Source organism: Clostridium sp. TF06-15AC (assembly GCF_003481165.1).
In the GTDB taxonomy this organism is placed as follows: domain Bacteria; phylum Bacillota; class Clostridia; order Lachnospirales; family Lachnospiraceae; genus Otoolea; species Otoolea fessa.
This window is the reverse complement of sequence record NZ_QUKS01000005.1, coordinates 1-56,835: the sequence shown is the minus strand read 5'-3', so window position 1 is coordinate 56,835 and position 56,835 is coordinate 1. Positions and strand designations below refer to the sequence as shown.

64 protein-coding genes and 7 tRNA genes (1 of these 71 only partly in view) are annotated in these 56,835 nt (G+C 46.9%); 4 read left to right on the top strand and 67 right to left on the bottom strand.

The genetic code is table 11. The features are described 5' to 3' along the window. The 49 genes from DXC57_RS10810 to DXC57_RS10560 all read right to left on the bottom strand — a co-directional run. On the bottom strand, window positions 1-140 hold the 5' portion of the coding sequence (locus DXC57_RS10810; RefSeq protein ID WP_118652574.1) for a hypothetical protein. Its footprint begins 70 nt before the window's first position; only the first 140 of its 210 coding nucleotides appear in the window; it begins with the start codon at window positions 138-140; its stop codon lies off the left edge, out of view. Window positions 141-170: 30 nt separating this feature from the next. Next, a complete protein-coding gene (locus DXC57_RS10805; protein ID WP_118652572.1) occupies window positions 171-446 on the bottom strand; it encodes a hypothetical protein in 276 nt (91 codons plus the stop codon). Between the two features lie 266 nt (window positions 447-712). Further along, window positions 713-1,312 (bottom strand): alpha/beta hydrolase, encoded by a 600-nt coding sequence (locus DXC57_RS10800; protein ID WP_118652570.1) that lies wholly within the window; start codon window positions 1,310-1,312, stop codon window positions 713-715. Between the two features lie 20 nt (window positions 1,313-1,332). Continuing rightward, window positions 1,333-1,653 (bottom strand): TfoX/Sxy family protein, encoded by a 321-nt coding sequence (locus DXC57_RS10795; RefSeq protein WP_117498561.1) that lies wholly within the window; start codon window positions 1,651-1,653, stop codon window positions 1,333-1,335. A gap of 183 nt (window positions 1,654-1,836) precedes the next feature. Then, the gene (locus DXC57_RS10790; RefSeq protein ID WP_118652568.1) at window positions 1,837-2,304 is read right to left on the bottom strand and encodes a GNAT family N-acetyltransferase; all 468 of its coding nucleotides are present in this window, start codon (window positions 2,302-2,304) and stop codon (window positions 1,837-1,839) included. A gap of 54 nt (window positions 2,305-2,358) precedes the next feature. Continuing rightward, on the bottom strand, window positions 2,359-2,832 hold the full coding sequence (locus tag DXC57_RS10785; protein ID WP_118652566.1) for a GNAT family N-acetyltransferase: 474 nt from the start codon (window positions 2,830-2,832) through the stop codon (window positions 2,359-2,361). Between the two features lie 155 nt (window positions 2,833-2,987). Continuing rightward, entirely contained in the window at window positions 2,988-3,275 is a 288-nt protein-coding gene (locus DXC57_RS10780) for a hypothetical protein (RefSeq protein ID WP_117498556.1), read from the bottom strand. A gap of 27 nt (window positions 3,276-3,302) precedes the next feature. Continuing rightward, window positions 3,303-3,716: a hypothetical protein gene (locus DXC57_RS10775; RefSeq protein ID WP_118652564.1), complete on the bottom strand. Its 414-nt coding sequence runs from the start codon at window positions 3,714-3,716 to the stop codon at window positions 3,303-3,305. A gap of 406 nt (window positions 3,717-4,122) precedes the next feature. Continuing rightward, window positions 4,123-4,386: a DUF6103 family protein gene (locus DXC57_RS10765; RefSeq protein ID WP_118584662.1), complete on the bottom strand. Its 264-nt coding sequence runs from the start codon at window positions 4,384-4,386 to the stop codon at window positions 4,123-4,125. Window positions 4,387-4,455: 69 nt separating this feature from the next. After that, window positions 4,456-4,734 (bottom strand): hypothetical protein, encoded by a 279-nt coding sequence (locus DXC57_RS10760; RefSeq protein ID WP_002593799.1) that lies wholly within the window; start codon window positions 4,732-4,734, stop codon window positions 4,456-4,458. Window positions 4,735-4,847: 113 nt separating this feature from the next. Next, window positions 4,848-5,852: a C40 family peptidase gene (locus DXC57_RS10755; RefSeq protein ID WP_347502009.1), complete on the bottom strand. Its 1,005-nt coding sequence runs from the start codon at window positions 5,850-5,852 to the stop codon at window positions 4,848-4,850. Between the two features lie 74 nt (window positions 5,853-5,926). Next, a complete protein-coding gene (locus DXC57_RS10750; RefSeq protein ID WP_002593801.1) occupies window positions 5,927-6,448 on the bottom strand; it encodes a gamma-glutamylcyclotransferase family protein in 522 nt (173 codons plus the stop codon). A gap of 14 nt (window positions 6,449-6,462) precedes the next feature. Next, window positions 6,463-7,506 (bottom strand): amidoligase family protein, encoded by a 1,044-nt coding sequence (locus tag DXC57_RS10745; protein WP_002593802.1) that lies wholly within the window; start codon window positions 7,504-7,506, stop codon window positions 6,463-6,465. Window positions 7,507-7,521: 15 nt separating this feature from the next. Further along, on the bottom strand, window positions 7,522-9,285 hold the full coding sequence (locus DXC57_RS10740) for a DUF87 domain-containing protein (protein WP_243101469.1): 1,764 nt from the start codon (window positions 9,283-9,285) through the stop codon (window positions 7,522-7,524). Window positions 9,286-9,368: 83 nt separating this feature from the next. Then, the gene (locus DXC57_RS10735) at window positions 9,369-9,968 is read right to left on the bottom strand and encodes a hypothetical protein (RefSeq protein ID WP_002593804.1); all 600 of its coding nucleotides are present in this window, start codon (window positions 9,966-9,968) and stop codon (window positions 9,369-9,371) included. Beyond that, entirely contained in the window at window positions 9,965-10,225 is a 261-nt protein-coding gene (locus tag DXC57_RS15745) for a hypothetical protein (protein ID WP_118652555.1), read from the bottom strand. Before DXC57_RS15745 ends, DXC57_RS10735 begins: the two co-directional genes overlap by 4 nt. Window positions 10,226-10,293: 68 nt before the next feature. Further along, window positions 10,294-10,644: a 4-oxalocrotonate tautomerase gene (locus DXC57_RS10725; RefSeq protein ID WP_118652553.1), complete on the bottom strand. Its 351-nt coding sequence runs from the start codon at window positions 10,642-10,644 to the stop codon at window positions 10,294-10,296. Between the two features lie 110 nt (window positions 10,645-10,754). After that, a complete protein-coding gene (locus DXC57_RS10720) occupies window positions 10,755-12,479 on the bottom strand; it encodes a DNA cytosine methyltransferase (RefSeq protein ID WP_177272939.1) in 1,725 nt (574 codons plus the stop codon). After that, window positions 12,476-12,850: a DUF4406 domain-containing protein gene (locus tag DXC57_RS10715; protein ID WP_118652551.1), complete on the bottom strand. Its 375-nt coding sequence runs from the start codon at window positions 12,848-12,850 to the stop codon at window positions 12,476-12,478. The genes DXC57_RS10720 and DXC57_RS10715 overlap by 4 nt, the downstream gene beginning before the upstream one ends. A 15-nt stretch (window positions 12,851-12,865) precedes the next feature. Next, window positions 12,866-13,768 (bottom strand): conjugal transfer protein TrbL family protein, encoded by a 903-nt coding sequence (locus DXC57_RS10710; protein WP_118652549.1) that lies wholly within the window; start codon window positions 13,766-13,768, stop codon window positions 12,866-12,868. A gap of 17 nt (window positions 13,769-13,785) precedes the next feature. Then, a complete protein-coding gene (locus DXC57_RS10705; RefSeq protein ID WP_118652547.1) occupies window positions 13,786-14,805 on the bottom strand; it encodes a DUF4259 domain-containing protein in 1,020 nt (339 codons plus the stop codon). Between the two features lie 10 nt (window positions 14,806-14,815). After that, window positions 14,816-15,151 (bottom strand): DUF3852 domain-containing protein, encoded by a 336-nt coding sequence (locus DXC57_RS10700; RefSeq protein WP_002593811.1) that lies wholly within the window; start codon window positions 15,149-15,151, stop codon window positions 14,816-14,818. A 46-nt stretch (window positions 15,152-15,197) separates the two neighbouring features. Next, the gene (locus tag DXC57_RS10695) at window positions 15,198-16,790 is read right to left on the bottom strand and encodes a hypothetical protein (RefSeq protein ID WP_243101463.1); all 1,593 of its coding nucleotides are present in this window, start codon (window positions 16,788-16,790) and stop codon (window positions 15,198-15,200) included. Between the two features lie 207 nt (window positions 16,791-16,997). Continuing rightward, entirely contained in the window at window positions 16,998-17,606 is a 609-nt protein-coding gene (locus tag DXC57_RS10690; protein WP_055650603.1) for a DUF6550 family protein, read from the bottom strand. 81 nt (window positions 17,607-17,687) lie between these two features. Then, on the bottom strand, window positions 17,688-18,233 hold the full coding sequence (locus DXC57_RS10685) for a hypothetical protein (protein ID WP_002593814.1): 546 nt from the start codon (window positions 18,231-18,233) through the stop codon (window positions 17,688-17,690). A 22-nt stretch (window positions 18,234-18,255) separates the two neighbouring features. Next, entirely contained in the window at window positions 18,256-18,666 is a 411-nt protein-coding gene (locus DXC57_RS10680; RefSeq protein ID WP_118482085.1) for a DUF4320 family protein, read from the bottom strand. 17 nt (window positions 18,667-18,683) lie between these two features. Further along, window positions 18,684-19,556: a secretion protein F gene (locus tag DXC57_RS10675; RefSeq protein ID WP_118652543.1), complete on the bottom strand. Its 873-nt coding sequence runs from the start codon at window positions 19,554-19,556 to the stop codon at window positions 18,684-18,686. 2 nt (window positions 19,557-19,558) lie between these two features. Then, a complete protein-coding gene (locus DXC57_RS10670) occupies window positions 19,559-20,488 on the bottom strand; it encodes a hypothetical protein (RefSeq protein ID WP_008400395.1) in 930 nt (309 codons plus the stop codon). Continuing rightward, window positions 20,485-21,930 carry an ATPase, T2SS/T4P/T4SS family gene (locus tag DXC57_RS10665; RefSeq protein WP_337367182.1) on the bottom strand — a complete coding sequence of 482 codons (1,446 nt, stop codon included), beginning with the start codon at window positions 21,928-21,930 and terminating at the stop codon, window positions 20,485-20,487. The genes DXC57_RS10670 and DXC57_RS10665 overlap by 4 nt, the downstream gene beginning before the upstream one ends. Before the next feature lie 194 nt (window positions 21,931-22,124). Continuing rightward, complete coding sequence (locus DXC57_RS10660; RefSeq protein WP_118584655.1) at window positions 22,125-22,937, bottom strand: AAA family ATPase; 813 nt, start codon at window positions 22,935-22,937, stop codon at window positions 22,125-22,127. A gap of 3 nt (window positions 22,938-22,940) precedes the next feature. Next, window positions 22,941-23,801, bottom strand: coding sequence for a Flp pilus assembly protein CpaB (cpaB, locus tag DXC57_RS10655; protein WP_118652539.1), 861 nt, complete (start codon window positions 23,799-23,801; stop codon window positions 22,941-22,943). Between the two features lie 149 nt (window positions 23,802-23,950). After that, window positions 23,951-24,406: an A24 family peptidase gene (locus tag DXC57_RS10650; protein ID WP_118652537.1), complete on the bottom strand. Its 456-nt coding sequence runs from the start codon at window positions 24,404-24,406 to the stop codon at window positions 23,951-23,953. Between the two features lies 1 nt (window position 24,407). Further along, window positions 24,408-24,605, bottom strand: a complete 198-nt coding sequence (locus DXC57_RS10645; RefSeq protein ID WP_333491461.1) for a DUF6133 family protein — start codon at window positions 24,603-24,605, stop codon at window positions 24,408-24,410. 90 nt (window positions 24,606-24,695) lie between these two features. After that, on the bottom strand, window positions 24,696-25,022 hold the full coding sequence (locus tag DXC57_RS10640) for a SpoVG family protein (protein ID WP_002593823.1): 327 nt from the start codon (window positions 25,020-25,022) through the stop codon (window positions 24,696-24,698). 87 nt (window positions 25,023-25,109) lie between these two features. Beyond that, on the bottom strand, window positions 25,110-25,670 hold the full coding sequence (locus DXC57_RS10635) for a YodL domain-containing protein (protein WP_118652535.1): 561 nt from the start codon (window positions 25,668-25,670) through the stop codon (window positions 25,110-25,112). A gap of 16 nt (window positions 25,671-25,686) precedes the next feature. Next, complete coding sequence (locus DXC57_RS10630; RefSeq protein ID WP_118652533.1) at window positions 25,687-26,247, bottom strand: hypothetical protein; 561 nt, start codon at window positions 26,245-26,247, stop codon at window positions 25,687-25,689. Between the two features lie 4 nt (window positions 26,248-26,251). Further along, window positions 26,252-26,530 (bottom strand): hypothetical protein, encoded by a 279-nt coding sequence (locus tag DXC57_RS10625; protein WP_002593826.1) that lies wholly within the window; start codon window positions 26,528-26,530, stop codon window positions 26,252-26,254. Next, window positions 26,527-26,787 carry a hypothetical protein gene (locus DXC57_RS10620; protein WP_118652531.1) on the bottom strand — a complete coding sequence of 87 codons (261 nt, stop codon included), beginning with the start codon at window positions 26,785-26,787 and terminating at the stop codon, window positions 26,527-26,529. Before DXC57_RS10620 ends, DXC57_RS10625 begins: the two co-directional genes overlap by 4 nt. Next, entirely contained in the window at window positions 26,784-27,764 is a 981-nt protein-coding gene (locus tag DXC57_RS10615; protein WP_118652529.1) for a DNA adenine methylase, read from the bottom strand. Before DXC57_RS10615 ends, DXC57_RS10620 begins: the two co-directional genes overlap by 4 nt. Before the next feature lie 50 nt (window positions 27,765-27,814). Beyond that, window positions 27,815-28,807, bottom strand: coding sequence for a DUF5688 family protein (locus tag DXC57_RS10610; RefSeq protein ID WP_118652527.1), 993 nt, complete (start codon window positions 28,805-28,807; stop codon window positions 27,815-27,817). 137 nt (window positions 28,808-28,944) lie between these two features. Continuing rightward, window positions 28,945-29,508: a hypothetical protein gene (locus DXC57_RS10605; protein WP_243101461.1), complete on the bottom strand. Its 564-nt coding sequence runs from the start codon at window positions 29,506-29,508 to the stop codon at window positions 28,945-28,947. Next, window positions 29,483-30,046 carry a hypothetical protein gene (locus tag DXC57_RS10600; RefSeq protein WP_243101460.1) on the bottom strand — a complete coding sequence of 188 codons (564 nt, stop codon included), beginning with the start codon at window positions 30,044-30,046 and terminating at the stop codon, window positions 29,483-29,485. The genes DXC57_RS10605 and DXC57_RS10600 overlap by 26 nt, the downstream gene beginning before the upstream one ends. A 243-nt stretch (window positions 30,047-30,289) precedes the next feature. Continuing rightward, window positions 30,290-31,786 (bottom strand): hypothetical protein, encoded by a 1,497-nt coding sequence (locus DXC57_RS10595; protein ID WP_182457289.1) that lies wholly within the window; start codon window positions 31,784-31,786, stop codon window positions 30,290-30,292. Window positions 31,787-31,804: 18 nt separating this feature from the next. Then, window positions 31,805-32,839 carry a hypothetical protein gene (locus tag DXC57_RS10590; protein WP_055650592.1) on the bottom strand — a complete coding sequence of 345 codons (1,035 nt, stop codon included), beginning with the start codon at window positions 32,837-32,839 and terminating at the stop codon, window positions 31,805-31,807. Window positions 32,840-33,446: 607 nt separating this feature from the next. After that, window positions 33,447-34,670, bottom strand: coding sequence for a hypothetical protein (locus DXC57_RS10580; protein WP_118652525.1), 1,224 nt, complete (start codon window positions 34,668-34,670; stop codon window positions 33,447-33,449). Between the two features lie 6 nt (window positions 34,671-34,676). Next, a complete protein-coding gene (locus tag DXC57_RS10575) occupies window positions 34,677-35,459 on the bottom strand; it encodes a type II secretion system F family protein (RefSeq protein WP_243022012.1) in 783 nt (260 codons plus the stop codon). After that, window positions 35,410-36,618 carry a CpaF family protein gene (locus DXC57_RS10570; RefSeq protein ID WP_333493402.1) on the bottom strand — a complete coding sequence of 403 codons (1,209 nt, stop codon included), beginning with the start codon at window positions 36,616-36,618 and terminating at the stop codon, window positions 35,410-35,412. Before DXC57_RS10570 ends, DXC57_RS10575 begins: the two co-directional genes overlap by 50 nt. Window positions 36,619-36,738: 120 nt before the next feature. Next, complete coding sequence (locus DXC57_RS10565; protein WP_022360412.1) at window positions 36,739-37,743, bottom strand: hypothetical protein; 1,005 nt, start codon at window positions 37,741-37,743, stop codon at window positions 36,739-36,741. A gap of 35 nt (window positions 37,744-37,778) precedes the next feature. Then, on the bottom strand, window positions 37,779-38,354 hold the full coding sequence (locus DXC57_RS10560; protein WP_182457074.1) for a prepilin peptidase: 576 nt from the start codon (window positions 38,352-38,354) through the stop codon (window positions 37,779-37,781). A 530-nt stretch (window positions 38,355-38,884) separates the two neighbouring features. On the opposite strand from DXC57_RS10560, the gene DXC57_RS10555 reads away from it, so the two are divergent. From DXC57_RS10555 to glgB, 4 genes are all read left to right on the top strand, one after another. After that, window positions 38,885-39,298, top strand: coding sequence for a metalloregulator ArsR/SmtB family transcription factor (locus DXC57_RS10555; protein ID WP_243101459.1), 414 nt, complete (start codon window positions 38,885-38,887; stop codon window positions 39,296-39,298). 81 nt (window positions 39,299-39,379) lie between these two features. Beyond that, a complete protein-coding gene (locus DXC57_RS10550) occupies window positions 39,380-39,622 on the top strand; it encodes a YaaL family protein (RefSeq protein WP_107001765.1) in 243 nt (80 codons plus the stop codon). A 23-nt stretch (window positions 39,623-39,645) separates the two neighbouring features. Continuing rightward, on the top strand, window positions 39,646-41,190 hold the full coding sequence (locus DXC57_RS10545; protein ID WP_243101458.1) for an alpha-amylase family glycosyl hydrolase: 1,545 nt from the start codon (window positions 39,646-39,648) through the stop codon (window positions 41,188-41,190). 4 nt (window positions 41,191-41,194) lie between these two features. Continuing rightward, entirely contained in the window at window positions 41,195-43,141 is a 1,947-nt protein-coding gene (glgB, locus tag DXC57_RS10540; RefSeq protein WP_022360407.1) for a 1,4-alpha-glucan branching protein GlgB, read from the top strand. Window positions 43,142-43,257: 116 nt separating this feature from the next. On the opposite strand, the gene DXC57_RS10535 is transcribed toward glgB, so the two are convergent. The 18 genes from DXC57_RS10535 to DXC57_RS10450 form a co-directional block, all read right to left on the bottom strand. Further along, window positions 43,258-44,430, bottom strand: a complete 1,173-nt coding sequence (locus DXC57_RS10535; protein ID WP_118522887.1) for a MalY/PatB family protein — start codon at window positions 44,428-44,430, stop codon at window positions 43,258-43,260. A 260-nt stretch (window positions 44,431-44,690) separates the two neighbouring features. Further along, window positions 44,691-45,836 carry a PLP-dependent aspartate aminotransferase family protein gene (locus tag DXC57_RS10530; RefSeq protein WP_207663864.1) on the bottom strand — a complete coding sequence of 382 codons (1,146 nt, stop codon included), beginning with the start codon at window positions 45,834-45,836 and terminating at the stop codon, window positions 44,691-44,693. Between the two features lie 556 nt (window positions 45,837-46,392). Then, a complete protein-coding gene (gene pdxT / locus DXC57_RS10525; protein WP_107001768.1) occupies window positions 46,393-46,971 on the bottom strand; it encodes a pyridoxal 5'-phosphate synthase glutaminase subunit PdxT in 579 nt (192 codons plus the stop codon). A gap of 1 nt (window position 46,972) precedes the next feature. Beyond that, on the bottom strand, window positions 46,973-47,848 hold the full coding sequence (pdxS, locus tag DXC57_RS10520; RefSeq protein WP_107001769.1) for a pyridoxal 5'-phosphate synthase lyase subunit PdxS: 876 nt from the start codon (window positions 47,846-47,848) through the stop codon (window positions 46,973-46,975). A gap of 364 nt (window positions 47,849-48,212) precedes the next feature. Continuing rightward, window positions 48,213-49,064, bottom strand: a complete 852-nt coding sequence (gene rsmI, locus DXC57_RS10515) for a 16S rRNA (cytidine(1402)-2'-O)-methyltransferase (protein WP_107001770.1) — start codon at window positions 49,062-49,064, stop codon at window positions 48,213-48,215. A 15-nt stretch (window positions 49,065-49,079) separates the two neighbouring features. After that, a complete protein-coding gene (locus DXC57_RS10510; RefSeq protein ID WP_107001771.1) occupies window positions 49,080-49,811 on the bottom strand; it encodes a tRNA1(Val) (adenine(37)-N6)-methyltransferase in 732 nt (243 codons plus the stop codon). Continuing rightward, on the bottom strand, window positions 49,801-50,712 hold the full coding sequence (locus DXC57_RS10505; protein ID WP_022360400.1) for a stage 0 sporulation family protein: 912 nt from the start codon (window positions 50,710-50,712) through the stop codon (window positions 49,801-49,803). Before DXC57_RS10505 ends, DXC57_RS10510 begins: the two co-directional genes overlap by 11 nt. Before the next feature lie 4 nt (window positions 50,713-50,716). Further along, window positions 50,717-51,706, bottom strand: coding sequence for a DNA polymerase III subunit delta' (gene holB, locus DXC57_RS10500; RefSeq protein ID WP_022360399.1), 990 nt, complete (start codon window positions 51,704-51,706; stop codon window positions 50,717-50,719). Window positions 51,707-51,966: 260 nt separating this feature from the next. Further along, on the bottom strand, window positions 51,967-52,584 hold the full coding sequence (locus tag DXC57_RS10495; protein WP_118652523.1) for a guanylate kinase: 618 nt from the start codon (window positions 52,582-52,584) through the stop codon (window positions 51,967-51,969). A 98-nt stretch (window positions 52,585-52,682) separates the two neighbouring features. Continuing rightward, a complete protein-coding gene (locus DXC57_RS10490) occupies window positions 52,683-54,275 on the bottom strand; it encodes an aminotransferase class I/II-fold pyridoxal phosphate-dependent enzyme (protein ID WP_243101457.1) in 1,593 nt (530 codons plus the stop codon). A 92-nt stretch (window positions 54,276-54,367) separates the two neighbouring features. Then, a complete protein-coding gene (locus DXC57_RS10485; RefSeq protein WP_118652521.1) occupies window positions 54,368-55,489 on the bottom strand; it encodes an MBL fold metallo-hydrolase in 1,122 nt (373 codons plus the stop codon). 319 nt (window positions 55,490-55,808) lie between these two features. After that, window positions 55,809-55,881: transfer RNA gene (locus DXC57_RS10480), tRNA-Lys, on the bottom strand. A gap of 3 nt (window positions 55,882-55,884) precedes the next feature. Continuing rightward, window positions 55,885-55,957 (bottom strand) — tRNA-Phe (locus DXC57_RS10475). 196 nt (window positions 55,958-56,153) lie between these two features. Further along, window positions 56,154-56,227 (bottom strand) — tRNA-Met (locus DXC57_RS10470). 66 nt (window positions 56,228-56,293) lie between these two features. Beyond that, a tRNA-Tyr gene (locus DXC57_RS10465) sits at window positions 56,294-56,375 on the bottom strand. Between the two features lie 9 nt (window positions 56,376-56,384). Continuing rightward, window positions 56,385-56,457: transfer RNA gene (locus DXC57_RS10460), tRNA-Thr, on the bottom strand. Window positions 56,458-56,475: 18 nt separating this feature from the next. Continuing rightward, window positions 56,476-56,548: transfer RNA gene (locus DXC57_RS10455), tRNA-Val, on the bottom strand. A 61-nt stretch (window positions 56,549-56,609) separates the two neighbouring features. After that, window positions 56,610-56,683 (bottom strand) — tRNA-Asp (locus DXC57_RS10450). Between the last annotated feature and the right edge of the window lie 152 nt (window positions 56,684-56,835).

Sequence of the window (56,835 nt, the reverse complement as noted above, 5' to 3'; positions counted from 1 at the left end):
ACAATTAAAATAGCCGCAATGACTTTAATAATAAGTTGTTGATTTCTTCTTAAATCACTCTTACTGACAATTCTTAGGGCAAAAATTAAAACAAAGATGACAATAAGAGAAATGATATTATAAAGAACTACTGTGCCCATCTATGTATCCTCCCCATCAATTCAAGTTGTTTATAACAAAGTTTGTATTTTAGCCTTTTCCCATATTGATAAAAATGCTCTATTTTCTATCAACGCATTTTCTATTAATTCATCAACACTATCAAAACTTTGTTCATTCTGATTATTCCATAAAGAAACATATTTTTGTGATTTATCGCAGGAAATAAAATACTCTTTTCCTTCAATCTCAAATTCTAATTCTCGTCCATGACAAATTAAATAGATTAAAGCGGCAAGAGATTTTTTATCTGTTAATTCTTCCGCAACTATATCATGTAAACACATAATTAACTTCTCCTTCAACTTCCGATTTGTCTTCTTTGTATATTATATTCCACCAACCTATACAACGTAAAGTATAAAAACCATTTTCTATCTGTACAGGTGTCTCTTTCAGATAGCGGGAAGTAAAAAATAAGAGTTTTAACACAAACTGCTCCTTCAAACTATCGTTTGCTCTGTTTCAAAAAACAAAAAGAACCTATGGTTTCACGCCATGGTTCCTCATGTTTTTAGAATATCATTGTAATAACTTCCCTATCTGGAAGTTGTCAAATGTACTGTTTGATCCAGTCCGAAATAAAGTCCATTTGCTCCTTTGTATGGAACCAATGCTCTCCATTTTTCATGACTGTGAGGGTTGCTTTAATTTGAGCTACAAATTCAGCTACCGTTTCATAAGATGTCAGGTTATCCTTTTCTCCATACAGAATATGCGTCGGAGTTGCCCATACAATGGGATGTTCTTTTACATAGCAAAGGTACTCCCAGGAAAGTGTTTCTCCAAAGGATGTGGGGATTTCTTTCTGCTTGCGCAGTTCATCTTCTGTCACATTCGCCCACTGCATCATATTCCGAATCAACTTTTCCATATCTACAACTGGAGAAATAAAGTATGCACGCTCTATTTTCTTATTTACCAAGGCACTCATAGTAAAAAATGCACCAATGCTGTTCGCAATCACTGTTACCGATTCACATGTGCCGCATAAATCATCAAATAATCTTGGAAATTCTTCTTCTGCTTCCCATGGTGTTTGGGAAGCATAGTCAAAACCAATTACTTCATATTCTCCAAAGAGCGGTTTATAATATTCTGCCTCTTCCGGACTGCCGTCCTTTCCATGTATATACAAAATCACCTTACCCATTGTTTTATCCTCCGCAACACCTATTTTTTCTTTTTGGATTTTGGCATTGGCAGTTCATCATACATAGCGTGAAATAAGCCTGTCAAAAATGCTTTATTGTCAACTTCCTCTACCAGAAGCATTTCTTTTGCTCCCTCATAAGGCACTTCATATGCCGGATCTGACATATAAGCAATCGCTGACTTTGTGGGTTTTACAAGCAATCTATCATCATAAATGCCGCCCACAATCTTACCACAATAATAAATAATAAACTCTCCCATCATTGCCCGATATGTAATTTCATCTAGCCCAGACAACTGCCCCAAAATAAATTGCAAATAACCTTCACTTGATGCCATAATTTACCCCCAACTAGACTTTGTATAAAAAACATCAGAGACTTAACGCCTGATGTTTTTCTTTCTTCTTTTGCTGTTTCAATTCAAATATCCGTTTTTCTTCTCGGCTTTTGATTTCTATTGCTGTTTGCTTTGTTCTTGCTGAAGTTTATCTGTCATGAAAGTATCTTTTACACTCCACATTCAATTTTCCAAAGACAAGGATTGCCGTTTTAACACAAATTCTTGAACAGGGCTTCCAAATTCTTCTGTCAGTTTACCTTCAGAAAAACCTATTCGTTTATAGAATGCTCTGGCTGCAATTCCCTCAGGCACTCCTTCTCTGTAAGTCGTAACAGATATATCACTCTGAGGATTCATCTTTGTAAGCATATAAGACACCATTTTTTCTGCAATATGTTTTCTTCGATGTTCTGGGTCAACAGCCAGGAAACATAGCACATTGTTTTCTTTCGAAAATAATAGTACGCCAACAATTTCTTCTTGTTCTTTTGCACATATTGCAGAATCCTTACTTATAAAATCTAAAACCGTATTCCTATGTTCCTTCAAAGCTTCTTCTGTTTCAAGACCAGGAAATGCATTTTTCACTTTTTCTACAAGGTTCATCCAACTATCAACATCTTGCTCAGTTCCAACTTCAATTCTCATCTGTCGTACCTCCTCCAAATTCTGATTTTCCAACTTAATAAACTGGGATTTCCATTATAGATTTACAACCATAATATATTCCTCACTATTTTCATCAACAACAGTAAATCCTACTTTCTTGTACATCTTCACTGCATAATTACTTTTTTGAACGGATAAGGAAATTTTTGAATACCCAGACAATCTTTCTAACTGTAATAGTTCTTTCAATAATGAAGTTCCAATACCTAATCCTCTATACTTTTGATAGACAGACATAGCAAGTGATGGAGTATCACTATCAATGTGTCCATAGTCATTCATTATTCTTACCCAGATAGTTCCTACAACATTTCCTTGAATTTCTGCAACTAAGGCCTTGTCATGTTTTCTCTTTCCAAACTCAACGATATATTCTTGTAAGTCTGGACAATTTATTACCGTTTTAGGTGGCGGTTCAATTCCCTCTGGAATATAAATCGCTTCATACAAGAAATCATCTAACAAACAATATTCTTCGTTTCTCATTTCTCGTATTATATAATCCATCAGCTCACTCCAAATTTTAGCTTTACTTTTTATATATTATAATCCATCAGTTCATACAACGCAAAGAATAAAAATTATTTTCTATGCAAGAGACCATCAGCTAGATAGCGAAGAGTAACAATAAACTTTGCTATAAAATTTCCGCTGCATCTTTTCTATAACACTCCCAGCTTCTTCAGCAACTCCACACAATCCTTCGCCCCCTGCACATAGAGATATTCACATTCTTTCTGTGCAATCAGATTTGTGGTGACCATATAATCGTCTACGATCTGATACTCTTCTTCTGACAACTGTTTCAACACTCCTCTGGTCCGCTCTGATTTTTCTTTCAATGTTTCATAAAACTGCTTTTCATCACTGCTGCAAGTTTCTCTTCTGACTGAAAGAGCTTTTTCAATCAGTTCCTGAATCACCATGTCATAAATTTCTTTTTTCTCCATGTCTTCTCTGCTCCTTTTCACCAATGCCTACACTTCCCGTTTCTGATAACGGTAGGCATCTTCAAACTTGATTGTTCCGTTAATCCGCTGTACTTCGTTGACACACTTTGCGTGAAGCTTATTTAAGGATTCCTCATCTACATCATGGGTATACGCAATCACCTGCGACAGCTTGGCAAGCTCTACCGCCATCTTAAAATCCATCCGGGCCAGACGATTCTCACTGTCCTGCACCGTCCCGATCAGAACAGAGGACAATGACTGTAAAAAATAATCTTCCGCTTTTCCTGCAAGAAGATACCCTATATAAAACTTAAGGGCCTCTTCCACAAATTCATTCCGGGAACGCACATTGGCTGTCTCTAACAGACCATCTGCCTGGTTTAAGATTTCCTTTTCGACATAAATCCCCGCACGTACTTTCGTATGCTTGCTTCCCATCGTTTCCTCCTAACCCTAGTATTCACAAAATCTCTCCCGTTTCCTCCCAAATCCTTCCACTTTCAAAAATCCAGCACCATTTTTTCGGTATTTTCTCGAAAAAGTATTCAAACCAAATTCCCCGAACGGCTTTGCCGGTCGGTGTTTTCCGGGGGTGGGCTGCCAAAAGCAGCATACCCCCTTTAACCTGCACACGTTTCGACCCTGCCAACCACTCAGGAATCCCATATCCCCCGTGTTCTTGCTGTTTCCATAACCTTCTCTCACATTTGTCCAACACCGCTTAAAATCCTCGTATGGGTACCACGATGCCACCTAGCTGTCCAAAGCCCGACACAGGGGCACACAGGGGGCTACACGGGGATGTCATGGATGACTGGGGATTCCGTTTTCTTTTTTCTGGTTATCATACGATTTCTGATTCTTCCAGCTGGGACTCCTCCCGTCTTGCAGTCCGATCAGCTCTACGGGTACGTTCTCTGGTGGATATTTCTCTTGCCACCTTGTCATCAATATATTCACGGGTAGCCTGCGGGACATATTTTTCATACAGTTTCTGTACTGTATCATTTAATTCCCCCTGAAGATCGGTGTCCCTTTTTTCCATGTGGAACTTTAACGCATCCAATTTTTCTGTGTTAAAACTGACATTGATCGTAGTATTTCTCATTTCAAATCTCCTTTTTCTTTCAGAAAGCAAATCAGGCGGCTGCTCACACAGCCGCCCGATCTCGTTTCATCAGGTTCTTAAATAATGGATTAGTTCAATGGCATCTGCAAGACCCGCCTTATAATACCTCAAACGCTCCTGTTCCGGTATATCCATTTTAGCCATAAGCTGGTCATCCAACCATTGCCGGTCATCCTCTGAAAGGCTATTGAGAATTCGATCCATGCGGAGGACATGTTCCTTGGTCTCTGTGCAATAAGCGGGAACCTTGTCCTCTTCACTTTTTCTCTTCAGCTCCAGAACTCGTTCTTCGATTACCTGATTTAACTGATCCATAATCTCATCCATCGGTTACTTCCCTCCTTTCAGCCACACACAATACCGAACTTTTTTCTAAAAGTCGATATCACATATCCATAAACTGTCCAGGCAAATCTGCACAAATTTCATTTTTAGCTGCCTCATTCCGGAATAGTTGCCAGCCTTCCAAAAGCATACAGATGGCTGTTCCAGTAAGGAGAAGTAAGGTCCGCATAGCCAATAGGCGAACCACAATGCAGCATCCTAGAGCCTCCAACATAAATCCCCACATGGCTGACCGCCCCTGCAGATGCATAAGTTCCCGTAAAAAACACCAGATCTCCGGGTCTAGCTTCCTCTCTTGACACAATCGCACACTGGTCATAAATCCCCTGAGCTGTTGTTCGGGAAAGGTGATACACCCCGGATCTCGGGTAGACCCAACAGATATATCCACTGCAGTCGAAACTGGTGTCTGGAGAACTACCGCCCCATACATAGGGATAACCAATATAACGGGTTGCCTCTGCCATCAGCGCGGAAAAACTCCCATCTCCCATAGCCTGTCCGGGAGGAAGACCGTTTCCACCTGGTACACTCACACCGTATTTTGCCAGCATATAGATGCGCTGTACATTCGTTTTATCTTCCAGAGAAACCTCCTGGTTTAATTCTGCAGCAAGATTTCCGTAGACCATATTCAGGCTTTGGATTGGAATTGCAACTGTATAGGTTTCTCCCTCTTCATCCTCCCTCTCCTCATACTCTACAAAACAATCTGCGAATGCCCGATAGTCCCCCTCATCCATCCGAGGGTGCTCCTTACCAAAAAACAGGGCATAAAAAATCGCTTTTACCTGGTAGGGATCTACTTCTTCGGCTTCTGCCATACCATTAATTTCATTTAACACCCCATCCAGTTTTTCAAAACTGTCCTGCATATTTTCGATGTACATCCGATACTCTGCTGGCACCTTTGAGGACAAATACCCTCCATGAAAGGACAGCTGGACAGCAGAAATGTTATGGTCTACAGTCCCAGAAAGCGTGCACATAATCATGGTGGCAATTAAAATAACAGGGGTTACTAATGCTGCAATAACAGAAAAAACCACAGTCCGCCCATTCCGGTCAGATAGGGTAAGCGCTACCAGTTTTGCTGTCACAGCGGCAGCTGAGACGGCCATAAAATCACTCCTTCCACACTTTTTATCGAGATATTCATCTGACGCATCAGGATTTATTTCATTCCATCATAGCCCCCCATATGAAACAGGCTCTGCTGATAGAAGTCTCCCTCTCTTTCCTGTTTCTGTACAAGCTGATAAGCATGTTCGATTGCGTCCTCCAGAAACTGGGTTTCAAACCCTGCCGTTTCGTATCCTTGCCAGATTACATTGGAATAATAGTCAGAGGGAATTCCAAATGAATGCCCTGGTGTCATCACATAAACCATGGCCGGAACAATTTTTCCATCCAGTTCAATCTCCAGCATCTGCTTATCATAGAAATTCGGATACCCTTCATAAAGATCCAGCGATGCCTCGTCTTTCTTCTGAATCTCCCAGACCAGTATCGGCACAGTACTCCCTGCTTTAGGTTCTACGGTTGCCACAGCCCCCCTGCGGCCTCCCCGAAATAACAGTTCGTAATCCTTTAATTCACTCTTTCCTACTACCTTCGCAGTCGGACAACGAAATGCCATCTGCTCCAGATTCAGATTGCTCCCATAGGCAATATAAAGTCTTTGTTTTCCTTTCAATTTGCTTCCTCCTGTCACATTCGCATACAAAAAGCCGGGGATTCCTGTGCTTCCCCAGCTGATTCTAATTCCTCAATTGGATGAATGGTTTCCTGTCTCTGGATCCGTTCTGCCAATTCCTTCTCCCGCTTCTGTCGCATTCTTTCCTTTTGTGCTTCCGCCTGAGCCGGATCCTTCCAGGCAATACAGCCCGGCAGATTTGCCAGCAGATGTTGACGAGCTGTGGCGAATTCTTCCCCATTTAATCCTAGCCGTAAAAGCCAAGTGCGGAATGTATACTTCTCATTGCTGGTCTGAGTTTTTCTTCTGCTGGCGCAGGACTGATTCAGCGCTTGGGCGCCAATCGCCAGACAAAACTGGATATAGGCCTTAATCTTGCCTGCATGAAGCGTCCCATTGAACAGACGAAATTCCACTGTTCCTTTCTGAAAAACAGAATGAAGGTTCAGACAATGATAGCGGCTATCATCATAATGCTGGTCTCTGCGGCTCTCCCCGTTATACCAGATCCGTTCCACTGCCTCCATACTCTTTGGTTTTCTTCTGTTTAATTCTTCCAAAAATCGTGTGTCTACTGGCTGACACCACCGATGCTGCCGATCCACGGACACCCCCAGAGCTTTATAGATCAGATCTTCCTTGGCTGCCATGATATTAGTGATATTACGAAGGGTTCTGGCATCAAACGGTTCCGCATTGATATGCACATGGATACCGCAGCTTCCATTCGTCAGTGCCCCATGCTCTTTCAGCTTCCGGATGATCTCCTGAATCGTCACAATATCCTCATAGCGACAGATGGGACTTACCATCTCCGTCTGATATTCTCTCCCTGCATTGATCTTTCTCCCATTCGATTTTTTCTGCGCTGTTATACTCCCATCACTCATAAACTTCCACTGCCGCCCCTCCGTGTCAATGGCTGCATAGGTATCGTAATAGGTTCCCAGATATTTGACTCTAGTTCCAAAATACTCTGCCGTTACCTCAGCCGCTTTCGCACGGGTAATGCCGGTCATCTCAATCTCAATGCCAAATTTCTGCTCCTTTAACTCCATTCATAGTCTCCCCTTTTAGCGTCCTCCTGCCTTTCCGAACAGTCTGGCTTTGTGTTCCGGGGCATTTACCATTAAGTTATATCGCTCATTTCCACATTTATACAGGCAGACCCCCCGTTGTGGATACCGGATCAGGTTATACTCACTATCCTCCAGCTGCAGGGTATCCGTATAAAACTTGGCATCAATGCTCCCCGCATTGAACAGAAACTGATGCGTCGGGATGGAAAACAGCGGCTTGGTATACTCCCTCACGCCATCCAGATTAAAATCCTCTAGGTTCTGGCTGGCTATGATAACTGCAGAATCTTTTTTTCGCACACGCTTCATAAAATTTCTAACATACTCTACTGCAGTCAGGTTGGAAAGGAACAGATAAAACTCATCCAGACTGGCTGCCGTATTGCCTTGTGTCAAAAGAACATCGCTCATAAACGAAAGCACATTAAAAAGCAATGCATTTTTAAGGCTCCTGCTGGCCTGTAACAGTCCTTTTACCCCAAAGGTAATGAAGCCATCATCGGTGATATTGGTATGTCCATTAAAGAACTTGCTCTCAGCTCCCACACACATAGAATTCAGCCCAAGAAGAATACTCTGAATCATTTCTGCTGTATAAAGCTGTCTTCTGTTTTCGTCAAATCCCTGATATTCTTCCTCAATGAACGCATAAAGATCGGAGAGAACTGGGTAATCCTCCGCAGCCAGGCATTCAAAATCACTTTCGTCTGTAATCCCCCATCTGGTATATAACTTCTGCAGCATGATCTCAATCACATCGATTTCCCTGTCGGAAAAATCCTTGTAGCTTCGGAAAAAGTCCTTTAAGAAACTGATATGCTGGGATAATCTGGACCGGATGCGAAAGGTCTGAGGTGCATCCAGATCCTCCGGGCTTCCCGCTTCGTCCCAGGTTTTCGGTTCCAGAGGGTTGATCATGAACTCCCCACTCATTAAGTCGATAAAACACCCTCCCAGATTATTGGTCAGATCTTCATACTCCATTTCCGGATCCAGAGCGCAGATATGCATTCCGGACTCCCTTAAATTCGTCAGCAGCAATTTAAGCAGATAGCTTTTTCCCTGTCCGCTGTTTCCCAGAATCAGGATATTGGCATTCGTCTTATCATCTGCTCTCCGGTTAAAATCCACCAGTACATTACTCCCAAATTTATCTCTCCCAATATAGAACCCGTGAGGATCCGTCTTTCCTGAATAGTTAAAGGGATACAGATTCGCCACACTGCTGGCCGGAAGCACTCTCTCAAACTGATCCTTAAACAGGTTATAACCGCTTGGCATTACACACCGGAACCCCTGTTGTTGACGGAGGATCAGTCGGTCTACATTCAATTTTGATCGGATCAGTTCCGTTAGTACTTCTGTCTGAAGAAGCTTCAAATGCTCCAGATCATGGGCACACAACTCCAGATATACTGCCGTATGGAGGAGGGGTTCTCGGTTGCGATGCATCTGGGCTACGATGGTAGTTACATCCTGTAAATTACTTTCAGCCAGAACAGTCTGCTGTAAATCACTGGTATTGCTCCGATCCATCCGGTTTTTGTTGGCTGCATTACTGATGATCTTCCGCTCCTCAACGGGTGTCACATGACGGGTATAGATCCGCAAGGTTACACCATCTTTCTCCCCTAAATGTGAGAGAATTGCCTGCTCTTCCGTAGCAGTCGGGTACTCCCGCAGTGCCCAGACACAACGATATGTGTTACCACAAATAAAATGATCTGTTTCAAATTTAATGACAGACGGGGCAATCATATCCAGAAATTCCTGGATACGCACATTATCTTCCCTGTCATCAACTGCTGTTCTTCCTTTTTTCAAGTCATCTCCTCCTCACTCTAAATCTCTGGTATGATCCACCGCTCCCCGTCAAAGTCTTCAAACTTCTCTGTGGTCACGTTCTGCTCATAGTAAACAGCCAGGATACGTTTGATATCCTCTTTATCTGCCCGTTTAACAGAAAAACTCTGTTCCTTCAGGGATTTTTCAATCCTGGAAAGGTACGGAAAAATATCCGATTCCTTTTCATCTTTTAACCGCAGCATAATCAAAAATTCACGGGCTGTCGCCATCTGCACCTGAATCCGGTCCAGATGGGTCTGATCCTGTTCCAAAAGACGGCGTATGACTGGATTCTCTTCCTGCTCCATCTGACTTTTCAGAAACCGCTTGTTGTCTTCAAAACTTTCCCTGCTGTTTAGACACAGCATCTCAATCTCTGCCACTCCTTTTAGTACAGTCATAAGAGCATAGATTCTTGCCCCGACACTAGATTCGGACAAAACAGAAATATTCGTTGGTTTTACAATAAAATACACCAGCTCCCCCTGTCCGTAGGTCACCAGACTGTAGTCTGTAATCTCCTTTGCACCAATGAACTGCCGTGTGGAGAGGCGCTTCTCTGCCTCTTTTTTCGCTTTTCTTTTCTCCCTGCTCATTCATACCTCCACTCAAAAAATTGCTGACGCATAAAAAAATACGCACAGGCATACCGGATAAAATCCAGAATGCTGGTATCTTCAAAACGGATCGTCAGAAATCCATATACCCCTGTCAGAACACAAGGGAGCATAAATCCCGCCTGCGTAGCTGCTAAAATGGAGACCAATCCGCAAATACCAAGAATCCCAATGTCCCGAAGCTGCCATAACCAAAGTGTTGCTTTTGATTTCAAATGGTCCGGATAAATATACAACCGATCACCTCCAAATAATAACCGCCGGCATGATGAAGCTCTGCCGGCGGTATGTTCGATCCTTCCTCTTATTCAGTTTCCTCAAGTTCTGCCTTGCCCCCTGTCTCCTGCATCTCTCCAGATACTACATGTTCTTCCTGCGAAAGTACATCTTCAATCAGTCCGATCACAAATTCTTTCTGGCTCTGTCCTGTCTTTTTGAGGTATTTTTTTAACCTCTGAAAAAACTCCTCTGATACCTGAAATGCCAGTGTCCTGGTTCCGTTTGCCATCTCTCTTTCTCCCTTCTCAAAGTGGTCTTTTAGAATCCGTTCCATATACTCGTTCAGCTTGATTCCCCATTCTTCCTGTTCTTCCCGCACTTTCTTATGCAGGGATTCTGGAATCATGGCGCATAAATTTTTCTTACGCTCTTCCATTTGACTCTCCTTTCCTCGTTTTTACAAACCAAGTATATCCATAAAGAGATGAGATAGCTATGACGATACCCAACAAAGATTACCTGAAAACGGAAGCAGAACTACCAATCTTATGGTTCTTTCTCCTCCTTCATCTTCCGAAAAAAATAAGCGATACCACGGAGAACAAAATCCACACACGGTATCGCTACGCTATTCCCAAGAGCTTTGTAACGGGCACTGTCCGAGGCACCAGGGATATCTGTCCAGTGATCCGGAAAACCCTGTAACCGTTCACACTCCAAAGGCGTCAGCCTCCGGATCAGTCTCCGGTTCTCAACAATACATTTATCTTCGCTGACATATTGATTATTAATCCCCTTATGATCTGTATATCCAATGGTTCCTACCGTATTCTGATACGGCTCACACACCAGATCCGTAGCATCCTTATGCTGTCTGGCGCTCTGAGTCGCTGTTACCCGATTTTGCAGAAATTCATCACTTCTCTGGCGGCTGAACACTGCATGACGGTCTGCGCTCGTAAGAGTATAGGAAATATCCGGCTGGCATCCCAGACCATTTCCTCCATTTTGTACTTCCCGATCAATGATATTTCCGGCAATACAATAACTCTCCGGCATATCTGAGACCAGTGGGACATTGTTTCCTCCTGTTCCATACCGGGCTGACATGGTAGGGGCCACCTCATGCGGACCTGTATATCTGGCATCAATCCCGTGATTCTCAAACAGAATCTGCTGATTGTTCCCGCCAGTTTCTGCCTCCTCTGTAAGAGCTGGATCCGGAGTTTCCTCTGTCCCAGCACTCCCCTGCTGGATGCCCATCACCAGAGGCGGATGACCACTCATCCCTGCCCGCAGGGTTGCTGTTACATCGACCGAAACATCCATACGCTCTCCTCCTTGGTCATTGAGGCACAGACACTCTTCTTCTTTTTCTGCACTTTCAAACTTCCTCATCCCCTCTGCCACAAAGGTCTGCATCTGCATATTGGTCGTTGCCATCAAAGCTCCGGATATTCCGTTGAGGTTGATCGTTTCTTCCCTCTGATTAATATGAAACGCAAAAATATCCACCTGTTTTTCCTCTGCTACTCTACTCCCGCCTGAATCCGCAGAGCTGTTTCCAGCTGTGGTGGTAACTCCTTTCCCCTGACCTTGGCCCTCCGCAGGATCCCCAAGCAGGCGTTCCTGCTCAAATAATATCTTTGGTGCGGTGAGTCCTCCAAAATCTGCGACAAGGAAGATTCTACGGCGGCGCTGGGCGACTCCCCAGTATTGAGCATCCAAGACTCTCCAAGCCAGGCTGAATTGATCTCCCAAAATGGCAGCCCCAGCAGATTCCCAGCGCCCGGTGTCAGGTCGAGGCACATGACAGGTACTGTCCTTGATATGGACAATCTCCTCGATGACCGCCCGGAAATCTTCTCCATTTGCGGAACTGAATGCTCCAGGGACATTTTCCCAAACGAGGTATCGAGGTCGAATAAAGTCATCTGATACCCCTCGTCTTTCATCCTCTGCTCTCATCTCCTTTACTATGCGTACCTGGTCCATAAACAGACCGGAGCGCTCCCCTGCCAATCCTTTCCGTAATCCGGCTACTGACAAATCCTGACAGGGGCTGCCTCCGCAGATTACATCCACAGGCGGCAATTTTGCTCCATCCAGTTTTGTAATGTCCCCTACATGGATCATATCTGGAAACCGGAGTTTGGTTACCCTCATGGGAAACGGTTCTATCTCACTGGCCCATACCGGCACACCTCCACAGTGAACTGCCGCCAGAGGGAATCCTCCAATCCCGTCAAACAGGCTCCCCAGTGTCATCATCCGCCCATCTCCATTCCCTTTTGTATCGGTGCTTCACATAGTTCCCATCCAATCTCCTGTTCGCTGACCCGTCTAAGCGGAATCTGAAGCTGCCTTGCTACACGGATTTCCTGTTCCATTCCTGAAGACAGTTCACTTCCACACACCCAGACTTCCTCACACACCTTCAAAATCCGAAGCCCCATATCTGTTCCCAGCTTCCTCTCTTCTGGGACTCCATCATCCAGCATCTGCGGATATAGCAGATGGGAGGCAATTGGCGTAACCCCCTGGTTCATGGCATAACGACAGGCTGCCTTTGCAAATGCTACATTCCGCTCAACATCTCCAGAATACGGAGATGCAATATACACCAGTTTGTTGCGTTCCATCCTTCACCGTCCTCTCTACTTAGAAACCACTTGCACAACCGTCCTTGTTAGGTTCATAGCTCCCTGCGCTGCATAGACTGCTCCCATCACATTTGCTTTGGTTCCCGTTTCCAACCCAAACTGCCCCGCAATCCGCGGAATCTCACCTGCCGATAACATAAGTCCCAGACCAAGCAGTGCCTGATCCTTAACGACCATCAGACCTGCGATCAGGACCGTCGCCTGTAAAAATGCGGTCAGGCACAGACCGATTACCTGCTTGCACCAGCCAACAAATCCATCAATATATCCCCTTGGCACACTGAATAAATAAAGGCTCCCTACTGCAATCTGGATCAGAAGGATCCCGCCCCGTTTTAAGTTCGCAAAGAATACTTTGATTACCGCATAACCCATGAGGATCAAGAGAAAGATCATAAAAATCGGGCTGCTGATACTTCCGATTCCACCAAAAACTCCAGATACAGCAGCTTCTTGCCAGGTAGCAGCATCCTGAAGAGACTGCACAATCCCTGCCGCAACTGTCCCAATATCTTCTCCCAATCCTGTAATACCAGCTGTAAAACTCCCCTGAAGTGAAATACTGAGCTTATAAAGCTCCACTGGAACAGTCGTAAACAGGCTGGCTGCCAGGAATCCCTTGATTACATTCAGGGCAGTATCGCGTATGCTTCCCCTGCCATTCTGATATTCAATTCCGCATTCAAAGGCTGCCACTACGATTCCCGTCACATAAAGTGCCCATGCCAGATAATAAAAAAGAAGCACAACAGACTGTACCCAGCTCATTTCGAACAGTTCAGCCCCCATGCTTCCCATCTGCATGAAAAAATCCCCCAGAAATCCAACAATCTGACCATACAGCCAGTCAATGATCTGTCCCAGAACCGTGTCTGCAACAAAATCCCAGATAAACAAGTTTTAACCACCTCCCCTTAACACATCTTCTGTCCCATTTGCATAGCTTCCTCCGGTTCCTGAAATACTTGCAGATAGGTCTTTACCGCTTCACTGAGTACTTTATAATCCTCTTTTCCGGGCTGATATACATACCAGCCGATCTCCTTTCCATAGGACCAGATATGGGGATTTACCCCGTCGCGGAAGTTGGGATTAGTCGTTTTTTTCAGACCCCACACATCTCCAAATTTCACAACCATGCTGTCGATCGTTCCTTCATTCCGATTCAAAAGGGTCACTTTCAATCGGTCATAATGATCCGCAACCATGCCTGTCTGAAAGTTGATTTTGACACGAATCTGATCCGTCAGCCTTCCATAACAACAATTCCCGACAAACCTTGGTTCTGAAAAGCTCGCTCCCGTTCCAAACATTTTTTTTAGTTCCCTTTCAAAAAATGTCATGCTTTCCTCCTCCGACCTATGTGGGTTCTCACGTTCTTCCCCTTCTTTCTTTCCTGCCATTTTTCCCGGTTCCACCTTCTGGCAAATGCTTCCTGTCCATAATGCAACTGTTTCTCCCTCTCTTGTAAGCAGTTCATCCATCCTTCCAATCAGTTTTTCCATATGCGCCTGCCAGTGCTTCCAATCCCGTTCCTGAAACCAGCCGCCCCACAAAACTCCCGACTTCTCCTGCTCTTTTGCACATTTACGGCTGTAAAAAAGAGTTTCCGACAGATATTCCCTTACCCACTGAAGGGATTCTTTCGATGCTGTAAAAGAAGACAGGGAGGAAAACTTCTTATCCCCCCTGATTCCATCCAGTGCAGAAAAATCCTTCTCCTGGAATTTTACAATTAGTTCTGCCACTGCCATTGGGCTTGTATGAGACACCCCTTCTGACACTTCCGGAGGGGCATTCCAAGAATCTGCCTTCAGACAGGCAAGCATCTGCCGGAGTTCTACATCCCCTTGTTCCGGAAGATGTTTCCGTATGAGACTGATGGCATCTAGTCCAGCATCGGACTCAAACGCAGTAATTCCCCAACATCCCATGATATACCTCCTAAATTCCAAGAATCTGCCAGATATAAAGCGGTGCAGTCAGTGTAAATACCAGACAGGCAAACAGAATTGCCGGTGCTGCCCATTCAAACTGCCCATGTTTCCGATAATCAAAGTATGCCGTTCCCAGTTTTCCAAAAAAGAACACGGCAAGGATCAGATCTATGGCTGGAAATACAACATGATCGACAACTGTTTTGATCTGTTGGGATGCCGTCTGCCAGGTTCCCTCAATCGCCCCGGCCACGTCCCCGGAAGCCGCATATGCCGGCATACAGATTAGGCTTGCGAAAACTGCGGCTGTACAAACAGATGTTATGATTTTCTTTGTTTTCATTAAAATGTTCCTCCTATTCCTGTGTAATTTCCTGCAAAAACTCCCCCTACTCTGGGTTCTGCGGTGCGATGTGCCAGTCACTCCATAGGTTTCCGTCAATGGTAATGGAATCGGTCAGATTCATGGAAAGCATCCCAGCCGGTGTCCAGCAATCCAACAACCATGTATATGGCGTATAGCTTCCATCCGGATACCAAATTGGTGTAAAATGCGTTCTCCTCTCATAGGTACTGTAACCATTTTTCTTAAACTCATGGGTCATATCATAGCCGCCATTCATCCGTTCCAAAAGCCTCCAAAACCTCTCATACTGAAATTCCGGAAAATAAGTCACCGCATTCTGCGCAGATGTCACTGCAGAACTCTGATTGGTGCTGACATGAGTTGTTACCTTTTCCTGGAAGCCATAACCGGATTTCATCGTCCTTCCCGTAGCGGTAGGGGACTTTTCATCGGTTGTAATTCTCATATCTGCAGTCAGGCTTGCGGAGTATCGGTCCAGGTCAAACTCCCACCAGCCATGGTCACACCAGTACCCGTCATCATCCTCATCCCCGCTGTGCCATACCCAGTATTCCCTCCACCATGGCCTCCACACCCCCCAGGATGCAGAGGTTACTTCTGCATTGGAAGGAACCGAAGGTCTTGTAAACCCGTCATTCCGGTCATCCGCATTGGGATCTGGCGGTGGATTTTCATCCAGATCCACAACCTTGATGTGAAGAGTTCCTTTACTTGTTCCTCCTCCGCCCCGCACACGGACGGTCATCGTCATAGTCTGAGGCTGCTCCGGTGTTGTCCAGCGGATCCAAGCCAGCTGACTGTCGCCGGACGGATAATATACCTCTCCCACCTCGTAGCTTCTTCCTCCTACGGAAAATGTTACGGATACCGGATGATCCGGATCACTCTGTCCTCCGCTTACCTCTACTGCCGTAATCACTTCCGTGTTAGTCCTATACTCATAATCATAGGTCGTGATCTCCGGTTCCTCTGGTGGCACATCCCGAAACCGTACAATGCCAAGTCCCAGGGAACTTTTTATTTCACTGTTGGAACGGATTCCCGATGTAGGACCTCCCCAAGCCGGATATCCCAGATCCGGTATTTCCAAAAACATAGAAAGTGGTAGATTCTGAAATGCCACTGTTGGAAGGACAGCACGAAGCCCACCACTTAACATCTCATCATAGAGCGCTGCCTCTGTTGCTGTAACTGCAATCAGGGTTCCTTGAAATTTAAGAAAACTGATCGGCTCCAATAAGAGCCTATACTCCCCTCCCACCAGTGTGTCAAAATCCATTCCAGTCAGTCCTGCAATGCTGCGCACCACCTGTTCATCTGTAAAATAACTTTTAATCTGCTCAATATTTGCCTGCCCCAGACTTTTCGAGCTGATGATTCTGGGTAGAGACTGTGCCGGATTTACATACTCATATGGATTGGTATCAATCATCAAAGCACTTCCTCTGGTATAAGACATTTTACTGACTTTCCCAAAGGAGTAGGCAATATTCGGATGCTTGTTTGTTAAGTCAATCGGTCTTGTTACCGGATCATGGCTCTCTGCCCGAATGACAGTAACCCGCACCCCTTCATTTCCCGGTGACCAGGAATTCTGACTGGTCCCCTGTCCCATACTTCCGCCGCCCCCATCAAGATTTCCGTCCCCTACTGCATAAACCTGGATGGAGAGTATCAAAGACAGTAAGATTGAGACTATGAAAAACACACATTTCTTCTGTTTCAAGTATCCTCCTTTCCAACCACAGGAAGCCTTGTTTCCTTCCCTGGTATCTGGGAAAAGAAAAAACACCACATTGATGTGGTGCTTCTTCTTTCTGTCTTAATCCATAATGCCAATCTTATTCCCGTTTTCATACATATCTTCTGCTGCAGTTCCAGAGCCTCCTCCTCCATGGTTTTCTACCCAGCCGAATCCTGGAACATAGATCTGGTTCCCGGAAGTATCTCCTGCCTGCGGCTGTTCCGGATCTGCTACCGGTTCGGACGGTTTTTCTACCGCTTCATGATCCACGGGAACCGGAGGGGTATCCTGCTTTGTACCATCTGGTTTTTGTGTTGGATCTGTCAGGATCTCCTTGCTTGGCGGTTCTGGTTTAGTTGGTTTTGGTTGGATACTCTGCGTTGTCTGATCAGTCTGTGGCGACCGGCTGTCCACCGCCTGAGTGTCTGTTTCCTGATTTTCTCCGATTCCTGGATGAATCACAAGGCTCTCTTCTTCTCTGGATACTACTTTACTTTCCTCTTCCTTCTTTTCAAAATCTCCAGGATCTACAATCAATTCTGTTTCCGTCTCCCCTGTTCCTGGCAGAACATCTTCACCGGACGGTTTCGGACCAAACTGCATTCCAATGGCAGCGATTAGGCCGATTCCTATGAGCACGCCGCCCAAAATTGCCAGATTCTTTTTCATCTTCTCTGTCAGTTTCATGATTCTGCTCCTCCTTTATCCTGTTTTCTGTTTTGTTATGCACAACATACTATACAATCCTCTCAAAGTCCAGGTCATTCCCTAGAACACCTCTGTATATCCAGCCTGTACCTTCAATGTGATCCACATGGATGGAAGAATCCGGCCGCCAAACCGAACTGGAACCTCCAGTCTAACAATGGCATCTGCCTCAAACCGCTGCGCATGGGCTGGATCCGATGGGGCCAGAGGTGCATTCCGAAGCGTCACTTGCAGGCTATCTATGGCAAACTCCATTGCAGTTCCAGTATCCGCATACTTTACATGCCTGCCGCCAGACAATTGGGTCCCTATGGTTTCATCCAGATAATCATAAATGTCCCCTTCATTCAGATCTTCTTCCCAGCTTCCCTCTCCAAAGGGAACATAGCTGCCAGAATATCCCTCCCTGACTCCATGATACACACCTGCATAATTATCATTGACTGTGGAGATGACAGCATCCTCCACGGCTTCCCGCACACCTGCCGCAATAACTTGAAGCCGGAAATACTCACTAATCCCACACATCAGAATAATCAACGAAAGAACAATCCCGATGGTCATGGGAAATGAGGAGGCTCGCCTGTCTCTCAGTATCTCTTTCATCCGTTTCCGCAATCCCTCCACCTCATTTCCAGTAAACTTCTGATTTTCCAGCTGCCTGTGCGCGAAGCGTAACCGGAAAAGAAGCAAACTCGCCAAACAGACCGATATTTGTATCCATCGTCAGGGTAACGGTAACCTCTTCATTTAACTGGATTCTTCCATGACTGGACCATAAAATGTCCGGATAAAGCCCTGTTTTTTCTGACAGCACAGCGGCACGGCGGCTTGTCTCTGTACCTACGCGCCCGCTTACCTCTGCTTCACGCACCAGTTCTGTAGCGAAGGTATCCAGCTGCTGTTTCTGAATAAAAATCGGAAGCACACGCATGGCAAGGGCAAGCACCATGACCGCACACAAAACCAACACGATCACATCCACATATCCTTCGCCTCGTCTTTCTGACAGTGCTCTCCATAAACGATGACTCCTCATCCTCTCCTCCTTCCTGTCTAAAACATTCCTCCGAGGCTCTCCAATGCCACATAGCAGATAATCGCCAGGTAAGTCAGCAGAAAACATACCAGCATGACAAAGGAAAAAACACGGATCTTAGGAGGGATTTTCTGTGCCTGTGCTTTTAATCTCTGCAGTTCGATCTGCTTAAAATCATGAGCCAGCATCTGAAAATACACTGTGCTGTCATCCCCTCGAAGGACACCAATCAAGCCACGTACCACATCGGACAGCATGGGCGAGTTCAGTCTTGCCTCGAATCGTGTGAGCGCCGCTTCATAATTGGAGGAACGCATATCCGCCAGAAGAATATCTAACTCTCCAGTCAGCGCTGGTCCCGCATTCCCCTTGAACCGCTCCAACATACCGATCACATTACGGCTTGCTTTCAGTTCCTGTTCCATAGTCGCCACCATTCTCGGAAGCTCCCCCTCTATCTCTTCCCGCTTTGCCTTTAAGGTTTCATCCGCTTTCTGATTTTCCTTAAAGTAAAGAAGTAAGGCCAGCACAACCATGACAGGAACTAGAAGTGGAAAAAGGAATATGCAGGGAATCGCTCCCAAAAGAACTGCGCCTGATTTTACCAGAGCATACGCCTGATACACTTCCGGGGTCATATTCATTCCACTGGCTTTTAACACATTCTGCATCCTGCTTCTCTTATATGCATCCATCCGGATGAAACCAGACAGTCGCACTGCCAGGATCATAAAATAAGTTTCCAATGTCTTTGCCGCTTTCCGCTCCTGTTTTACCGTACCCAGCATGGCCTTCGCCGCACCCATGGTAGGTAACTTTAGAACAGACGCAGTTAAAAAGAAAAGTCCCAGAGCTAAAAACAGCCCGAATAAAAATAACAAGCCTTCCATAGCTACCTCCTGTATTCAATGGGACGGGTTAATTTCACTACAAAGCCAGCGGATATAAAAATAGCCGCTGCAGTAGCAGCCAGAATACACTGTCCCAGTACCGTATGCATCAGTACATCATACCAATCCTGATTCAGCAGATACATAAGAGGAATATTGCCTACTACAAACACAACCATGATCATAAACTCTTTTCTTGGTTCTGCGATCATGTATTCCAGTTCTGCGTTCACGTTCCGCATATCCGACAGCTTTGATACGATGGGCGGCAGTGTAGTCTTTAAGCTCCGGTCATGCTGGCAGTCACTGACCGCATCGCACCACTCCCGAAACACCTCATTATCAATCCTTCCCCGCAAAATCCGAAGGGCGGCCTGAACATCCGGATTTACCATTTTAATCTGGATGAGAAAATCCTGAAATACTCTGGACACTGGAGGATTTAAATATGCTGTATTCTCCTCCACCGCCGTCACAATATCTTCTGTCCTCAGATATGCTGTGGTAATGACCGAAAGCGCCGTTTCCAGTTCTGCAGACACATCCCTTTTATAATGATTGGCAGTCAGTTTCACATACCAGAATGGCAGAAATAAAAAACCCACTGCCATCACCGGAGCCAGGAAAAAATTCCCTAACAAAATGGCAATGGATCCCCCAGCGCAAAACAGTGCCAGAGCAACTGCGCAGATGAAGGAAAACCGGTTCCCCCTGCCCGTCATTTGAAGAATGTTCTGTGCTTCCTTCAGTTCCCTGCGCAAAATCCCTGATTTTTTTCTTCCTGATGATTCCCTGATGTCTTCCCGCAGACTTCGTTTGGGATTCAATAAAAATCCAAACAGGCTGTCCGTAAACTCCACTGGCTTCATTTCCAGCAGTAAAAATACACCCACGATCATTCCTGCACACGCCAATAGCTGAATCGCCGTCATCCGTTCTCCCCCTCTCTATCCTTTTTTACATTCAAAAGTCCTGCCAGCGTTTCCTGCGGCATTCCATTCTCCATCAGCCGTCTTGCCAGACTGTCCGAAATTGGGTTGATTTGTCTATGATGCCCCACAATTACAAACTTTCCATCCTCCACTCTGTTTTCCGTAATCTGATATTGAAACAGCGGACGGTATCGTCTGGTTCCATCTGCCAGAATCTCACACTCCATGATTTCCATTAAACGGCGTTCCTTGTTTTCCAGCTGTTTGCAAAATGCGATGATCGGATAGGCTTCCGTTACAAATCCCATCAAAGTCTCATCGCTCATATCCACAGCACGTTTACACAGGGAAACCATGCGGCGGTAGGTTGCCTCACAGCTCATGGAATGGATGGTTGTCACAACCGCAACACCGGTTCTGGCTGCCTCCTGTGCCGCATTCGCTTCTGGTCCACGCATTTCTCCTACCACAATAATATCCGGATTAAAGCGTAGCGCCATATCAAGAAGTGCAATCTGATCTACTCTCTGCCTCTCATTCTCGCTGTCACGGGTCAAGGTATGAATCACGGAATTGACTACCCTCCCATCCTTTCTGCGTACCAACGCCAGCTCCCTTGAACCATTCTCAATACTGTAAATACGCTTACCGTCCGGAATTGTGGTCAGAAGCCAGCCTAACAGTGTGGTTTTTCCGGAGCTTGTGGCTCCCGCCACACACACAGAGATTCCATACCGGATGCACTCCGATAAAAAATCCAGCATCTGACTGGTTGCCGTTCCTCCCTTTATAAAGTCCTGTTTCTTCATGCTCTGGGGATTCACAATTCGGATCGAAGCTGCCACCCCGACATCCTCATCAACAAGAGGTGTCTTCAGTACAGCAATACGGATATTTTTACTTAAATGTCCCAGAACGCTTGGACTCGCATCATCCAGCACCATTCCAGACACATGCAACATACGCCGAATGACATTGATGGCATGTTCGGGGCTTTCAAAATGCTCTTTCAATTTTTCTGTCACTCCACCAGAATACTGGACCTCCACATCATCCCAGGCATTTACATCGATCTCCTCGATTCCTTCCCCGTAGATGTACTTTGTGAGAAAACCGAACTCTGCCATTTCTGAATAAATCGCATCAATCAGCTCATCCGTGGTTTTTCCCGGTACTTGTATACGGTTATCCTGAATATACTTCCCGGCAAATCGGCGGATCTGTGCTTTTATTTCTTCGTTTCCATCTCCGGTTACCAGATTACTATATTCTTTGGAAAGATACGCCTGTATCTCCTGCAGCACGGACTGAAAGTCACGCCCTTCATCCTCCGATGCAAAAAACAGGTCATGGGTACGGAGAGAACGACCTCCCGTTTTTTGAGTGCGCAGAGGATCCTCTATGTCCTCCTCTTCTGACCAGATATCCTCCTTTCCATGCATCTGTCCTTCACAAGTCTGTTCCGACAGGCTATCATTTTGGAAGTTTTCTTCTGTCTCCTCCCCTCCATCCAAGCCATCCAAAGAAGCCTCCGTTTCCATGATCTCCTCCGGAAGATGTCCAGAATCCTGTCGTGTTTCTTCCCGAACAGCTTCGGGAAAACCCGCAGAAAACGCGGCTTTGCTGCGTCTTTCCCCTAACATCCGAACACCTCCTTTGTGATTGCTTCCATGGTTTTTCTAAACCCTTTACTGTCCTTTAGTACCAGTTCTTTCAGAAGGTTCCCTTCCAGAACCTGAGCCTTTACTTCCTCGGAATGAGGGATCTGGAATGCCACATTGCCGAGCACCCGTTCAATGTGTTCGCTGGCCTCATTGGGATATACATTGCTCGCCACTTTATACTGCTTTTCTGCATCCCACTGACTGTCCTTAAGAAGCGGAAGCTGGCTGGAAAGATAACTGATGGATTTCAGATCACAGTTTACCAGCCGCAGCACTGCATCTGCCTCCATCAAGGCAATGGCCGAAAGAATGTCATTGGCAATACAGCTTCCACAATCAACGATGATATAAGGAGCGATCTTTCTCAAACACTGCAGTAATTCCTCTGCCTGTGTCCGCTCGTAAGGTGGGTATGTGTATTCATTTTCCCCCTTCCTCATTCCAAGGATTGTTAGATGGCGTATTTTTTTATGAGTAATACAGTTATGGCGTACCAACGATTCCGACACATGGGTTGCTGCCAGAACACTCCCCAGAGAATGCTCCTCTTCCAGGTCTCCAGGAGGACAGATACAGGGAAGCATCGGTGTATTCATATCACACAGAAGGAGAGCTACATCCTTCTTCTGCATGGCAAGACGCGCCGCCAGCTTCACTGCTGTCGTGGTTTTACCAGATCCAGGACTTCCCCAGACTGCCAGCATTTGATTCTCATTTTCCGGTTCCCAGTCAGGAGAGCTGTCCCCGGCTCCCCTGCTGAAAATACTGTTTTTTAGAAAATTCAAGGCTTACTCCACCCCGCTTTCCTCTGTTTCGCCCTGTCTGGTTTCCTCCTGCTCCTCTGCTTTGGTTTCCTCTGGCTCCTTATCAGAATGATCCAGTGCCTCGTTTTCTTCCGCTTCTCCTTCCATATCTTCTGGAGGATACAGTTCCGTTAATATCTGGTTTTGCGCTTCCAAAAACTGCCCTGCACTCTTTTCATCCCCGCGATACACCAGAGATAAATGCAGTTTTCCATCTGCCTCCAGTTCTGCCAAAACCATTGACTGCTCTGGTGTTACCAGCAAGGTAACGGTTCCAGGCAGCTCACGATCCGCTCCATCTTCCAGTTCTTCTCCCGTATTTGCGTCATATCCACTGTTTGCAGTCACAGCAATGACCTCCACATACTGAAGTTCCGCAGGAATTACTGTTTTTCCCTGCTTTCTATAATCTGGAGCTATGACTGACACAATATCGCCGCTCTTTAGCTTTCCGGACAATCCATTGGCAAATGCCTTAACCGTAACAGAGATTGCCTGCTTTTCTCCTGTCAGATGATAGAGATAGGCATTTTCTGCCGCCGGCTCTTCTGCAATCTTGGATGTCAGGATGTAATCTCCTGGCGCCAAATCTGCAGATGCAAATTCCCCAACTACAGTATCCGAATGCTTTACTACATCATCCGGCAGGTTATAACTGCCAACCTCTATGGTCTTTACCATGTCAGAAGTAATTTCTTCTCCCACTGAAATTGGTTTTACTACACGGACAATTTCCGTCTTTTCACTCATAGCCTTATTAAACAATGGTGTAACTGCAAAGCAGATGATCAAAGACAGCACGATGCAAAGCACACCAAGTACAGTCCTGTTTTTCAAAAATCGCATTTCATCTCCTCCAACTCTTTTCCTTATTTTGGTTCCTTTTTAACCAGTGTTCCACTGACTGCTGTCTACCTATTTTCTGTTGTGGTATATGATGGCCGCAATCATTGTAAGCGGCACTGCAACACAAACCATGATCCATAATTTCTTCTTCATATCATCCATCCTAATCTCATACAATAAACGGCTGCCGCTCCTCCTGCCAGAAACGGTCCCACAGGAAATGCTTCTTTATCTCGTTTTCCCTTGAACCGATTCCACAGGCAGACCATACAACCATACATCACAAATCCTGTCAGTCCTAAACAGGAAGCAGTCAGACTTGCAGGAAGTCCCAGTACCAAGCCGGTTGCTCCTGCCAGCTTGATATCACCGCCGCCAATTCCACCTTCCCTCTTGCAAAATAATGCAACTATGAGGTATGGCACTGCCCCTAAAGCTCCAAACAGCTGTCTGGGTGCAAAGTTCAGAAAGGAAAGCAGGGCAATCCCTGCCTGGAATCGGTCCGGAATAATCCGGTACCGAAGATCCCAGGCAGAAACCGCAATAAGCAGCGAGAAAAAAAGCACTGCCTGTACTGCCTGAAGCAGCGATATCCTGATTTCCATATCAACCGCTATAGTCAAACATTTCCTGCACCCTGCGTACCAGTGTAGGAAGTACGGTATCATTAAACAGTGCATAAAGACCTGCCAGAAGCAGTGCTCCCAGCACAACTGCGATCAGGATCTTAATGGCTGTGTCCACATATCCCTCACCAGACGTATCCTGAAGCTTGTTTTTTACATTCCACATATGCATAACCATTGCATTTCGATAATTTACCAGCTGTCTTTTAATATTCTTCATTTGATCTCCTCCATTGATTTTCTGTTTTTGTTCTCTGTACCCCTTAAATCAGACCATGTTCTGCCCTGGATTTTGAGGGGGTGCTGTCTGTAAGGTAGATGCCTGTGCCATGGACAGTGCCTCTCCATACGCTCCCAATACCGCTTGTTTCAGCTCGTTGCGGAATTCCTCCGTCACAGGAAAACAGATATCCTTGTATCCATCCTGTGTTTTCCGGCTGGGCATAGACATAAAAAGCCCATCCTTACCTCCCTCGACGATTTTGATTCCCCGGACGGCAAAACACCCGGCGATTGTGGCGGATGCATAGGCTCTGATCCCGCCCTGTACTCCTGGTGGATACATAGATGTAATCCGAACGTCTAAATCTGGCATACTGATTCTTCCTCCTTTGTTTTTTTCTGCTCATAAACCGTTCCTTTCTGGATCTATTTCAGTCAAGCAGACAGCCAAAACTGCCTGCTAAAACTGCATGGTGTGTATGAATTCCTCCGCCGGTTGCGACTCTGTAAAATCAATTCTCTTAAAGTCATAGCGATCCACATAAAAAAAGGAACTCCCTGTTTCATCATAGAGTTCCAGCACATCACTAATGGATAGCCCATGACCTGTATAACCGGACGGCGGATGATACCGGAATTTATCATAGAGTTCTTCCAGGTCATTGGTGTCAGATGCCCCTTCATAGACTTTGATATAAAAATCCGGCTTGGGGGAGCCATATTGTTGCTCCATCTGGGAAAGTGCAAGGAACTTCATATGCACATCCACATCTCCTCTCAGTTGCCAGATGCGTACATCTTTTAACCCCTTTGTCGCTTCCATATCTTCCTGACTATTTGCCAACCGGTCGTAGATCCCGTCCTGCCACTGAATTTTTTGGATATTCCTCTGCTTACGCAGGAAGCTTTCTAATGCTTCATTCTGAAACATGGGATCCACTACTGCACATCCTTCCGTCACACGACCTACCCGGTTCCCATAATACCGGATCACTCCATTTTCAATCTGAATCTGCTTCATTTCCCTTCCCTCATTTCTAAATCATCTCCATCCCCCCGTCCTTCTGTGCCTGTTGAAACTGTTCCAGACTCTGCACATCGGGAAAGATCATCCTTCCCTCTAACATTTCCAGTACGGCAAAATCATCCCTGTCGCAGATCAAAATCCGATACTGGTAGTCCTTCTGCATCATTACATAGCTCCATACTTCCTCTGGATTTGCCAGCCATACCCCTGACGCATAGCGTCCATCCGGCAGAAAACTGTATCCAGAATATTCTGGGGAATGTCCATGTAAATCCAGCGCCCCAAATGGACGAATCTGGGAGAGCTGGAGCCGTTCCTTTTCCCCCAACAGTTCTGGCCGCAGCACACCAACCACATCCCTGTTCCAGCAGTGCCATGCCTCCCCAGTAGATAAGGAAACCAGATGGGCAATGGAATGTCTGGGATTTTCTGTTTTCTGGATATTCGTACAGAAAAAAAGCTGCCCCGTGTAATGCTCTGGTAATACCTTTGAGGGAAGAACCACCACCCGGTTCTGGATAGATGCCTCCTTTTCTGTCTGCATACAATCCTTTTCTGTTAATTCCTGCATAATCTTACCCCTCCTTTTTCTGCAGCAGTCTGCTCAGTTCTCCAATCAGATCCAGTCGGAGGCTGTCCGGCATAAACTGAAATGCAGTACGGACATATGCCTCCACTGCCTCTGGAGACTGATCTCCCACCTCGATAACCTCTACCTTCCGGACTGTAATTTTTCCACCCGCCATTCCCAGACAAACAATATCCCCATACTCCAGCTTTGCCGCTTCCCTCATAGATTTTGGAATCAGGACACGTCCCTTTCCATCCACTAAACGATACATCGGTTTACTCATCTGGTCCTTTTCTCCTTTCCCATCAATGCCTCCACTTCATTTGGTTCAATCCCCAGCTCATCGAACACCTTCAGATAGGGTTTGCAAACCGTCTGTACCGGAGCCTCAATACCAATCAGAATCACTCCGGGGACTGTTTCTATCATCAAATCACAATCAAGCGGAATCCCAGCCGTCAGTAACAGTTCACTAGGCACAGAAAGGACACCGTTTTCCTTTTTTTGCACCATTGTTTTTCTCTTGTATTCTGTTCTCATAGCACCTCTCTTTCCGGACAGATTTCTTCCCTGATCTCATAATGATCCGTTTCTCCATCTCCCCACATTCCAAATAGATCCAGCTGTCTTGGTTTTAACCGCTCCCTCTCTCCAGGATCATAATTGGTAATAATGACCTCTGGAAACTCACAACCGCCCTCATACCTCTGGGCCAGGTTATTGATGCGGGTAACAGCTGTAATAAAATATCCTGCATACAGTTCCCGGATGAAATCGCAGTCATTGTAACTGACCATCCACTTCCCCCTGCTCCCTGTCAGAGTGTCTCGGAGCCGTTTGTGATCCTCTTTTCGGAATACCACTGCATAATGACCTTCCGTCTCATAATAGGGCGGATCGCAATAAAAAAAGGCACTATCCCGGTCATACTGCCGAATCAATGCCTCAAAGTCTTTATTTTCTATTACGGTATCTGCCAGCCTGCGGGATGCCTGCCAAATGGTGTCAAAGCAGTTTCTCACATCAAACGGACGGCAGCCAAAGGACGTGCAGCCACTTCCATAGCTGTACCGAATTAGTTTAAAAAATGCAGCCGCCCGTTTTACATCGGTTACCTCTGCATTTTCCAGCAGGATTTTTTTCACTTCCTCATAATCCGGCGGCATCAGATGCTTCTCTGCCAGCTCCAGCTCCTCAATTAAAAATCGGGTATCCGGTTCCTGCTTTTCAATAAAATTACGGATTACTGTAAATTCATCCCTGCTGTTTAACGGAAGAAATCCGAGTTCCTTAAGGAATGCCCCCGTGCGGTTCTTGACGCAATAAAACAGATTTGCCAAGTTAGAGTTATAATCATTATAAATCTCCATACACCGGTCATCTGGTGGTTTTCCAAATAGTACCCAACCACCTCCGCCAAACACCTCAATGTACCGGTCATAACTTGCAGGAAACATCGTGTAAATCAGGCTGCGGAGTGCTTTCTTTCCGCCAACCCATGAAATAAAACTGTTGATTCTGCATCCCTCCTAACATCCACAATACTCATGAAACATATAACTGAGTCCTACGCAAATACCGGTGACATCCCAGGTTCAAAATCCAGCTCCTCTGCCTGTTCTACTGCTTTTTCCAGTCTTTGGGCCTCCCTATCAAATCGGTAAACAAAATTCCCCAGCCTTTCCTGTGGATTCACGGCTTCCGCATTTACTGCCTCTACCATCGCATTCAATTCTCTTACGCTCATATTCTCTGTTTCTTTTAGAATAATCGTTTCATGAATCGATGACGGAATCACGATTAAATCTGATCCCAGCTTTTCTGCAATAAGAGACATTACTTCTTCATCACACATATAAACCGCCCCATTGACCTGATTTGAATTCGTCAGAACATACATCATTGCATTGGGATCCACATCCTCTAAATGTTCCAAACTACCGGCCTTGACATCTCCCGGTTCGTCAAAATACATTTTTGCCAGAATATCCTGTAAATCCAAAAAACAAGGAGGATTGCTCTGCTTCATGTTTTCCCAGGCATCCTGCTTTAATTGCTCCTCGCTGACTCCCAGCCACTTCAGCCTGTCATAATTGATAATGGCAATTCCGTCCTTTTCTCCGTCCACCAACACATGAAATCCATAAACCAGTGCCAGATCCTCACGTATTTCATGAGGACAATCTGCAAGAAAATCAACATTTTCCTGTGCATTTCGGACATAGACGGTCAACCCCTTCTTTATGGTTTCATAATCCCATTCTTTACTGGAAATGCCATCTATGGTTATTGCCGTTTCCTGACACTTCTGATAATCCCGAGCGATGTTCTGCCACACATCTTCAAGCTTCTTTCCGTTCTCAAGCTCCTGATAATAGGATTCCAAATATAAAAGTGGAACGGATGTGTAGCTTGGGCTACCTGACAGATATACTCCCTGTAATTTGATGTTGTTATTTTTTAAAACCTCTCTGATTTCCACTTTTCTCTCCTGAAAAGATTCCGGAAAAAATCGTTTTAAATTCTTTTCTGTTAACTGTAAAAACTCCTCATATGTCATTTTCTATTCTCCTCTACACCTTATTCATACCGTTTTCCATCTTATAAACAGTCAGACGAGTACCTTCCTTCATACTATTCAAAAAATACAGCTCTCCTTCCATGTTACTAAACTATCGAAAGATATAAAATTCTCTATCATAATGCTTCAAAAAAAATCCCTCCTTTCTGAATGTCGGGTTCCTGCTCTTCTCCTTTCAATCCTTCCTCTGTGGTCAGAAAGAATTCATCTCCACTGTTCCAAAAGCTAACATACAGTTCCCCTTCTGGAATTTTGATTCCCCGCTGTTCAAAGCCCTCTCCCCACCCATCACTTTCCTGGCCTTCCCAGTACTCTTTTACTGCTTCAATCTCTCTTTCAGAAAGCTGATTATGACTTTCTACTTCCAGAACTCCCCATAACTCCCCATGCCAGACTTCCACGGTAGGCTTCATACTATAAATCTTTTCTTCTAATTCTGGAATATCCAAGTAGACCGCCAGCCCTCTGTCTCCTTCTTCCAGAAGGCACTCCTTTGCAATCTGTTCCAGAATTTCCGTCTCATAGCTGCACAACTCAGATGGAAATACCTCCTCACTGCATTCCTCCAACTCTCCCCAGTCATCCTTTGCATACATGATAGCTGTCAAAGGGCTAAAAAGCCGAAGCACAGAACGCTCCGTTGTTTTTTCACTGCTACTGTCCAATTCTGCTCCTGTCAATCCTTCTTTCCTCCTCTCGTAAAACTCTGATTCCATGCCTACGAATCACACAGGCCGTCATAATCCATTCAAATATTCGATCACTGACCAGCTCTGGATCTGTAAGTTCTGATAAACGGACATGCCTACTTCCCTGATATAGATCCCTTGCCATATGAAACAAAACATAGCCATCTAAATCAACGCCATGGATATGGATTTTGGAAAAATGAATTTCCTCCTGGTCAATTGCCGCTAAAGCTCTGCTACACAAAAATCGATCTGCGGAAAGAAGATAGACTGCCGAACAGGTCGCTGCTTCTCCAATGGCTCTGCTACACTTCTCTCCCATAGCCAAAAACCGTTCTCTATGACCATTTTCAAAAAATCGCGGGTTTCCTCTCCCTGTCAGACGGCACACACGGCTTACAAAGGTGCTGACAGCCACTTCCTCTGCCAACACCTCCAGAAGCTCATAAAACGGGACATAATCGGTAACAAGGCGTTCACATGGGCTTCTCTGATTCTCCAAACAATCAGAAAGGTGACTGATAACCATTCCGCTCCTTCTTGGACAAAATCCTGGTATATGCTGCATTTCCTTTTCCAGCCCAGCATAACGTGTATCACTCATAAATCGAATCATTGTATTCTTCCTCCTTTACATTTTCATCCGTTTTTAAACACAAAAAAGACAATCACACTTTGATAAATAAAGCATGATTGCCTTTTACTTTTAACTTAATAGTTCTTAAAAAATGGAGGCAAAAAACATTAATTTTGCCTCCATTTTATATAATAATTATTTTTTTATTGAAAATCTTAATGCCAACTCTGATATATACTCCAAAGTTTTTAATATATTAGGATATACTGGACAAACACTTAAACTCTCAACTACAATAATTGATCCGAGCAAAAATATAATCCATAGACTTAAATATATTTTTTCGGATTTACGAATTGAGCTTTTCATTTTTTCTAACATTTCATCATTACCAAAAATTTCTGATAAATCTTCATCTGTTAATATGTCTTTGTAATTAAGTTTAAGTTGTTCATAACTGTCCCATACTTTTTTGATTTCATAACGTGATTGACAGTAACATATTATTAAATATACAAAAGATCCCAGTAAAACACATTCTACTATAATAGTAATTTCTTTTGTAAAAAGATTATCTAATGGCTGATTTGACACTATATTAGCCAAAATCACAGTAAACAAAAATCCAAATATAGCAATGATATTTGACTTAAATTTATCTAATAATCCAGTCGCATATTCTCCTGTTCTTGAAACGGTATCGCTTATAAATTCCGCAACTTTATTCTTTAGTTCTAAATACGCCTTTACATTTTCTTTTAAATAAAGGTTATAATTAGACTGTATTGAAGCCATAACTTTTTCATCGATTTCCGTTATGGAAACGTACTTACAATGCAAACTAATTACGTTTCTAACAATGATTGCTTTATCAATTGGATTCCCATCTGTATAAATCCAATTGTAAATACTGTACAAGATCTTGTTATCTGGTAGCTCACTTATATTACAACAATATTCCATTGTACGTTGACCATTTATTATACCTTTAAGTTGACTATTACTTATTGCGGATGATGTTGCAATAAAACTGATAGATAATAAAACCATAATTTTTTGAAATACTTCTCTTAATGGGTTGTTTTCGTAATCAATCGTAATTTTAAAATCATCCGGCAGCACCTCAAAAATGTCAAAATTATAAAAGTATGAAACCTCCCTGCACTCCTCCATTCTTCTTTTTCTGTTAAATTCAGTATTTACCATACCATTTCCATTGGGTACAAAAAACATAGTTTTAGTTGCAAACATTGCAACGGGACTATATACGTCAAACACTAAATAATTTGATGACTGTTTTAATAAATTAGAGAATGCAATCATAACCTCTTCTAAAGACAAAGAAAGTATATCTTTAACAAATTCATCAAATGCATAAATAGAAAAATGATTATTAACCACTTCCTTATCAATCTTTACTTTAACATTTATGATTTCATCTTCTAATGTGTCGTTAATAAACCCCTTATAATCCTCTTCATTACCTAATGAAAAATCATAAACCTGTTCTGTTTCATCTTGCAAAACTATTTTTATTTTATCTCTTTGTGAAACGGAATTTATGATATCCAAAAAATACCCATACTCTGGAGCATTTTTAACCTCAAATTTAAAGGAGGCTTCATATACTTTCATTCTTTCTGAAACGACACTATCTATTATTGTTGCTGCCTGAATCAACTCTGTAAGCATAATCCCCCTCCTCTTGTTTTATTTATTTGAAAATCTTCTAAATGTCAAATCATTATCTGTTTTTATTTGTATATATCTATTTCCATCATTATCTCTATATGCTTTTATAGTTTCATCAAAATCGTCTATAGCATCCGTTATTCTTAACTGTACACCGTGGCAAACATCATAAACCTTTCTAATACGGGCATTTATAACTGATGGTACCGTGTTAAACTGCTTATCAAATTTGTATTTCTCTGGTAATTCCCGTATCTTTTCTAATACTTTTTCCATTTTATCTTGTTCCAATTCCGTTGGTTTATAGTTTTCCAATGTACTTTGAATCATAGTGTCATAATCAATATAATCATTAGACTTAAAATATGTAATCATTGTATTTCTAAGCAGTGTGTGATCTCTTGGTGCAATACCTTTTACATTTCTATTTAATGTACTATCTATTGCACGAAATGCTTTATCTGTATTTACTTCGTCACTTACAACTTGATCTAATTCTAAAAAATTATCATACCAATACTTTGCAATATTATTAGAATATACTTTTGCTGAAAAATTAGTTGCATTGGGATCGTCAATTCTAAAAGTACAGGACTTCCAAAGTTTAGTTTTATCTTTTGAAAATCCGGATTTAAAGCTAAAATCTTCATCGTCTACAAAATCGGTATGTTCCACCTTAGCCAGCAAATATATATGCTCATCCATCTCTTCATCGTACATAAGAGCTTGTATTAAACTACCTTTTTGTACATTTGTATTCATATGTGCCACGGAAGTTTGTGCTTCTTGCTCTTTTAATAACAGTCTTTTAGCTATAAAATCCATTTTATCCGTTACAAAATTGGCATCTATCTGATTTTTTACTATATCTAAAATACAGCTTATTACTTCTGTATTAGCTGACCGTGTATGATATTCTCTAATAGAGGAATTATCATTTATATAAGTAATCAATGTTCTCACATAGTCAGAAAATGTTTCTGGCGTATCCCGTACATAAACAACATTATTCTCATAATCAATGATTCTTATTGTTTGAAAAACAATTTCCATCTTTAGCCCTCCTGCCAATACTTTTTTCAATTATACCACATATTGGAAGCAACTTGGACAAAAAATTGCCTTTTTTATACCATCTGCACTTTCATGTTTTATTTTGGGCCCATTCTTCCACTATTGGGATAAGACATTGCCAACTTAAATCTACAGTATGAATAAAAATTCCATATATTAGCTCGAATTGGATACTCTTTTCTGTATTCAAATTCCATCTGGTACTTTATGCTATGTCTGGTACACCACCAATGAATATCTTTCATTTTCATAGAATTACCAGCACTTATATGTTCTCCTAGCATTTTAATCTTATAATTATCTGTCTCTGTTTTAGCAAATAAATAAAACCATACATTAAAATATCTAATTATGTATACCTCACAATCTCCATTGTACATCATACACACTCCTGTCTATACAGTAATATATTTTCCACTTTTCTACAATATCCACATAATGTATACTGTAGTCTATGGGGTAAATATTTCCACCAGAATCAGCACTAACTCAATGACCCCCACACCATCCTCGTCCATCAGAAACGATTTTACTTCTCTTACCAGATACGCTTTATCCATATACTTTTTCTCCTTTCTCCCCATTTTCAGATCCCAAACGCCAGAAACGCCGGGACTGAAACCATCAACATAATAATCATCAACATCAAAAACAATGGAAGCATCAGCTTTGTGGATGCCTCTTCCCCCCGGCGTCTTGCCAGTGCTTTCTCTTCTTCAAATGCCGACTCCATCTCTGTCTCCAGCGCCTTTCGAAGTCCTTCTGCCCCATTTCTGACATTCTGCTCCAAAAGCCCGGAAAGCTTCCGGTACGGTCTCAGGCGGCAGCCCGCACCAAATTCCGCATATGCCTGCAGTTCCGGGACACCGCGCTGCATCCGGTGATATGCCGCTGCCATTTCCCGGTATGCCGCCCGCTCCGTCTGTGTTCCCGCCCGGCATGCCGCCTCGTATTCCAGCACAATCCGCTCCCATGCCCGGCGGACCGGAAGCCCCGCCCCGGAAAATACAGTCAGCTTTGACACAATCTCCGGATAATCTTCCATCAGCTCCCGCTTTTTCTTCTTTTTCGCCTCACTCTCCTTCTGTTTTTCATAAAGAGGAAGCAGAATTGCCGCCGCAATCCCCAGCACCGGAAACAGCAGATATTCCCTGTCTCCGCGCACCCGGTAAGATAAATTCTTCCCCTCATACATCTTTGGCAGAACCAGCTGCCCTTCCGTTCTCTGCGCCTCATCCATCTGCTTTAACAGCCGCTTAAAACCTGCCTCTTTTTCCTGCTGCTTCGTCCGAAGCGGCGGATATAGCGTGACCGGGAACCGGTACTCCCGGCTGAATACCCCCGCCTGCAGGGATGCGGTCAGTTCTGTCTGAATCCCCTTCTCCGGGCATTCTTCATTTAAAACTGTCCCATCCGTCTGAATCCATTCCGCATCCTCCGGTGTCCAGCGGACCCGGATGCCCTCTTCTTCCAGCCAGCCGACGAGATGTAGATCTTCCCTTACCTCCTGCAGGGACAGATTGTTTCCCCGAATTAAATCCGCCAGTTTACCTCCCGCCTCCAGCAATACTTTTTTTGCATCCTCTTCCGCATATTCCCGCTCTCCGAGCGAAATCTCCACCGGAATCTCCTTCTCGCACAGTCCGCGCACCCACACTTCCTGCTGCCGTTCCCCTTCTCCGTATGCATAGCGGTTCAGCCGGTTCCCATCTTCCAGCGCCCCATCCCGTTTTTCCACCAGATATCCCGCAACTGCCAGAATTATCCCCAAAAGAATGCATAAAACCTGCTTTTTCCCCATTTTTCCCATGCTGTTTCACACCTCAATCTGAAGAATTTTCCCCGATACCCTCCATGCCAGCAGATAGACCACCAGACACCCGGTCATCACCACCCGCCCCACCGCTGTCTCATACATCTGTGAGAAAAAGCCCGGCGATGACAAATCCACGTAGAGCACGATCAGGTACGGCATCAGGTTCATAATTCTCTGTTCAAACTGCTTTTCTGCCGTCATCGTGAGAATTTCCTCCCGCACCTGAATGCGATCCGAAATCACGTGAACGACATGGTGAACCACGCTTGCCAGCTCGCCCCGGCTCCGTTTGGATACAGTAAAAATAACAGAGAAATTTTCCACCTCATCCAGACCGCTCCTCTTCGCAAAGGAAGAAAGCAGCGCCTCCACGGTCCGGTTCATTTTAAGCTGGCTTGCCAGATATGAAAACTCACGGGTAATCATCCCTTCTTTTCCGTATTGTTCTTCCAGATCGCGCACGCTCGCAATAAACGCATTTTCCACTGAATAGCCTGCAGCCAGCGCCGAAGCCACGATCTGAATCGCTTCCTTAAACTGGAGCCGCAACTCCTCTTTTCTCCGGCGGCAGAGTTCCCGCCTCTTAAAAAACGGCCGCAGCATCCCCGCCGGAAGCATCAGAACGAACGCCAGAAATGAACGGTAGAATACATATGCCGTCACGGCGCACACCGCTGTTCCCTCCAGAAGGTAACGTATCCACTCCTGCCCCGTCAGGTGGTAAACCCGGTAATCAGAAAGCACTTCCTCCCGCGAATCTGCGCCGCCCTTCAAATCTGCCAACCTGGACAAGTGCTCCTTCCACCTGTCCGGAAGCAGTCTCCCCGCTTTCCTGAAACTGATAGATGGGAGAAAGGCGGATTTCCCCATTTTCATAGCCTATCACCTCCGTGATCTCCAGCACCTTCCGGCTCCGGTCCCGCATCCGCCCGACATGGACCATCAGATCGAGTGCTGAACCGATCTGGCTCCGGACCGCCGCAAGCGGCAGCTCTGCCGCCATCAGAACCATCGTCTCCAGTCTTGAGAGCATGTCTTTTGCGCTGTTGGCATGTCCGGTTGAGAGCGAGCCATCGTGCCCCGTATTCATCGCCTGCAGCATTTCCAGCGCCTCGCCGCCCCGGACCTCCCCAACGATGATGCGGTCCGGACGCATTCGGAGACTCGCCCGGATCAGATCGCGCATGGAAATCTCCTGCGAACCATCCCGGTTTTCTACCCTTGTTTCCAGGCTGACAAGATTCGTTACATGGCGGATTTGAAGTTCTGCCGAATCCTCGATCGTAATGACGCGTTCCTCCTGTGGAATATAGCCGGACATGGCGTTTAAGATCGTCGTTTTTCCCGATCCGGTTCCGCCGCTGATAAAAATATTGAGTCCCCGCTCGACCGCTTTCTGCAAAAATGCCGCTGCCTCCCGGCTGATACTTTTTAACTCAATCAGACGTTCCATCGTGATCGGTTCCGGGAACTTCCGGATCGTTAAAATCGGCCCATTTAACGCCACCGGTGCCAGCACCACGTGGACACGAGAACCATCTTCCAGTCTCGCATCCGCAATCGGGGATGCCAAATTGACCGTCCGGTTGACACGGCTTACAATCTGCTGAATCAGATCCTCTAGCTGCCCTACCGAATCAAAGTGCTTTTCTAACTCTTCCACACGCCCCTGCCGCTCGACAAAAATGTGCTCCGTGCCATTTACCATGATCTCCGTGATCGTCGGATCATCGACCAGCTCCTGCAAAATATCCAGCCGTCTGAATGAATCAAACAGCTCTTTTCTCAAACAAAGCCGCTCTTTTAACGGCAGATACGCCCCTTCTGCCGCTTCCAGAATCGCCATGTCGATCAGGTCGCGCAGCTCCTCATCCTCCACCTGCATACGGCTCTCCATCTGCTCCATCAGACGCTGCCTCAAAACCATTTTCTGCTCCTGCATACTTCCCCCTGCCAGTTGTTTCTCTCACAACCGTTTACTCTTTAGAATGACTGGCAAAATCCCGCTCAATTTATCCCTGTCAAAAGACTTTGCCCCTTCTAATTTAACCCACAATGAACATTATCCGCCCACACTGCTTCCCCGCAGCAGCTGCCGTACATAATCACCCAGTTCTCCCCATAAGAGCTGGTCAATATAATCGCCCCGTCCAAAACTGCCGTGATACGGAAGCTTCAGGCGTTTAATACGTTCCCTTAGCATGCCATTTCCTGTCTGTGAAAAATACTGCTCCAGCTCCTTAAGCTTTGCCAAAGACACCGGATCTTCCCGGATCGGCATATAAATTACCCGGCACAGCTTCATTACCGAAAGCGCCGTCCTGCGCCCGCTTCCTATATCCACTACCAGTGTATCATACGCACTCTCCCCGGCAATTGCCCGTATAAGCCCTGCGATCGCCTCCTCTCCCGCCTGATCCAGATCCTCCGGATAGCGCACCGGCGGAATATAGTCCAACTCCCCCATCGTGTGGACAACGCTGCTCAAACGAAGCGAATTATAGCTTCCACCGTTGTAAAAATACAACAGATCCGACAAATCACTCTTATATTCTTCTTTCATCAAAACCGACAGACCGGAAAATTCCTCCAGGTTCAGATACAGCACCCGCTCCTCCTGTGCCAGAAGTTTTCCCATTGTCAGGGCAAACGAGGTCTTTAAACACCGTCCAACCGGCGAATACACTCCCAAGACCTTCGCCAGCCCCCGCCCGGACACCTCCGGCAGCTCCCCCGGGCTTTCCCCATACCAGGTCATCACGTCGCGCACAATCGCATCGCTGGACTGGTATTTGTAGACACAGGGAACTGACGGACTGACCGGTTTTCCCCCATTATCCGATAAAAGAATAACCTTTTCCGCCCGGATGGACTCCTTTTCTTCCGCCGGAACATGCTCGCCCAACAACAGAAGCTTTACCGGATGTTCTGCCGCAAATGCCCGCAGCCGCTCGATCGAGCTGAACGCCACCACCTCAAACGGTATTTTTTCCTTCTGGTTAACTACCTCTGCAAACCGCGCCGCATAGACCGGATCCACATCATACACCGCCAGAATATGCTTCATCGCACCGCCACCTCCCTAATCACAAGCCATTTCCCCTACAGATACCGAATCAGCTCCGCCCCAATCACTCCCAAAAACAGGCACGGTGCCAGACAAAAAGATGCCTCTTTTCCATCCCGCGCTTCCAGATAGTACGGCTCGACGCTTCCCCCAAGCGCGGACCGGTACAAATAAAACACAAGATATGTAAGCCGCTGCCTGGCAATCCCACGCCGGATAAGTAATACAAGTGACCATATTCCGGCAGCTGCCAGCCCGCACAGGAAAATCCGCCCGCCCTGCCGCAGCCCGGCGGCACCAAACAGGACGGCTGCCATTTTGATGTCCCCCGCACCTATCATGCGAAACAGATACAGAGGGAACAGGACAATCAGTAAACTCCCGACACGAATCAAATATCCACAAGTCTCGCCAATCCCCATCATAAGCGCCGCCCCATATCCCGGCAGCCGCCCGCCCCATCCGGCCGTATATCCCATCTTCATCCCCAGACCAAACCGAATCAAAAGAAACAACAGGCCGCCAAGCAGAAGCATCCCATTGGGAATACGGCGTTTTTTCAAATCCCAAAACGCACAGCCGCCAGTAAACAACAGCAGCAAAAAGATCAATCCATCCCCTCCTTCTCTTTCGCATACATGAAACAAACAATTTCTGCACAGTATGTCCTCTTTTCAAAACTCCTGCCGCAAACGATAGCTGCCAATCCTGCGCCAGCTTTTACCGCCACCTTTTTCCATTCATTTCCTGTATGCACTTCAAACATTCCTGAAAAATTATCGAACATTTCTCTGAACTTAACTTTTAGAATCTTAATAATAGATCAACGGGAAATCCGGATTCCCGTGACAGATGGAAGAACCCATCCATGAATGTTCCTCCATTATGAACAGTTTTTGGTCAAAAGTCAATCCCAAAACACCCGAAATATGCGCCAAAATCATCTCAAAAACTTTGTGCATCTGAACCCATTGTTTTAGCTAGACAATTTCGTTATTTGAAAATAATTGCCAAAATATCTCTTTATTTTTTATCTATAAATACCCATTCCAGCATTTTCCTTTCCATTGACTGACGAAACAAAAAATGGTAAAATACTATTAGTTTAAATTTTTAAACCATTATAGAAGGAGGAGCCGCGATGAAAAAAGGAATAGAACTCAAACAGCATTTTCATACCTGTATGCCTCTTTTTATCGCGCTGGGCGATGAAATACGGCTGACGATCATCGAAGCGCTGACGGACGAAGCCCTCACGGGGCGCACAAAAAACAACGATGTGAACAAAAATCAGCCTGATAAGAACAATGACCGTCCAATCAGCCTGCCCGCCCAGTCCCGTCCGCATGGCTTAAACGTCCGGGAGATCACCGAACGAACCAGCCTGTCGCGCCCGGCAGTTTCCCACCATTTGAAGATCTTAAAGACAGCCGGGCTGATCGATGTCCACCGGGAGGGAACCTGCAATTATTATTATCTCTCAATCGAAGACAGCACCCGGAAATTGATGCAGCTCGGACATCTGCTGGAATCCGTGCTTTCCATGAACGCCTGAACCAGGATGCATATCTTTCCATTTTCTGAATATACTGATCGTTGTACCAATTTATAGGATTCAGAAAGAGAGCATCAAACCATGAAGCACAACCGCACCCACTGCTCCGGGAGCACCAGCACGGACATTTTTTCCGCCCACCCTGACCCGGAGCTGCTGACAGAACTGCGACAGACCATGAGCACGATCAACACCGTTTTCAACCATTTTGAAGAGGTCGTCGATCCGACTCTGATTGACTGCTATATCTACGAACTGAAAGCCGCACACCTCCGGTATCAGTTCCTTTTACGACATATTAAACAACAGGAAAATACCATTTAACCGACACAAGGAGGACCTTTCTCATGACAGCCTGGTACGACAAAGCTATCTTTTACCATATGTATCCTCTGGGCATGACCGGAGCACCGTTTGCCAATCCCTATCCCGCCTCCGATGAGACAGCGGATGGCACCTGGGACGTTTCCGCCGATTCCCGCATGGACGAACTGATGCAGTGGATTCCCTATTTAGAGAGCCTGCATATTTCCGCGCTTTACATCGGACCGCTGTTTGAATCATCCACGCACGGCTATGATACCCGCGATTTCCGGCTCATCGACCGGCGGCTGGGAACCAACGTCTCGTTCCGATCTTTCGTGGACTGCTGCCATGAGCATGGCATCCGCGTCGTCGTGGACGGCGTGTTCAACCACACCGGTCGCGAATTTTTCGCCTTCCGCGACCTGCAGGCGCACCGTGACCAGTCCCCTTACACCAGATGGTACAGGAACGTCAATTTCGACTGGGGCAGCCCGCTGGGCGATTCCTTCGGCTATGAATCCTGGCACGGCATCTGGGAGCTTCCCTGCTTAAACCACCGAAACCCGGAAGTGCGGGACTATCTGCTTGACACTGTCCGTTTCTGGGTGCAGGAATTTGACATCGACGGTATCCGCCTCGACTGCGCGGGCGATCTTTCCTTTGAATTTATACAGGAACTGCGCCGACTGGCAAATGAAATCAAGCCGGAATTCTGGCTGATGGGCGAAGTCATCCACGGCGAATACGCCCGCTGGGTCAATCCGCAGATGCTTCATTCCGTCACCAACTACGAGATGCACAAAAGCATCTATTCCGCGCACAACGACCACAATTATTTCGAACTGGCACACAATGTCCGCCGCCTCGAAGTGGTGGGGCGGGAGCTCTACACCTTTGTGGACAACCACGACGAAGACCGGATCGCAAGCAAACTGTTAAATCCGGCACATCTTGCGCCGCTTTACACGCTGCTGTTCACTCTTCCGGGCATTCCGTCCATCTATTATGGAAGTGAATGGGGCATTCAGGGACGCCGCGGACACAACTCTGATACGGAACTCCGTCCGAGAATCCTGCCGCCGAGACCGCTTGCAGAAGAAATGCAGACCAGCGACGGACAAAACACCGGCATCCGCACAGATGGCAACTGCCAGAGCTTTTCGAGCGCCACAGGCCCAAACATACACGCAGGCGCAAACACCTGCTGCCAGACCACTTCAAGCACCACAGGCTCAAACACAGATACCAGCGCAGGCACCGTGACACCGCTTACACTTCTGATCCAGAAACTCGCCGCCATCCACGCCGCCGAACCGGCGCTTCACGGTGGGCGTTATCAGGAACTTCTGCTGACAAACCGGCAGTACGCATTTGCCAGACACGGTGACCACCAGGCGATCCTTACCGCTGCCAACAACGATGACAACGCCGCTTATTTACAAGTTCCGCTTCCATTCCACACGACAGCGGAACAAGCTACGGATCTGATTACCGGAAAATCATTTTTGATCGATAAGAATACAAACAAAATTCAGATAGAATTAGAGGGTAACAGCGCTGTTATTCTCGGAATCACGGAGGGGTAACCTTATGAAAAAAGCAGCTTCCACTACTAAACGAACCACATCGAAAAAACCAAAGACAGAGGGACTCGGCGTGATCGGCGAGCTTGACCGGTATCTCTTCGGAGAAGGCCGCCACTACCAGCTCTACCACAAGCTGGGCGCACACCCTTATACATATCGCGGACAGGACGGCTACTATTTCGCGGTCTGGGCGCCGCACGCAGCCGCCGTCAGCCTGGTCGGCGACTTCAACGCCTGGAATCCGGATGCAACCCCGATGAAGCCGGTCGCAGACAGCGGCATTTACGAGCTCTTCGTACCGGGACTTGGCGTGGGACAGCTCTACAAATTCGCCATCACCACGCACACGGGAACGATTTTATTTAAGGCAGATCCATATGCATTTTCGGCAGAATACCGTCCGGGAACCGCTTCCGTGACCGCCGATATCCGCGGCTTCAAATGGAACGATTCCAAATGGATGGAATCGCGCGCGGGCACCGATCCGGTCAAGGCGCCAATCTCTATCTACGAAGTTCACTTAGGATCCTGGAAAAAGAAAAATCGCCCGGAAAAGGACGGTTACTACACTTACATGGAAGCCGCGCATGAGCTGGCTGACTATGTCCTGGAAATGGGCTACACCCATGTAGAGCTCATGGGAATCGCCGAACATCCGTATGACGGCTCCTGGGGCTATCAGGTAACCGGCTATTTTGCCCCGACCTCCCGCTACGGAACCCCGGCGGAATTTATGTATTTCGTCAATTACTTACATAAAAAAGGCATCGGTGTCATCCTAGACTGGGTTCCGGCGCATTTTCCGAAGGATGCACACGGACTTGCCGATTTCGACGGACAGGCGCTCTATGAGTACGCCGACCCGCGCAAAGGCGAGCACCCGGACTGGGGTACCAAGGTCTTCGATTATGCCAAAAACGAGGTATCCAATTTTCTGATCGCCAACGCGCTCTACTGGCTCGATGAATACCACATCGATGGTCTGCGCGTGGACGCCGTCGCTTCCATGCTTTACTTAGACTATGGGCGCCAGGACGGACAGTGGGTACCAAATAAATATGGCGACAACAAAAACCTCGAAGCCATCGAGTTTTTCAAACATTTAAACAGCGTGATCCGCGGCCGGAAGGACGGCGCCATCATCATTGCCGAGGAATCCACCGCCTGGCCGAACGTTACCAAGAGCCCGGAGGAGGACGGTCTTGGATTTACCTTCAAATGGAATATGGGCTGGATGCATGACTTCCTCGAATACATGAAGCTCGACCCGTATTTCCGTAAATTTAACCACAACAAAATGACCTTCGGCATCACCTACTGCACCAGCGAAAACTTCATTCTGGTGCTCTCGCACGACGAGGTCGTCCACCTCAAATGCTCGATGATCAACAAAATGCCGGGCGAATACGAGGATAAATTTGCCAACCTGAAAGTCGGCTACACTTTCATGCTCGGACATCCGGGCAAGAAACTTCTCTTCATGGGACAGGATTTCGGTCAGTTCCATGAATGGGATGAAAAAGTCTCCCTCGACTGGTACCTTACGAAAGAGCCGTTCCATGCCGACCTCCAGAATTATGTGAAAGGGCTTTTGACGCTCTACCACAAATATCCGGCGCTCTACCGCCTGGACGAGGAGTATGACGGCTTCCAGTGGATCAACGCCAACGACGGAGACCGCAGTATTTTCAGCTTTATCCGCCGCGATGAAACACAGAAAAAGAATCTTCTCTTCATCTGCAACTTCACCCCGGTAGACCGCGACGATTACCGCGTCGGTGTTCCGAAACGCGGCACCTACACGCTGCTGCTTGACCAGGAACACGGCTACTACAAGCGCGGCGATAAGATCAGCCATTACCGCTCCATCAAGAGCGAATGTGACGGACAGCCATACTCCTTCGCGTACCCGCTTCCGGCGTATGGAACTGCGGTGTTCCGGTTCTCATAAAATAATGTTCCTATGAAGTCAAAAAACCTGCCGCAGACAGACTGTTTATATGGGGGATACAGTCTGCCTGCGGCAGGTTTTATTTATACGGGTTCTGATTCGTGACCCAATCAATTTTATCCGCGGATCGCCGCTTCCAGCTGCTTCAGCGCTTTCTCCACCGTCGCCCGCGGGCATGCGATATTGATCCGCTCGAAGCCCTCGCCGTCCGGTCCGAACATCGCGCCGCTGTCCAGCCACAGATGTGCCTTGTCCACGATCAGATGTTCCAGCTCTTTTTCATTCAAATGAAGCGCCTTAAAATCCAGCCACAGAAGGTAGGTTCCCTCCGGCTCGATCAGACGGATTTCCGGCAGATGCTCTTCCAGATACGCCTTCACAAACTTCCGGTTCTCCTCCAGATACGCTTTTAGCTGTGCAAGCCACTCCGCTCCCTCTTCATACGCCGCCTGGCATGCTACCAGTCCCATCAGACCGACCTGGCTGTAGCCTGCCGCCGCGATCTCCTTTAAGAGTTTCTTCCGAAGCTCTGGGTTCGGCACAAAGATATTGGAAATCTGCAGTCCCGCCAGATTGAACGTCTTGGATGGTGCCGTGCAGATCAGGCAGTTCTGCTCAAACTCTGCACCCAGCTTCGCAAATACTGTGTGCGGATGTCCCTCGCGGGTAAAATCACTGTGGATCTCATCGCTGACCACGAGCACACCGTGACGCAGGCAAATCTCGCCAACCCGGCGCAGTTCTTCCTCGCTCCAGACACGTCCGACCGGGTTGTGCGGACTGCAAAGCAGGAACAATTTTACCTTATTTTCGACGATCTTCGTTTCCAGGTCGTCAAAATCCATCGTGTAATAGCCATCCGTGATTTTCAGCGGGCTGTTGACAATCTTACGCCCATTGTCCGTAATTACTTCCGAAAACGGATAGTACACCGGCTGCTGAAGCAGTACGCCGTCACCTTCCTTTGTATACGCCCGGACAGCCGCCGCCAGCGCGAATACAACGCCCGGTGTCTTCACCAGCCACTCCGGTTTCGTCTCCCAGCCAAAGCGCTCCCGGTACCAGTTCTGGACTGCCGCAAAATAGCCCTCTTTTCCATCACTGTAGCCGAAAATACCATGTTTTACTGTCTCTTCCAGCCGCTCTAAAATCGCCGGAGCCGTCTGAAAATCCATATCAGCCACCCAAAGCGGTAAAATATCCGCTGGTTTTCCTCGCTCGATGGCAAAATCATATTTTAAACAGTTGGTACCATGCCGGTCCACCACTTTGTCAAAATCGTATTTCATGCATTTTCCTCCCAATCCATCGTTCCTGTCAATGAACGGTTTTCACTCTGGCATCCTGTCATCCATGCCCATATCCCACTGCCCATGCAAAACCGATACCAGACATATCTATCCTCTTTTGTAACTGTTCAGTCCCTTCACAGTCACGCGCAAAAATCCATTAAAAATTGCCTACGGCAATGGGATTTTTGCCTGCTGGCCCATGTTTTCGTACGGTCAGCGCAGTAAATGCGCAGACCTACTGAACAGTTACCCTCTTTTTACGCTAACGCCTGCTCCAGATCCGCAATCAGATCATCCACATTTTCAATACCGACAGACAGACGTAAAAATGTCTCCGTAATTCCAAGGCGCTCCCGGATCTCAACCGGCACATCACCGTGTGTCTGCAGCATCGGATAGGTAATCAGAGACTCCACGCCGCCCAGACTCTCCGCATAAGAGATGAGCTTCACACGCTCCAGCACCTTTCTCGCCGTCTCCTCCGTATCTGTACGGAACGAAATCATGCTGCCAGCGCCACGGCTCTGTTTTTGGTTGATCTCATAACCCGGATGTTCCGGAAGTCCTACATAGTAGACATCCGTTACCTTTTTCTGCTCTTTCAGCCAGTCTGCGATCTTCATCGCATTTTCCTGCTGCCGCTCCACGCGCACCGACAGAGTCTTGATGCCGCGCAGAACTAAGAAGGAATCAAACGGAGAAAGTCCGCTTCCGATCGTCTTGAACAGATACCGGATCTGCTCTGCCAGCGCCTTGATCGGCGTACATAAAAATCCAGCCAGCGTATCATTGTGACCGCCTAAAAACTTCGTGCCGCTGTGGACAACCAGATCCGCGCCCTGGGCGATCGGATTCTGCAGATACGGGGACAGGAAGGTATTGTCCACGATCAGAAGCAGTCCGTGCTTCGTCGCCAAACGGCTCATTTCCGCCAGATCGGTCACCTGCATCGTCGGGTTGCTCGGTGTCTCGATGTAGAGTGCCTTCGTCTGATCCGTGATCGCCTTCTCAACCGCCTCCACATCGGCTGTATTTATATAGGAAAATGAAAAACCGCGCTTCTTTTCCAGTGCCTCAAAAATACGGACGGAACCGCCATACAGATCCTCGGTACATACAAAATGGCTGCCACTGTCAAACAGCTCCATCATCAGCGAGATCGCCGCCATACCGGATGTGCAGGCAACGGTATCAACCGCTCCTTCCAGCGCCGAAACAGTCTTTTCCAGCTCGTCTCTGGTCGGGTTGCTCTCACGCGTATAATTATGACCGGTTGATTCCCCAATACCCGGGTGGGCAAAAGTCGCCGTCTGGTAAATCGGCACTGAAACAGCGCCAAAAGAATGGTTTTTAGAAGTTTCCGGATCTCCGCAAATACAAGTTGTCTCTATCTGATAAGCCACGATGTCATCCTCCTGTGTCTATTTGCTATATCAGCAAATTCGTTTTTTATATAATTTTCTTATTTCATATTGTTTTAATTGGTTTATCAGTGATTGTAATGCGAAATTCCTACTTTGTCAATAGGAATTCCATGCAGTCCGCCATTTTCCCGGGCGTTTTCCTTCCTCAGCGCAAAAACCTATCAAGGTACATTTTTTGTTTTTTCACAGAACGCACCTTCCAAACAATTCAAGTCGAACGTCCGTGAGACTTGGCGCGTGATTCTGGTCAGCGAAGCTGACATATTCTTTACAGAATCACTGCGCATCCTCGCGGAGCGTTTATCTCAATCGGAGAATGGACTCCCACTGAGACAAATTTGCTATTACTCACCATCTGAAGAGGTGGGAGTCTTCTCGACTGAGATAAAAAAACAGTCAGAATCAATGACATCTTCCCACATTTCAGAAATATATCATCCATTCTGACCGCTTTAAATGGCCGCAGTTCTCGCTCCCCTTACCAATAGGTTTCACTTTTCATCAACCACACGCTAATTTCTACCAAATTACACTCTTAATTTCCTTTGCAGACTTCTTCTAGAAAATACCGGTGCACCGTCACATCCTCATTCAATTCCGGATGAAATGCCGTCGCAAACTGGTTTCCCTGTCTGGCTGCGACTATCTTTTCGTCCACTGTCGCCAGCACCTTAACATTTTTCTGAACCGAAGCGATGTACGGCGCGCGGATAAAAGTCATCGGAATCGTCCCCAGACCGGCAAATTCAGCCTCCGTGTAAAAACTTCCGAGCTGACGCCCGTAGGCATTCCGCACCGCCGACACATCCATCGTCGCAAAGCACGGCGTTCCTCCCTCGATCTCCTTGGCCAGAAGCAAAAGCCCCGCGCACGTTCCATACACCGGAAGCCCTGCCGCAATCTTTGCCCGAAGCGGCTCATAAAGCCCCAGCTCATCCAGGAGCTTACGCATCGCGGTACTCTCGCCGCCCGGCAGAATCAGTCCGTCCATCGGCCGCTCCAGATCCGGAAGCTGCCGGATCTCAAACGCCTCTGCGCCCAGTCTCCGTACCATGGCAATGTGTTCGGCAAACGCGCCCTGCACCGCCAGCACGCCTATCTGTTTTTTCTCCATCTTACTGTCCCCGCTCTGCCATCAAAATCGCAATCTCATTCTCATTGATACCAACCATCGCCTCGCCCAGATCCTCAGAAATCGCAGCAAGTAATTTTGCATCCTTGTAATTCGTTACTGCCTGCACGATCGCCGACGCACGTTTCTCCGGATTACCTGACTTGAAGATACCAGATCCAACAAAGACTCCCTCTGCGCCCAGCTGCATCATCAGAGCCGCATCCGCCGGGGTAGCCACGCCGCCTGCCGCGAAATTGACAACCGGGAGACGTCCATTGTCATGTACATAGCGGAGCAGATGAACCGGAACTTTTAACTGTTTTGCTGCCTCATAAAGCTCATCCTCACGCAGGTTCTGAACCCGGCGGATCTCCGAATTCATCGCACGCATATGGCGGACTGCCTGTACGACATCGCCCGTTCCCGGCTCGCCCTTGGTACGGATCATCGAAGCACCTTCCTCGATCCGGCGCAGCGCCTCTCCCAGGTCTCTCGCACCGCAGACAAACGGAACCTTGAACTGTGTCTTGTCAATATGGTACACATCATCCGCCGGAGATAATACCTCGCTCTCATCGATATAATCAATCTCGATCGCTTCCAGAATCTGCGCCTCCACAAAATGACCGATCCGGCACTTCGCCATAACCGGAATCGAAACTGCCTCCTGAATGCCGCGAATCATCTTCGGGTCACTCATACGGGACACACCGCCCGCTGCCCGGATATCCGCCGGAATCCGCTCCAGCGCCATAACCGCACACGCGCCTGCCGCCTCCGCGATCTTCGCCTGCTCCGGGGTTGTGACATCCATGATAACGCCGCCCTTTAACATCTGTGCCAGCTGTTTATTCAGTTCATAACGATTCTCTGCCATTTTTATTCCTCCCGTGGTTGAATATGATTTTTCTTTGTAAGCCAAGCGTCCTTACGATCCTTGCAATCAATACCCGAATCCACTGAATCATTCACAGGCAAGCGCCTCTTCTGCCTTTCTATTCTGCCTTGCGAAAAACAATTCACTGACATTCTGTATTTTTACATTCATTTCCGCATCAACTTAGTAGGAATTATAGCAAAAACTGTACTGATTAAAATATACACTTTTAAATATTTTAATCAGTACAGTTTGTTCTTTTCTCAAATCTTATTCTATTTTTCTTTTATCTGCACAAACCGGAGCGCCCCGGCATTCCACCAACGCCACTCCACTTACCCATTTTTCAGCTTTCCGTTTGTGTCTACGCCTCTTCCGCCTCCAGCAGCGCCTGGTACACATCCCGCTTCGAAACCCCGCGGTCCTTCGCCACCAGCTTCATCGCTTCCTTGCGGCTGTTTCCCTGTGATTCATAATGTTCCATATGCTCTTCCAGGGACATCTGCTGCCAGCGTGCCTGATCCTCCGCCTCGATCTCCTGGACGGATTTGCCCTCGATGACGATCACGCACTCGCCCTTCGGCTCATTTTCCGTATAATACGCCACCGCCTGCGAAAGCGTCGTTCGGAACGCCGTCTCATATTTCTTCGTCAGCTCCCGGCAGATGGACGCCTTTCTATCCCCCAGCGCCTCGTAAAGCTCCGTGAGCGTCCGCAGAAGGTGGTGCGGTGCCTCATAAAGCACAATCGTGCGCGTTTCATTCTGAAGCTCTGCAAGCACCCGCTGGTGCTCCTTCTTGTCCGTCGGAAGAAATGCCTCAAAACAGAACCGCCTCGTCGGAAGTCCCGAAATAATCAGCGCCGTAACACACGCCACCGCTCCCGGAAGTGCGGTCACTTTAATTCCCGCCTCGCAGCACTGGCGCACCAGCTCCTCACCCGGATCCGAAATCCCCGGCGTCCCGGCGTCCGTGATGCAGGCAATATTCATGCCCGATTTCAGCTTCTCCACCAGCACGCGCGCCTTCTCGACCTTATTGTACTCATGGTAGCTCGTCATCGGCGTATGAATATCAAAATGATTCAGAAGCTTAATACTGTGCCGCGTGTCCTCCGCCGCGATCAGATCCACCTGCTTTAACGTCTCCAGCACCCGGAATGTGATGTCATCCAGGTTGCCGATCGGTGTGGCACACAAATATAATGTTCCTTCCATCGTTCTCCTATTCCATTAATACCCGTAAATATCATAAATCTCATCCGTATACACGCCCGGCTCTTTGTACACAATGATCGGCTTTTCCACCGTCATCAGCGCGCCGCCGCCGCGCACTGCCTCGATGAGAACCATATTTGCCTCTTTATCTGCAAACGGATGGACAAATTTCATCCGCTTCGGCTCCAATTTCTGACTTTTCATCGCCATCAGAATCTCAATGAGCCGTCTCGGACGGTGCACCATATAGAGTCGTCCGCCGGGACGAAGTGCCGAAGCCGCCGCGCGCACGACATCCTCCAGATTGCAGAGAACCTCATGGCGGGCAATCGCCTTGGGAAGATCGGGATTTTTCAGCCCGTGGCTGTCGTTCATGTACGGCGGGTTCGTCGTTACCACATCAAAGGATGCCTTCTCAAACAGCGTCGGAACCTCCTTGATATCGCCCTGCACGATCGAAACCTTCTCTTCCAGCCTGTTGAGCGCCACACTCCGGGATGCCATCTCCGCCATCTCCGCCTGGATCTCCAGACCTGTAAAATGGCTTCCTTCCGTCTTTGCCTCCAGAAGAATCGGGATAATACCAGTTCCCGTTCCCAGATCAAGCGCTTTCTCGCCCGGCTTCACCGATGCAAACCCGGACAAAAGCACCGCGTCCATGCCAAAACAGAACCCGTTCGTCTTCTGGATGATCCGGTATCCGTTCCGCTGCAGTTCATCGATCCGCTCGCCCTCTTTAATTATCATCCAGCTTCGACTTTCCTTCCTTTTTCTCCAGTGCCTCCAGCGCTTTCAGCTCCGCATCGTTGACATTTCCCCTGTCACGGCGGCGCTTCGGCTTAAACTTGAGCTGATCCACACGGTAATCACGGATCTCCTTCTCATCCCGTCCTACCGTCACAACCACCTTTACCTGCTGGCGCAGGACGCTGACGCTGTGAACCTCGCCTTTCAGCCCGTCATCCGTTGTGACGTAATCGCCGACACTCGGCAGATGGCTGTTCAGATCCTCATACGTCTCTTCCTCGTATTTCAGGCAGCACATCAGACGACCGCACACACCCGAAATCTTCGTCGGATTTAAGGACAGGTTCTGCTCTTTTGCCATCTTAATTGAAACCGGAATAAACTCCGATAAATATGAATGACAACAGAGCGGACGACCACAGATACCGACGCCACCCAAAATCTTCGTCTCATCCCGGACGCCAATCTGGCGCAGCTCGATCCGCGTCTTAAAGACCGCCGCCAGATCCTTGACAAGCTCACGGAAATCGATTCTTCCATCCGCCGTAAAATAAAACAGCAGCTTATTGTTATCAAAGGTGTATTCTGCATCGATCAGCTTCATCTGCAATTCATGCTTGCGGATCTTTTCCTGACAGATCTGGAATGCCTCATGCTCTTTTTCTTTATTCTTCCGTTCCAGCTCCTCGTCATTCTTCGTCGCCATACGAATGACCGATTTCAGCGGCTGGATCACCTTCTTCTCATCCACCTCGCGGACGCCAAGAACCACCTCTCCGAACTCGATTCCGCGGGCGGTCTCCACGATCACATGATCGCCCATCTTGATTTCCATCTGCGCCGGATCGAAGTAATATACCTTTCCGGCCTTGCGGAACCGGACTCCGATTACCTTTATCATAAATTTAATTCTCCTTCATCGTCAAAAGCATCAGCTCCAGCGCCAAATCGGTGTTGACGTTAGCATTCAGCCGGACTTTTGCCTTTTCAATCGCACTCAATATCTCTTCCAGCCCCTCATAGGAACTCTTCTGGCAGCAACTGCTGACCGCCGAATACTCATCCTTAAAGATCAGCGAATTCATGTCCTTTGTGACCTTAAACATCAGAATATCCCTGTACCAGAGCTGCATGAAATCCAGGCACTCATACAGATCCAGATTGTCCTCCTGCAGCTTGCGGATATAATCCAGAAGCATCGGAATATCCATGTCCTTGATATTTTTAAGCAGCGTCAGCACCTCTCGGTACAAAAGTGCAAACTCCTCCGAAGAGGCGAGATGAATCGCTTTTCCTAAATTTCCTCTCGCAAACGCCGCATAAATATCCGCCTGTCCATCCGAAACGCCCATTTTCTCCGTCAGGTAATCGCTTACCACTGAATCCTTGAGCGGACGAAGTTTCAACTGGATACAGCGGGACAGGATCGTCGGCAGAAATACCTCCGGGTTCGTCGTGATAAGCACCAGCACCGCATAGGCCGGCGGCTCCTCAATCGTCTTTAAAAGAGCGTTCTGCGCCTGCACCGTCATTTTCTCCGCCTCATCGACCAGATATATCTTATATGGACTGCTGTACGGGCGGATCGAAACCGTATCATTGATCTGAATCCGGACATCATCGACACCAATGCTCGCAGGTTTCTCATGTGTCACCCAGATCACATCCGGATGATTGCCCGACAAAAACTGCTTACAGGAATGGCATTCCATGCACGGCTCCGTCCCATGTTTCTCGCACAAAAGCGTCATGGCAAATGCCTTCGCGATCGTCTTGCGTCCCATTCCTTCCTCGCCCGACAATATGTAGGCATGTGAAACTCTCTGATACCCTATCGCCTTCTGAAGGTGCTCTTTTATCTTCTCATGTCCAATAATATCGTGAAAACCTGCCATCTTGATGCTCCTTTCAGGGCTGGACTCTGAATTTTAATTCTAAAATCATTTCAATTGTATGGATCGGTTGGGATCCCTTCTATCATGCCCTTCTTTTATTATTTGTAAATCTCTATCATCTTAGTATAACACAAGATTTACCCTCTGCCTAGTGCGATGAAATTCCGAATTTGTTACTGTTCACGCATACGTGCCCAGTAACGGAATTTGCCGTGGCTTCGCATTTAAATACGGCAAATTCCTGCTGCCACCACGTTTTCTTACGGCACTTTCGGTTCCAAAAGTGCCAATCCCTGAGCCCGAATTTCCCTTACCAACGTATCCACACACGCTTCCAGCTCGCGGTTTTCAAACCGGTTTTCCGCCCGGATCCCACATTTTTCCATATTTTCGGCACTGAAATCTGCCTCATCCGCCAGGAAACGACGGCACAGCTCCGCATACTTTGGCTCTGTCTGCTGCCGTTCCCGGTCAAGCGCACGCTGAAGGCGTTCACCGTCCTCCACCTCAATGTAAAGCGGCACCAGCACATCCGCACCGAAATAATTCCGCGTCCCCTCATACGATTCCAGCGTCCCGATCATGAAATAATCATGCGATCCCAGATCGATCTGCCCATCGTCCACCGTTGCATAACTCCACGGTCCATAAATAGTCTGGTAGGTTCTCTTTTCAATGATCTTTCCCTGTTTCTCCAAATCCGCAAGCCTTTTTCCGGTCACAAAATAATACTCCACACCGTCCCGCTCGCCTGCCCGGATCGGTCTGGTCGTATACGGCACCACCGTCCGAATCTGCGGCAGCCGCTCTCTCAATATCTTATAGATCGTGTCCTTCCCGGACGCGCTCTTTCCCATCACGTAAAATATATGTCCCATCTTCCTATTATGCCTTTCCAGCCAGTATTTTCACACGCATTCCATCGTATATATAAATCCGATTTTTCTCTGTTTCTTATGGCAAATGTGCGAACCTGCTAAATAACAACCTCTATCCACAAATCCAATTTGTCTGATTTTTCACAAATTCCTTCCACCGTAAGTCCCAGCTTCCAATCCTCACGGATCCGCGCGATCTCCCTTGTTCCAATCCGCTCTCCCGGCATCAGCATCGGCACCCCCGGCGGATAAATGGTAACGCAGGTCCGCGCCGTCCTTCCTTCCGCCTCCTCAAGCAGCACCAGCATGCCATCCCCATGCCATGCCTGCCAGGGGAGACACATCTGCTGTGGATAGTTTTCTGAATCATTTTCTTGGTTCGGTTTCTGATTCAATTGTGCTCCCGAAAACGGTTCCTGCCTGCCTTGTTTTGCATCTTTCAGCCCAACACTTTCCGCCTCCAGCTTTTCCACCCGCGCATCCAGCTCCAAAAGTGCCCGCTCCAGACGCGAAAATCCTTCCTCCGTATCCATAAACGAAGTCATCAGAAGCACATACCGCCCGCTCGACATCTCCGCCTCCAGATGGTACTCTGTCCGCAAAACCTCTGCCAGTCTAGTTCCCGTCATAAAATCTGGAAATAGCACCAGTTTTGACGGATCATATCCATACACACCTGCCGCACCACAGATTTCCTCTTTCAGAAGCCGGAAATGTTTTAGCTTCGCCAATTTTTCCCGGAGTTCCCGCAATCGCGCGCCATACCGCGCCATCTCCCCGGCTCCTTTTTCTGCCATATACCGGACGCAGTTCTCCATCGACGCAATCAGAATATACGACGGGCTGGAACTCTGGTAAACCGATAAATACTGTTCCACCTTCTTCGCATCCAGAATCTGGCTTTTCAGATGCAGAATCGCCGTCTGTGTCAAAGATGGAAGCGTCTTGTGAAGACTCTGGATCACCAGGTCCGCCCCCTCCTGTAACGCCCCATCCGGGAAATAGTTCCCATCCCCAAACGGCAGATGCGCGCCGTGCGCCTCATCCACAATCAGCGCCGCTCCATGCCGGTGCGCCGTCGCTGCAATCCCCTGGATATCCGACACGATCCCCTCATAGGTCGGGGAAGTCACAAACACAGCCCGGATCTCCGGATGCTCCAAAAGTGCTCGTTCCACCTGCTCTGGCTCGATCCCTCCCGGAATCTGAAACTCCGGCACCTCCTCCGGATATAAATATACCGGTTCCAGCTGGTTTAAAACCACCGCGTGATACGCCGATTTGTGGGAATTTCGAGCCATGAGGATTTTTTCCCCCGGCTTCACCGCCGCCGCGATCGCCGCCAGAATCCCGCACGTACTGCCATTCACCAGATACCAGCTCCGGTCTGCTCCGTACACCGCAGCCGCCGAATTCATCGACTCTTTCAAAATATCTTCCGCATGATGCAGGTTGTCAAATCCATCAATCTCCGTGATATCCACCGAAAATGGATTCGGGACGGAAGTTATCCCCATTTTCACCTGGCGTTTGTGGCCCGGCATGTGGAACGGGTAGGCATCCGACGCCGCATAGGTGGATAAACGTTCTAAAAGCGGCACTTCCGGACGTAGGATGATTGTTTCCGACCGCATTTTCCTGTCTTTATTCACTTTTTCTTCTTCCTTCTGTTTCTCTCTTTTTTCGTTCATGTCTTATTTCTATCCGCTGCACCGCATCCCAAAAGCATTTCATTTCCCTGAAAACAACTTTTTAAAATTTTATTTTAATCTTTTATAAAAAACTACCGCAGTATCTGATCGCCATCCTTGACACAAAGATTTTTCTTCACACCTAATGTTACCATCCATCCACGGACAATCGGCGTCTTATACGAACCAGCGCCCGCGACGCCATCCTGCACATTATCCCAGAGCCAGTCCGGCGTCGGCCATAAGCAGACCTCCGGTGAAATCTCCTGGTAGAGCTCCTCTTCCACACCTCTCTGCCCATGGTGCGCCATCTGTAGCACATCCGATTTCAGTTCCTCCTGCGTATGATTGGCAAGAAAATCTTTCCCTGCCTGCCAGCCCATATCACCCAAAAACAGGATCCGTTTTCCGCCCATCTCCACGCGGTACGCGACCGAGCTGTTATTAAAACTATTTTCCGTGCAGGCAAATGGCTCGTTCATCACTGTGATCTCCGCGCCCGCCACTGAAATCTTCTGCCCTTTCGTAAGCGTCCCGCATTTTTCTGCTTCCGGCAGTTTCGCAATCGCTTCCGTGATCCGATCATAACACTCCAAATCTGAATCCCGTCTTGAAACCTGCTCCTGACCTAAAAATTCTTTATCCAGAAATGAATAATACACCTTACCGATCGAGATCGGCATCGGATCCATGTTTAAAATCTCCGTGATCGCCCCCACATGATCGCTGTGCGGATGGGTTAAAAGCCATGCATCCACATGACCGCCCAACTCCTGAATAACCTCAATCAAATGCGGTGCATCGACATCACGACCGCCATCTACCACGATCACCGCGCCTTCCTTCGTCTTCATGACGCAGGAGAGGTTCTGCCAGATATCCGCACACGCTAAAAGCCGAAGCTCTCCCCCGTCCAGATACGGCTCCTCCACGCCCGGCTCCGCCGCCTCCGCCGCAGCTAACGCTTCCATTTCTGCCGCCGACTGCTGTTCCCCCAGGTTATCTAAATCAATCGGCTGATCTGGATTTTCTCCATTTTCATCTCGGACAGCCTCCCGCTCTGTACTGTCCACGATTGCTACCGTTCCGGCTGTCTCCGGATAGTTCGTGAACCGGTGGCTGCATCCGCTCAAGTTCAAAAGGAACGTCATGCCAAGCGCCGCCGCTGCATATAAATATTTCCGGCGTTTCTGTTTCATCTTGTTTGGCTCCATTTTTCTTCTCCATTTTAAAATTTCTGCATTTGCCTATTTCTATTCTTACTTCCATTTTGGTTTTCTATTTGCTTCTGTTTTCAATCAATTATAACAGCTGCCATATCCGAAAACAAGAAATTATATATTCAAGAAAGACTCCTGTCTGAATGGCTTTTTTACTTTACATGAATGTTAAACGAAGTTTCCTATTTCTGCTTCGCGCGAGTGCGCATCATTGGCACGTTAGTGCCTTTTTGTGTAATAGGAAATTCCTTGGAATTCCCTATTACACAAAAAACCGCCACACTGTCTCCAGTGTGACGGCTTCTCATCTTCATGAGGCATCGGGGATTCGAACCCCGGACAACTTGATTAAAAGTCAAGTGCTCTACCGACTGAGCTAATACCCCATATGCCCAGAACCGGAATCGAACCAGTGACACGAGGATTTTCAGTCCTCTGCTCTACCAACTGAGCTATCTGGGCGTAATGGTTATTTGGTTTTATGCGGATTAAAAGTTTGCTTGTCGCTTTTTTTAGTCCGAAGTGCTCAGCTCAAGACCTGCGGTCTTTCGCTTACGGCATTCGCCGTATACATCTAAAAATATATCTGTTAAAAAACATGCAAGCATGTTTTTAACTTCTATATTTTTATCTGTGCACTTCTCATTGCATAAAAAAATTGCGGGGGCAGGATTTGAACCTGCGACCTTCGGGTTATGAGCCCGACGAGCTTCCAGACTGCTCCACCCCGCGCTAATTCTTACTCTATTATTATATACAATTTCTGGAAAAATACAACCATTATTGTAAAAATAATAATGGATGGAGGTGGATTCGAACCACCGAAGCGAGACGCAACAGATTTACAGTCTGCCCCCTTTGGCCACTCGGGAACCCATCCATTTTAAAAAGCCGATGATCGGACTCGAACCGATAACCTGCTGATTACAAATCAGCTGCTCTGCCAATTGAGCCACATCGGCATAAAACATTGGTAACAATGGGGCCTACAGGGCTCGAACCTGTGACCCTCTGCTTGTAAGGCAGATGCTCTCCCAGCTGAGCTAAGACCCCATCTACGATACTGCACCAGTCCATATTCATTTTTCAAAGAATTGAAATAGTCGTATCTAAACGACCCGGATGGGGTTCGAACCCACGACCTCCGCCGTGACAGGGCGGCGCTCTAACCAGCTGAGCCACCGGGCCAAAAGGTATATACCTTCAAAACTGCACACTGAATTTCTTCTACTCTCTATCTTTCATCCTTTTAGGAAATAACTTCCTCTTACCTATCCTTAACCATAACCTTTTGGTTAAGCCCTCGACCGATTAGTAACAGTCAGCTTCACGTATTACTA

Coding starts and splice junctions, on each gene's coding strand:
- DXC57_RS10505 (WP_022360400.1), bottom strand. CDS start 50,712: ATGATAAAGGTAATCGGAGTCCGGTTCCGCAAGGCCGGAAAGGTATAT.
- rsmI (WP_107001770.1), bottom strand. CDS start 49,064: ATGGAAGGAACATTATATTTGTGTGCCACACCGATCGGCAACCTGGAT.
- DXC57_RS10740 (WP_243101469.1), bottom strand. CDS start 9,285: ATGATTGCCCCGTCTGTCATTAAATTTGAAACAGATCATTTTATTTGT.
- DXC57_RS10640 (WP_002593823.1), bottom strand. CDS start 25,022: ATGCCAGATTTAGACGTTCGGATTACATCTATGTATCCACCAGGAGTA.
- DXC57_RS10590 (WP_055650592.1), bottom strand. CDS start 32,839: ATGGAAATTGTTTTTCAAACAATAAGAATCATTGATTATGAGAATAAT.
- DXC57_RS10580 (WP_118652525.1), bottom strand. CDS start 34,670: ATGGGAAAAATGGGGAAAAAGCAGGTTTTATGCATTCTTTTGGGGATA.
- DXC57_RS10715 (WP_118652551.1), bottom strand. CDS start 12,850: ATGGAACGCAACAAACTGGTGTATATTGCATCTCCGTATTCTGGAGAT.
- DXC57_RS10545 (WP_243101458.1), top strand. CDS start 39,646: ATGACAGCCTGGTACGACAAAGCTATCTTTTACCATATGTATCCTCTG.
- DXC57_RS10485 (WP_118652521.1), bottom strand. CDS start 55,489: ATGGAGCCAAACAAGATGAAACAGAAACGCCGGAAATATTTATATGCA.
- DXC57_RS10490 (WP_243101457.1), bottom strand. CDS start 54,275: ATGAACGAAAAAAGAGAGAAACAGAAGGAAGAAGAAAAAGTGAATAAA.
- DXC57_RS10610 (WP_118652527.1), bottom strand. CDS start 28,807: ATGACATATGAGGAGTTTTTACAGTTAACAGAAAAGAATTTAAAACGA.
- DXC57_RS10800 (WP_118652570.1), bottom strand. CDS start 1,312: ATGGGTAAGGTGATTTTGTATATACATGGAAAGGACGGCAGTCCGGAA.
- DXC57_RS10720 (WP_177272939.1), bottom strand. CDS start 12,479: ATGATGACACTGGGGAGCCTGTTTGACGGGATTGGAGGATTCCCTCTG.
- DXC57_RS10790 (WP_118652568.1), bottom strand. CDS start 2,304: ATGAGAATTGAAGTTGGAACTGAGCAAGATGTTGATAGTTGGATGAAC.
- DXC57_RS10510 (WP_107001771.1), bottom strand. CDS start 49,811: ATGATAATTAAAGAGGGCGAGCGGATCGATGAACTGCAGCGGAACGGA.
- DXC57_RS10495 (WP_118652523.1), bottom strand. CDS start 52,584: ATGGGACATATATTTTACGTGATGGGAAAGAGCGCGTCCGGGAAGGAC.
- DXC57_RS10765 (WP_118584662.1), bottom strand. CDS start 4,386: ATGAGAAATACTACGATCAATGTCAGTTTTAACACAGAAAAATTGGAT.
- DXC57_RS10665 (WP_337367182.1), bottom strand. CDS start 21,930: ATGCATGGAAAGGAGGATATCTGGTCAGAAGAGGAGGACATAGAGGAT.
- pdxS (WP_107001769.1), bottom strand. CDS start 47,848: ATGGCAGAGAATCGTTATGAACTGAATAAACAGCTGGCACAGATGTTA.
- DXC57_RS10775 (WP_118652564.1), bottom strand. CDS start 3,716: ATGGGAAGCAAGCATACGAAAGTACGTGCGGGGATTTATGTCGAAAAG.
- DXC57_RS10650 (WP_118652537.1), bottom strand. CDS start 24,406: ATGGAAATCAGGATATCGCTGCTTCAGGCAGTACAGGCAGTGCTTTTT.
- DXC57_RS10535 (WP_118522887.1), bottom strand. CDS start 44,430: ATGAAATACGATTTTGACAAAGTGGTGGACCGGCATGGTACCAACTGT.
- DXC57_RS10565 (WP_022360412.1), bottom strand. CDS start 37,743: ATGAAGCATATTCTGGCGGTGTATGATGTGGATCCGGTCTATGCGGCG.
- DXC57_RS10570 (WP_333493402.1), bottom strand. CDS start 36,618: ATGCAGGAGCAGAAAATGGTTTTGAGGCAGCGTCTGATGGAGCAGATG.
- DXC57_RS10630 (WP_118652533.1), bottom strand. CDS start 26,247: ATGCAGGAATTAACAGAAAAGGATTGTATGCAGACAGAAAAGGAGGCA.
- DXC57_RS10680 (WP_118482085.1), bottom strand. CDS start 18,666: ATGAGGAGTCATCGTTTATGGAGAGCACTGTCAGAAAGACGAGGCGAA.
- DXC57_RS10625 (WP_002593826.1), bottom strand. CDS start 26,530: ATGAGTAAACCGATGTATCGTTTAGTGGATGGAAAGGGACGTGTCCTG.
- pdxT (WP_107001768.1), bottom strand. CDS start 46,971: ATGGAGAAAAAACAGATAGGCGTGCTGGCGGTGCAGGGCGCGTTTGCC.
- cpaB (WP_118652539.1), bottom strand. CDS start 23,801: ATGCGATTTTTGAAAAACAGGACTGTACTTGGTGTGCTTTGCATCGTG.
- DXC57_RS10685 (WP_002593814.1), bottom strand. CDS start 18,233: ATGAAAGAGATACTGAGAGACAGGCGAGCCTCCTCATTTCCCATGACC.
- DXC57_RS10745 (WP_002593802.1), bottom strand. CDS start 7,506: ATGGAGTTAAAGGAGCAGAAATTTGGCATTGAGATTGAGATGACCGGC.
- DXC57_RS10805 (WP_118652572.1), bottom strand. CDS start 446: ATGTGTTTACATGATATAGTTGCGGAAGAATTAACAGATAAAAAATCT.
- DXC57_RS10645 (WP_333491461.1), bottom strand. CDS start 24,605: ATGGTTATGCATATGTGGAATGTAAAAAACAAGCTTCAGGATACGTCT.
- DXC57_RS10695 (WP_243101463.1), bottom strand. CDS start 16,790: ATGGGACAGGGGACCAGTCAGAATTCCTGGTCACCGGGAAATGAAGGG.
- DXC57_RS10600 (WP_243101460.1), bottom strand. CDS start 30,046: ATGGTTATCAGTCACCTTTCTGATTGTTTGGAGAATCAGAGAAGCCCA.
- DXC57_RS10555 (WP_243101459.1), top strand. CDS start 38,885: ATGAAAAAAGGAATAGAACTCAAACAGCATTTTCATACCTGTATGCCT.
- DXC57_RS10795 (WP_117498561.1), bottom strand. CDS start 1,653: ATGGCATCAAGTGAAGGTTATTTGCAATTTATTTTGGGGCAGTTGTCT.
- holB (WP_022360399.1), bottom strand. CDS start 51,706: ATGGCAGGTTTTCACGATATTATTGGACATGAGAAGATAAAAGAGCAC.
- DXC57_RS10725 (WP_118652553.1), bottom strand. CDS start 10,644: ATGGAAGAGCGTAAGAAAAATTTATGCGCCATGATTCCAGAATCCCTG.
- glgB (WP_022360407.1), top strand. CDS start 41,195: ATGAAAAAAGCAGCTTCCACTACTAAACGAACCACATCGAAAAAACCA.
- DXC57_RS10550 (WP_107001765.1), top strand. CDS start 39,380: ATGAAGCACAACCGCACCCACTGCTCCGGGAGCACCAGCACGGACATT.
- DXC57_RS10700 (WP_002593811.1), bottom strand. CDS start 15,151: ATGAAAACAAAGAAAATCATAACATCTGTTTGTACAGCCGCAGTTTTC.
- DXC57_RS10785 (WP_118652566.1), bottom strand. CDS start 2,832: ATGGATTATATAATACGAGAAATGAGAAACGAAGAATATTGTTTGTTA.
- DXC57_RS10620 (WP_118652531.1), bottom strand. CDS start 26,787: ATGAGAACAGAATACAAGAGAAAAACAATGGTGCAAAAAAAGGAAAAC.
- DXC57_RS10705 (WP_118652547.1), bottom strand. CDS start 14,805: ATGGGATGTTGGGGAATTACTGCGTTTGAGTCCGATGCTGGACTAGAT.
- DXC57_RS10760 (WP_002593799.1), bottom strand. CDS start 4,734: ATGGATGAGATTATGGATCAGTTAAATCAGGTAATCGAAGAACGAGTT.
- DXC57_RS10780 (WP_117498556.1), bottom strand. CDS start 3,275: ATGGAGAAAAAAGAAATTTATGACATGGTGATTCAGGAACTGATTGAA.
- DXC57_RS10635 (WP_118652535.1), bottom strand. CDS start 25,670: ATGAAGCAGATTCAGATTGAAAATGGAGTGATCCGGTATTATGGGAAC.
- DXC57_RS10675 (WP_118652543.1), bottom strand. CDS start 19,556: ATGGAAGGCTTGTTATTTTTATTCGGGCTGTTTTTAGCTCTGGGACTT.
- DXC57_RS10595 (WP_182457289.1), bottom strand. CDS start 31,786: ATGCTTACAGAGTTGATTCAGGCAGCAACAATAATAGATAGTGTCGTT.
- DXC57_RS10735 (WP_002593804.1), bottom strand. CDS start 9,968: ATGAGCAGGGAGAAAAGAAAAGCGAAAAAAGAGGCAGAGAAGCGCCTC.
- DXC57_RS10690 (WP_055650603.1), bottom strand. CDS start 17,606: ATGAAACTGACAGAGAAGATGAAAAAGAATCTGGCAATTTTGGGCGGC.
- DXC57_RS10670 (WP_008400395.1), bottom strand. CDS start 20,488: ATGACGGCGATTCAGCTATTGGCGTGTGCAGGAATGATCGTGGGTGTA.